The organism is Brevibacterium samyangense, from assembly GCF_039529845.1.
Lineage (GTDB): Bacteria > Actinomycetota > Actinomycetes > Actinomycetales > Brevibacteriaceae > Brevibacterium > Brevibacterium samyangense.
In genome coordinates, this window is sequence record NZ_BAAANO010000015.1 from 29,399 (window position 1) to 76,075 (window position 46,677).

Sequence of the window (46,677 nt, forward strand, 5' to 3'; positions counted from 1 at the left end):
GTCCGCAGAGCGGACGGCGCTCCTGCGACGCGCTTCCCGTCACGGGAGCGCATTCCGACACGAAGGAACCGAGGAGGACCCGGTTGGGCACGAACACCACGTCCGGCGTGCAGTCCGTGGACCGCGCCTTCCTCCTCCTCGAGAGGATCGCCGCGGAGGGCGGGGAGATGACGATCTCGCACCTCGCGGAGGAGGTGCCGCTGCCGCTGCCGACGATCCACCGACTGCTGCACACGCTCATCGCGACCGGGTACGTACGTCAGCTGTCGAACAAGCACTACAGCCTGGGGCCGGGACTCATCCGGCTCGGGGAGAGCGCCGGCCAGCAGCTCGGAGCCTGGGCGCGGCCGCACCTGGCCGGGCTCGTCGAGGAACTCGGGGAGACCGCGAACATGGCGGTCCTCGACGACGACCGGGCGACCTATGTCGCGCAGGTGCCCTCGGCGCATTCGATGCGGATGTTCACCGAGGTGGGACGGCGCGTCCACACGCACACCTCGGGAGTCGGGAAGGCGATCCTCGCGCTGTTGTCCGAGGAGCGTGTCGAGGCGATCGTCTCCTCGGCGGGAATGCCGGTCGCGACCGTGCACAGCATCGGGACGCTACCGGCACTCCGGGTGGAGCTCGCGCGGATCCGTGAACGCGGGTACGCGGTCGACGACAGCGAGCAGGAGATCGGGGTGCGGTGCCTGGCGGTGTCGGTCCCCGGGATGCCGACGCCCACGGCGATCTCCGTGTCCGGGCCCGAGAGCCGGGTCGACGACGCGTTCCGCGCGCGGGCGGTGCCGCTGCTGCAGGAGACGGCCAGGAGGATCGGGCAGGGACGGTAGCCCTCGCTGAACGATCGTTCGGTGTGCAGTTAGAGTGGGGAGACGAAGGTCGTGCCGCCGTAGCCGCGCGGCGCGCCCCACCCCCGTTCCCCCGTTCGGCGTCACCCCATGCAAAGGAGCATGATGACCACCACTGCTACTCACGGCACCGTCGTCCTCGACATCGACGACGGCCTCGCCCACGTCCGTCTCAACCGGCCCGACAGTCTCAACTCGCTCACCCGCGAGGTCTTCGAGGACCTGGTCGAGATCGGGACCTCGCTCCTCGACGCGCCGACGGTGAATGCCGTGGTGCTCAGTGGTGAGGGGCGGGCGTTCTGCGCCGGCCTCGACCTCGGCGAGTTCCAGCGGATGAAGACGGGGGAGAAGGTCGGCGGGACGAAGAACGTCGTCGCCCAGGGCGAACCCCTCGGCGCGGCGAAGGCGATCGCGCAGAAGGCCGTGCACGTGTGGTCGCTCGTCCCGGTCCCGGTCATCGCCGGGGTCACCGGCGTCGCCTTCGGCGGCGGGCTCCAGGTGGCGCTCGGCGCGGACGTCCGGATCGTCGCCCGCGACGCGAAGCTCTCGATGATGGAACTCAACTGGGGACTCGCCCCGGACATGGGCGGCACCCAGCTGCTGCCGCGCCTCGTCGGGCCGGCGCAGGCGAAACTGCTCGTCTTCACGGGCAAGGTCATCGACGGTGAACGGGCCGAACGCATCGGCCTCGCGGACGAGATCGCCGAGGATCCCGTCGCGCGGGCACTCGAGATCGGGCGCGACCTCGCGGAGAGGTCCCGCACCGCCCTTGTCCGGGCCAAGGAACTCGTCGACCTCGCCGGTTCGGGTGCCTCGCTCGCCGAGGGATTCGCCCGCGAGCAGGAGGTCATCGCCGAACTCATGGGCAGCCCCGAACAGATCGCCGCGGTGGAGAAACGTCAGGCGATCCTCGCTGCCCGGAAACAGGCGAAGTCCGACGAGAAGGGAGCGAAGGCATGAGCACGAACGGTGATGTGCGTCCGAACGATGCCGCCGCGGAGCAGACCGTGCACGATCCGATCGGGTATCTGTCTCCGAAGCTTCTCGAGGGGCACGTCGCCTTCATCACCGGCGGCGGTTCGGGTATCAACCTCGGGATCGCGAAGGCCTTCGCCCGGTGCGGTGCGGACGTCGCGATCTGCGGGCGCACCGAGTCGAAGCTCGCGGCCGCCGCCGAGGAGATCGCCGCCCTCGGGGCGAAGGTCGCCTACAGGGCCGCCGACGTGCGGGACCCCGAGGCGCTCCAGGCCTCCGTCGACCACGCCGCCTCCGAGCTCGGGGACGTGAGCATCGCCGTCGCCGGCGCCGCCGGCAACTTCTTCGCCCGCGCGGAGGAGATGAGCGCGAACGCCTTCGCCACGGTCGTGAACATCGACCTCCTCGGGGCGTACCACACGGCACGTGCGGCGTTCCCGTACCTCCAGCGGACGAAGGGCTCGATCCTCTTCATCTCCGCAGGTCAGGCGTACAAGGCGAACAAGTTCCAGGCACATGTCGGGGCGGCGAAGGCCGGAATCGAGATGCTCATGAAGGACCTCGCGCTCGAGTGGGGACCGCACGGCATCCGGTCGAACTCCCTCGTGCCGGGCCCGGTGAACGGAACCGAGGGCATGTCCCGTCTGGCTGGTCCGACCGGTAAGGACGCCTGGAACAAGGCGGTGCCGCTCGGACGCTGGGCGGACGCCGAGGAACTCGGGGCGATGGCCGCAGTGCTCTCCGGGCCGCTCGGCGCCTATGTCACCGGTTCGCAGTACCACGTGGATGGTGGGTCCGGGCTCACGAGCAATCCGGCGATCTCCGACGCGGTCGAGCAGGCGCTGTTCTCGAAGTGAGCGCACCGTCGTCGACCCGCCGCCGGATGGGGACGACATAGGGTTTCGTGGGAGTCGCCCGAGGAATCGGAAGAAATCCACGCAGCGACCTCACGAAACCGCCTCCTCGAACGTTTACAGGGTGATGGACATTCAACCTTCGGTGCGTCACCCCTTCGACCGGGTGGTCCGCGAGCACGGTCTGGCAGTACTACGGTTCTGCAGATCCATGCACGCGGATCCCCGTGACGCGGAGGACGCCTACGCGGAAACCTTCCTGCGGGCCATCCGTGCCTACGCCTCGCTGCCGGCGGATGCCAATGTGCAGGCGTGGCTCGTGCGCATCGCCCACAACGCCTCGGTGGACATCCACCGTCGTAACTCCGTTCTGCCCGTTCCCGCGGACGACGAGGATCTCGCAGCGTCCGTCGAGCACGCAAGTGTCCGGAACGGGCTGCGGGACGAAGCCCACCACGGGGACGTCGACGTCGTGGAGCTCCTCGGACTGCTCACGGAACGACAGCGCTCCGTCATTGCGCACCACTATCTCCTCGGTATGCCGTTCAGGGCGATCGCGGAGGAGCTCGGTGGGACGGAGTCCGCAGCACGGCGAGCGGCGGCGGACGGCATCGCGGCGCTGCGCAGGCACGTGGGAGAACGAGCAGGAGGAGAGACGGCATGAACGAACGAGGAGAACTGCGCGCAGTGGGGGAACTCCCGCTCACGAGCGGTGCGGCGGTGAACGACGGGCGACCGGGAGGCAGCACTCCCTGGGAACCGGAAGCGGCACTCGCCGCGCCGGCGTCCGCGGTCGAACGGGCCATGCTCGAGCGGCTCAACGCGCGGGTGTTCGACGTCGCCTCCACCGAGGGGAAGGTCGACGCGCGCTTCGCCTTCTTGCCGAGTCCCATGGGGCGCATCCTCGTCGTCGCCACCGACCGGGGGCTTCTCCGCATCGGGTTCGACACCGAGGACCCGGAAGCCGTTCTGCTCGAGGTCTCGGCCGTCGCCGGTCCCATCGTCGTCGAGGATCCCGAAGGGCTACGGCTGTATCTGCGGGAACTCGAGGAGTTCTTCGAGGGCGGACGTCGCACCTTCGACCTCCCCCTCGATTTCGCCCTCACGAAGCTCGGCGGTTTCCGGGCGACCGTGCAGCAGGCCCTCGCGAAGATCCCCTTCGGATCAACACGCAGCTACACGGAGATGGCGACGATGGTGGGCAACCCGAAGGCCGTGCGCGCTGTGGGCTCCGCGTGCGCGCAGAACCCGCTGCCGATCGTGCTCCCGTGCCACCGCGTCGTCCGCACCGACGGGTCCTTCGGCAACTACCGCGGCGGTCATGACCGGAAGAAGTGGATCCTCGAATGGGAGGCCCGCCTCGCAGGGTGAGCGGACCGGCGGACGACATCCATCAGCCCGTGGAGTTGTCCCACCAGCGGAGGACTCGGAGGGCCCGGAACGTGAGCCACGGGGACGGGTGGCCGGGCGGAACGTCCACCTCGAACCACATCTTCCCGCCGTGCCGCCAATCCTGATGCCAGGTTCCGTCCGGCTTCCGTCTGCTCCTCACGAGTTCGACGGCCTCGGTCAGGTGGTCGTCGCCGCGCAGTGAGCCGGAGGAGGCCACCTCGTCGGCGGCGCGGAAGTGGTCGAAAACGCGGAGCGCGGAATAGGCCGCGCGTGGGGGATAGGCGAACACGGTCTGCCAGGGGACGATCGGGCTGTCGTCGGTGAGTCGGTGAAGAACCCGTCGTTCGAGGAGATAGTCCTCGCCAGCCGTGCGTGCCGCTCTCGTGCTCGCTGTTCCGCCCGCGTCCGCCCGTGCCCCGTTCGTACTCGAGCAACCCTTCGAGAGCATTGATCGTCGAATCGACCGACGCCCGGGTCGATCCCTCGACCCATTCGCAGTTCCACCCTCCCTCGTCCATGGCATGATCGACGAACCACTGGGCGAGCGCGTCCATGTCGCGGCCCAACCACAGGCCGTTCGCCAGGGGGAACGCGTTGATGCATACGTCGACCTCGCCGTCCCAGTAGGGCAGGTCGCGTACTCCCATCGGGCATTCCGTTCGAGGCGGTCGGGCGTGTCGCCGAGCGCCTCGGCCGGACAGCCCCATGACCGCAGGGCGCCCAGCGACCACGTCGTCGCCGTCCACGGTTGCTCGGTGTCACCCGGGTCCGGTGCACCTGCAGAGCCGCGCGCCGGGACGTACGCTCCACCGGACCACTGTCCGTCCGGATCCTGCAGCGCAAGAAGCCGCGCCCCGAACCCTCCCTCGGTCACGCGGGCCCGGGTCGCTTCCCACACCTCGGCGGGAGCTCCCACGAGAGCGCGCTCGACCTGCCAGTGGAGCGCCGGATCCGAGTCGAGCAACCACGCGAGGACGGCCTCGTCCGAGGAATCCGCCGGAGCGGTGATCGGGCGACCGCCTGCCTGAGTGTTCATGGAGCGAAAGTACGCCCGGAACCCGTCCGTGGGAAGGGTCCGTCCCACGGGCGGAGCGAGCGAGGGCGGGGCGGGCGTGGCCCGGGGCGGAGGGCACGGCACCGCTCGCGCAAAGAGAATCACCCAGGGCAACCGAAAGAGTTGCGTTCGGCGGGAACGGAAACTCATTCGATTGCCCTGGGTGAAACCGTGGGAGGAACGCAGGGAACCGGGCTCGGGGGAGACCTGCGCGCCGAGGCCTCAGAGGATCGTCGTCGACGACTCCTTCGGTACCCGGTTGAAGCGGGTGAGCTGCGTGACGTGACGCGGTTCGAGCTCCTCGATCGAGTTGACCTGGAGCAGCTTCATCGTGCGGACGATCTCCTCCGAGAGGATTTCGATCGTGCGGTCCACACCCTCACGGCCACCGGCCATGAGGCCGTACAGGTACGCGCGGCCGATGAGCGTGAACTTCGCACCGAGTGCGATCGACGCGACGATGTCCGCGCCGTTCATGATGCCGGTGTCGACCATGACCTCGGTGTCCTTGCCGACCTCCCGGACGACCTCGGGCAGGAGGTGGAACGGCACGGGCGCACGGTCGAGCTGACGGCCACCGTGGTTCGAGAGCACGATCCCGTCGACCCCGAGGTCGGCCAGGCGCTTCGAGTCCTCGACGTTCTGCACGCCCTTGATCGCGATCTTTCCGGGCCAGATCGCACGGATCTCCTCGAGCGCCTCGTAGTCGATCGACGGGTCCATCGCGGCGTTGAGGAGCTCCCCGACGGTGCCGCCGGTCGAGGAGAACGACGCGAACTCGAGCTGCGGAGTCGTGAGGAAGTCCCACCACCACCAGGGGCGCGGCAGGGCGTCGATCACGGTGCCGAGGGAGATCTGCGGCGGGATCGAGAAGCCGTTGCGCTTGTCGCGCAGACGGGCACCGGCGACAGGGGTGTCGACGGTGAAGAAGAGGGTGTCGAACCCGGCCTTCGCTGCGCGTTCGACGAGGCCGTAGGACACCTCGCGGTCGTTCATCACGTACAGCTGGAACCAGTTACGGCCGTGCGGGTTCGCGGCCTTCACGCCCTCGATCGAGGTGGTGCCGAGCGTCGACAGCGAGAAGGGGATGCCCGCAGCACCTGCGGCGCCCGCACCGGCGACCTCACCCTCGGTCTGCATGAGGCGGGTGAACCCGGTCGGTGCGATTCCGAAGGGCATCGCCGAGGAACCACCGAGGACCTGCGTTGTCGTGTCGACGTGGGACACGTCCTTGAGGATCGACGGGTGGAACTCGACGTCCTCGAACGCCTGGCGGGCACGCGACAGCGAGATCTCGCCCTCGGCCGCACCATCGGTGTAGTCGAACGCGGCGGCCGGGGTGCGGCGCTTCGCGATGTCGCGGAGGTCGTGGATCGTGAGCGCGGACTCGAGCCTGCGCTTCTTGCCGTTGAGCTCGACCTTCTTGAACTTGAGCAGTTCGAAGATCTCGGCGGGGTTGGGTACCTGGCGTTTCACCATGAGGAGTCTCCTTCGATGACAGTGTGGTCAGACCACATGGGGAGAGCGTATCAATGCGATGCGGGAGAGGACTGCGATGCGGGAGAGGACAGGGTCGGCATGCGATCGATGACCCGGGCCTCCGGCGGACGGCGGTTCCCACGACCGTGTGGAAACCGCCGCCCGATGCGCGCACGTGAGGACATCATGCCGTGCGTGCGCGGCGGAATCACGGCTGCGGCAGCATCCACGCGAGCACATTCGACTGCAGCCCGTTGAGGAGGCAGAGCGCCACGAGCATGCCGATGCTCCACCACACAACCTTCCGCAGGATCGCGGACTCCTTGCCGAGGAGCCCGACCGCGGTCGCGGCGATCGTGAGGTTCTGCGGGCTGATGAGCTTGCCGACGACACCGCCGGAGGTGTTCGCGGCGACCATGAGCGCCGGGTCCAGTCCGGCCTTGAGCGCGGCGGTCTGCTGGAGCGTCGCGAAGAGGGCGTTGGCGCTCGTGTCCGAACCGGTGACCGCGGTGCCGAGCCAGCCGAGGATCGGTGCGAGGAACGCGAACGCGGCGCCGGTTCCGGCGATCCACGTGCCGATCGTGATCGTCTGCCCGGCCTGGTTCATCACGTACGCGAGCGAGAGCACGGAGACGACGGTGAGGATCGAGAACCGCATCTTCACGACGTTCCTCGTGAACACCTCGAGCGCGTCCTGCGGCTTCATCCGGTACACCGCCGCGACGATGATGCCGGTGATGAGCAGGAGCGTGCCCGGCGAGGACAGCCACTGGAAGCTGTAGACGGTGTTCGTCGAGACCTCGCCGGCGGCGGTGAGGATCCGTCCGTCGGAGCCCGGCCACGGGATCTTCACATCGGTGGCCGCGAGTGCCGAGGTGAGCGGGGTCCACAGCTTCGCGAGCGCGAAGATCACGATGACGAGCAGGTACGGGAAGAGGGCGAGGAACACCCGGGAACCCGTGAGGCCGACGCCTGCCGTGCCCGCAGCTCCGGCTGCGTCTGCGGCGTCCGCGGTGGTGCCGTCCGTCGCCGAGGCGCGGGTCGCCTCGGCCGTGGTCGTCGCCTTCCCTGCACGGCCGGCGGCAGCGGCCTCGACGGCGAGTTCCTCGTCCTCGCGCCGGCGCTCGCCGAGGAGGCGTGCGCGTGCGGCCTCGCCGCCCTTCGGCTTCCAGACGCGGAGCATGAGGACTGCGGCGAGGAGACCGACGAGCGAGGAGATGACGTCGGTGAGTTCGACGGAGATCCAGGTCGCGGACACCCACTGGGCTGCGGCGAAGGCGACACCGACGACGACGGCGATCGGCCAGATCTCCTTGACCCCGCGCAGGCCGTCGGCGAGGAATGCGAGGAACGTCGGGACGAAGAGTGCGATGAGCGGGGTCTGGTGGCCGACGATCGCGCCGATGTGGTGGTAGTCGATGCCGGTGAGGGTGCCGGCGGTGAGGATCGGGATCGCGATCGCGCCGAACGCGACCGGCGCGGTGTTCGCGACGAGGACGACGGTGGCCGCCCGCATCTTCGAGAAGCCGATGGCGAGCAGCATGACGCCGGTGATCGCGATGGGGGCGCCGAAGCCGGCGAGGGCCTCGAGCAGACCGCCGAAGCAGAACGCGATGATCATCGCCTGGATGCGGGGGTCGTCGGAGACCGTGTCGATGACCCGGCGGAGGTCCTCGAAGCGGCCGCTCCTCACCGTGAGTTCGTAGAGCCAGATCGCCATGAGGACGATCCACATGATGGGGAAAAGGCCGAAGGCGGCGCCCTGGGTCGCCGAGAGCGCGGCGAGGTCGAGCGGCATGCGGTACCCGAGGATCGCGACGAGGAGGGCCACACCGAGGGCGGTGAGGCCTGCCCAGTGGGCCTTCCACCGCAGGAGGCCGAGCGTGACGAAGACGGTGACGAGGGGAAGTGCCGCCACGAGGGCCGACAGGGTGAGGTTGTCGGCGATCGGGGCCACATCGGGTGTGTACATCTACTCTCCACGGGACATCGACGGTGATGTCGGTGCCGTCGTCCCTGACGACACCGGGTTGCGGCGGGGTGGTGCGGCGTGCGAGCGGTCGCGCGCCGCCTCACGCTGTGGACGGTGTGAGCGCACCTCTGTGTGGTCAGACCACGCAGGAGTACGGGGGAGAGCGTAGGGACAAAGTGTGACGGGGGTCAACCGCGTGAGGGGTGACGTGCTAGAAAAGGTCCCCATGAGCACCGACGACACCACCGCGCCCGAGGCGCCGGCCGGGCCGGGACCGCAGGACGCCTCGGCGGGGGAGCGGGCGGGAAAGCCCGCCTGGGCACCGCTGGCCCGCAGCAGTACCCATGAACTCGTCATTGCGCAGATCGAGGACAGGATCATGTCCGGTGACCTCGTCGTCGGAGATGCGCTGCCGCCCGAACGCGAGTTCGCCGCGACCCTCGGCGTGAGCCGGGCCGGCGTACGCGAGGCCATCCGCGTCCTCGAGGGGCAGGGGGTGCTGCGGTCGGGAGTGGGTTCCGGCAAGTCCGCCGGCACCTTCGTCGCGGCCCTCCCGAGCCAGGCGCTCATGCGGTTCCTGCGCCTCCACGTCGCGCTCTCGAACTTCCGGATCGACGAGGTCGTCGAGGCCCGCGTCCTCCTCGAACGCGCGAGCGCCGAACTCGCGGCCCGACGCGCCGATGCCGATGCGCTCGCCCGGATGCGGGGGGCCCTCGCGGTCATGCAGAGTCCGGGGCTCACCCGCGAGGCCTTCAACGAGGCCGATACCGAGTTCCATATCGCGATCGCCCAGGCCGGGGGCAACCGTCTGTTCGCGGACATGACGGGGGCGATCCGCGAATCCCTCCGCGCCGAGATCCTCCGTGGCTTCCGGCAGGTCGACGACTGGGACTCGCTCGCGGCGATGCTCGTGGAACAGCACGAGGCGATCTTCCGGGAGATCGAGTCCGGCGACCGGGACCACACGCTCGCGGACACGATGGAGAAACACATCCGGTCGGCCGCGGAGGCACTGCCGTATCTCAGCGCGACCGACCGGGAGTGATGCGGGCCGAGGCCCCGGCGCCGGGCCGGTGACCCGACCGGCGCTCAGGAGGTCACTCAGGAGGTCGCTCAGTAGGTGTAGAACCCCTCGCCCGTGGCGACGCCGAGCTTGCCCTTGTCGATGTACTCGGTCTTGACGAGCTCCGCGAAGGCGCGCTGCTTCGGGTCCGCGCTCACGGAGGAGATGTTGTACGCGGTGGTGAGTCCGACGACGTCGAAGATCTCGAACGGTCCCTTGGGTGACTGGGTCCCGATCCTCCAGGTCGCGTCGATGTCCTTCGGCTCCGCGATTCCGTCGACGAGGAGTTCCGCGGCCGCGTTGAGCAGCGGCACGAGGAGCGAGTTGAGGAGATAACCGGCCTTCTCCTTCTTGATCTCGATCGGCACCATGCCGATGTTCCGTGCGAAGTCGACGACGGTGCGGTACACCTCGGGGTCGGTCTTCGGAGTGCCCATGACCTCGCCGGTGTTGTGCGACCAGATCTCGTTCGCGAAGTGGAGGGCGAGGAACTTCTCCGGCCGCCCGGAGGACTCCATCATGTCGCTCGGCAGGAGCGTCGACGAGTTCGTCGCGAAGATCGTGTGTGCGGGAGCGGCGGCGCCCACCTCCGCCCAGGTGCTCTGCTTGAGTTCGAGCTTCTCCGGGATCGCCTCGATGACGAGGTCGGCCTCCGCCACGGACGCCGCGAGGTCGGTGGTGAGGGCGATGCGGTCGATCGCTGCGGCCGTGGACTCCGCGGTCGCTCCCTCGACCTCGTCGACGTACCGGGCGGCGAGCTTCGCGAACCGGTCCCGGGCCGCGGTAAGCGCGTCCTCGGAGATGTCGAAAGCGGTGACGGCGAATCCGTGGAAGGCCGACTGGAAGATGATCTGGGAGCCGAGGACTCCGGTGCCGAGGACAGTGATGTTCTTCATGCCTCTCATTCTGCTCCCGGCGCGGTCGGAAGGACCCAGGAGGTGACCGACGTCCTCTGTCTCTTGCGTCACCACCCGCTGCGGGGCCCGAGGTATCGGGGGAACGGGGAACCCCACGTGCAGTGAGGAGCATGTCCTGCCGGGAGGTGATGCGTCAGGCTGCGGGAGTGGCGCCTCAGGCCGCGTGTGGGAACGACGTGATCCGGAACACGTTCGACTTTCAATCAGAATGCCGGATATTGATACGGTTCCCAGTGATCTTTCAACCAACTCGAACATAACCGAAAGGTTCCCCGTGCGTCTGCTCGACAAGGAATCCATCGTCGCGCCCCCGGAATTCAACCGGTGGCTCATGCCCGCGGCGGCGCTCGCCATCCACCTGTGCATCGGCCAGGTGTACGCCCTCAGCGTCTTCAAGGTCCCCTTCATGGACCGCTTCGAAACCGGTGAGGTGGCGATCGGCTGGATCTTCTCCCTCGCGATCGCGATGCTCGGTATCTCCGCGGCGATCGGCGGCACCTGGGTGGAGAAGGCCGGCCCGCGCAAGTCGATGGTCGTCGCAGGCGCCTTCTGGGTCGTCGGCTTCTTCGTCGCCTCCCTCGGCATCTCCACCGGTCAGCTGTGGCTCCTCTACGTCGGGTACGGCGTCATCGGCGGCATCGGCCTCGGCATCGGGTACATCTCCCCGGTGTCCACCCTCATGAAGTGGTTCCCGGACCGCCCGGGCCTCGCCACGGGCCTGGCGATCATGGGCTTCGGTGGCGGTGCTCTCATCGCGAGCCCGCTGTCCTCGGCGCTCATGGGCGCCTTCGGTGGTGGCACCGAGCCGGAGAACCTCGTCGCCGGCCTCACCCCGACGTTCGTCACGCTCGGTGTCGTCTACGCACTCGCGATCGCCGCGGGTGCCTACGTCATCCGCCTGCCCCACCCGGACTGGAAGCCCGCCGGCTACCAGCCCCCGGTCGACGAGGACGGCGTCGAGCGCAAGTCCCTCGTGAACGTCTCCGTGAAGTCCGCGATGCGCACGCCGCAGTTCTGGTTCCTGTGGATCGTCCTCTTCACGAACGTCACCGCCGGTATCGGCATCCTCGAGAACGCCGCCCCGATGATCCAGGACTACTTCTCCGAGATCACCGCGGCGTCCGCCGCCGGCTTCGTCGGTCTGCTCTCGCTCGCGAACATGGGCGGCCGGTTCGTGTGGTCGACTGCCTCGGACTACATCGGCCGCAAGAACGTCTACGTCGTCTACCTCGGTGTCGGCCTCCTCGCGTACCTCTTCATCGCGATCTTCGGCGGCGGCAACGTCGTCCTCTTCATCCTCGCGACGCTCGTCATCCTGTCCTTCTACGGCGGTGGCTTCGCGACGATGCCCGCCTACCTGCGTGACCTCTTCGGCGTGTACCAGGTCGGCGCCATCCACGGCCGCATCCTCACGGCGTGGGCGGCGGCCGGTATCGCCGGGCCGCTCATCGTCAACGTCGTTGTCGAACACGGTTCCGCCTCGGGTGCCGAGGGCGCCGGCGTCTACGCGCTGTCGCTCTACATCATGGTGGGTGTGCTCGCGCTCGGTTTCGTCGCGAACCTCCTCATCCGCCCGGTGGCGAAGCGCCACCACGTGAGTGCCGAGGAGCTCGAGGCCGCGCAGCTCGCCACCCCGTCCGGTTCCTCCGTCGACCGCACTGCCGGGTCGAACGCCTTCCACAAGCTCGTCGCGATCGTCCTCGCGGCGGTCGTCGTGGCTGCGCTCGCCTACGGCCTCGCCCTCACCGTCGTGAAGGCCGCCGCCCTGTTCTGACCCACCGCCGAGGCGCCCTCCCGGACCCGACCCCGTGCCCGCTGAGCACGGGGTCGGACACGGCGGGGCGCCTCGGGCGTCGTCCGGCCCCTGCGGGCCTCGCGACTCCTCGATCCGAAAGTAGACTTCACCCATGGCTCTTCAGAAGATCATCGACACGGCCGTGACCAAGGCAAAGACCGCACTCGGGAGCCCCGACGTTCCCGACATCGACGAGTCCGGGCTGCGCGTCGGCAAGCCCTATGTCCATGCGGTCGGTGTCGGTGGCGTCGCCCACGCGATGGAACACTCCCTCCGGGAGATGGGCCCCGTGCGCACCGGGCAGACCCTCCTCAAGCTCAATCAGGCCCACGGCTTCGACTGCATGAGCTGCGCCTGGGCGGACCCGGACGCCTCCGAGCGCAGCCCCTTCGAGTTCTGCGAGAACGGTGCGAAGGCCGTCGCGGCGGAGGCCACCCGCAAGCGCGTGAAGCCCGAGTTCTTCGCGGAGCACTCGATCTCCGAACTCGCGATGCACGACGACTACTGGCTCAACCGCCAGGGCCGCCTCACGCAGCCGATGTTCAAGGACGAGGGCTCGGACCACTACGTGCCGGTGTCCTGGAAGGTCGCCTTCGGTCTCATCGCCGAGCAGCTGCAGTCCCTCGAGAGCCCGGATGAGGCGGCGTTCTACACCTCGGGCCGTGCCTCCAACGAGGCCGCGTTCATGTACCAGCTGCTCGTGCGCGGTTACGGCACGAACAACCTGCCGGACTGCTCGAACATGTGCCACGAGTCCTCGGGCACCGCGCTCGGCAGCACGATCGGCATCGGCAAGGGCTCGGTGTCGCTGCGTGACCTCGAGGAGTCGAAGCTCGTCTTCGTCGTCGGCCAGAACCCCGCGACGAACCATCCGCGCATGCTCTCGGCCCTCGAGAAGGTCAAGCAGAACGGCGGCATCGTCGTCGGCATCAACCCGCTGCCGGAAGCGGGTCTCATCAACTACCGCAACCCGCAGACGGTCCGCGGTGTCATCGGCAAGGGCACCGCGATCGGTGATCACCACCTGCAGGTGCGCCTCGGCGGCGACCAGGCCGTGTTCCGCGGGCTCGGCAAGTTCCTCCTCGAGGCCGAGCGCGCCGGGCGGCACACCCTCGGCATGGAGACCGTCTTCGACCACGCGTTCATCGAGCGCTACACGAACGGATTCGACTCCTGGATCTCCGCTCTCGAGTCCACCACGTGGGAGGAGATCGAGAAGGCGAGCGGCATCCCCGAGGCGCGCATTCGTGAGATGGGCGAACTCCTCCTCGAGTCCGACCGCACGGTCGTCTGCTGGGCCATGGGCCTCACGCAGCACCGCCACTCGGTCGACACGATCAAGGAGGTCGTCAACGTCATCCTCGCGCAGGGCAACATCGGTCGTCCCGGTGCCGGCCTGTGCCCCGTCCGTGGCCACTCGAACGTGCAGGGCGACCGCACGATGGGCATCTTCGAGAAGATGCCCGAGTCGTTCCACGACTCCCTCGACGGTCACTTCGAGTTCGCGAGCCCCCGGGCGCACGGCACGGACGCGGTCAACACGATCCGCGGGATGCGTGACGGGAGGATCACGTTCTTCATGGGCCTCGGCGGCAACTTCGTCAAGGCCGCGCCGGACACGATCGTCACGGAGGCCGCACTGCGCTCCTGCGAGATGACGGTGCAGATCTCGACGAAGCTCAACCACTCGCACTTCGCCGCCGGCAAGCGCGCGCTCATCCTCCCGACGCTCGGCCGCACCGACCTCGACGTGCAGCGCAGCGGACCGCAGAAGGTCACCGTCGAGGACTCGATGAGCATGGTGCACTCCTCGCAGGGCAGCCTCACCCCGCCGTCGGGCGACCTCCACTCCGAGGTCGCGATCATCTGCCACCTCGCGATCGCGCTCCTGTGCGACGAGAACGGCAACCCGAAGCCGGGCACCCCGCAGGTCGACTGGAACGCCGCGATGAACGACTACTCGGTCATCCGCCGTCACATCGCCGAGGTCATCCCCGGATTCCGCGACTTCGAGAAGCGCATCGAGGAACCGGGTGGCTTCAAGCTGCCGCACGGCCCGCAGGACTCCCGGACGTTCACCACCGAGTCGGGGAAGGCCGAGTTCTCGGGGGCCGACCTCGACTGGCTCGAGGTCCCCGCCGGCCGCGTCATGCTCCAGACACTGCGTTCGCACGACCAGTTCAACACGACGATCTACGGCCAGGACGACCGTTACCGCGGCATCCACAACGGTCGTCGCGTGGTGTTCCTCAACCCGCTCGACTGCCAGGAGCTCGGAGTCGCCGACGGTGACTACGTCGACCTCGTGTCCGAGTGGGAGGACGGTCGGAACCGCGTCGCCCCGCGCTTCCGCGTCGTCGAGTACGACACGACGAAGTCCGCGGCCGCTGCGTACTACCCGGAGACGAACGTCCTCGTGCCGCTCGACTCCACCGCTCGCGAGTCCGGCACCCCGACCTCGAAGTCGGTGCTCGTGCGCGTCGAGAAGTCCGAGATCCAGGAACCGCTCACCGATGTGGAGGCAGCACTCGCCGCGGTGAACTGACACCCGTTGAAGTGAGGCGCGAAACGAGCTGAGGCGCGCTTTCCAACGGATTCGCCCAGGACGACCGATTCGCTTTCCGTTTCACGGAATGCCAATGGAATCGATCGTCCTGAGCAGATCCCTTGCCGAGGCGCCTCGCGCGCCCGTACAGACACCCCACCGGTCACGACCCGGTGGGGTGTCGTCGTTCCCGGTCCCGGAGGCTCCTCCCTCCCCTCCCGCCCCCACGGTTTCCACGGATGCAACACAATGGGCCGCGGACACGCGGGAATGCGACACATGGTGTTGCGCCGGGTGATCCGCTTGCACCGGCGCCCGGTGTAGCGTGACTCCCGAGGTCCCGGCCCGAAATAACTTCGACATCGCTGTCGATCCCGCGGTATCCCGCTCGTCATCGTGGTGTCGGGCATCCCGCCCGTCGACGTACCGACAGCACACACCGACAGGAGACCTGCCATGAAATACGCACTGCTGCTCATCGGCGACCCGAACGATCCCGCGTGCGGCGAGGACGGTGGGGCGAACCCCGAGGAGTTCTTCGCCTTCGACCAGGAGATCACGGCGGCCGGGGTCGTCGTCGACTCCTTCGCCCTTGAGGACCCCGACATGGGCGTGAGCGTCCGGAGCGAGGCCTCGGGTGAACGGGTGGTGACGAAGGCACCCTTCACCGAGACCTCGGAGTTCGTGGGCGGCGCCTATGTCATCGACGTCCCCGACCTCGACGCCGCGATCGCCTGGGCGAAGAAGAGCCCCGGTTCGGCACCGGGCGGGCGGGTGGAGATCCGTCCACTGGCCCCGTACTGATCCGGGCCCGGCCACCACTACCCGGGTCGGCTTCCGTGGACACGGCGCCCGAGGATTCGGCCGAGGCCCTTGCGGGGATCTCTCGTGAGGACCGCGGCCGGGTCCTCGCCGCGCTCGCGCGCCGATTCGGCGATCTCGACCTCGCCGAGGACGTCACTCAGGACGCGATGGAACGTGCCCTGGCGACGTGGCCGCGCACGGGGATCCCGGATTCCCCGGTCGCCTGGCTCATGACGACGGCCCGACGCCGCGCGCTCGATCTGCTGCGCCGGGAGTCGACGCTCGCGCAGAAGCTCGCCCGGTTGCACGTGGAGCAGGAACCGGAGCACATCGCGCGAGCCCGGGCCGCCGACCCCGCCGACGGACCGGCGACTCCGGACGCCATCGGCAGCGGGCTCGTCGATCGGATCCCCGACGACCGTCTCTCCCTCTTCTACACCTGTGCGCACCCGGCACTGCGCCCCGAGGAACGCCTGGCCCTCACCCTCCGGTTCCTCGCCGATCTCACGACCGAGCAGATCGCCCACGCGTTCTTCATCCCCGTCCCGACCATGCAACAGCGGATCGTCCGGGCCAAGAAACGCATCACGACGATGGGCATCTCCTTCGAACCCCCGCTGCCGGCCGACCTGCCGGCGCGCACGCCTCTCGTCCTCCGGGTCATCGCCGTCCTCTTCACCGAGGGGTACACCGCGAGCACCGGCGACGACCACCTGCGGGTCGACCTGTCGACCGAAGCGATCCGGCTGGCGCGTCTGCTCGCCCGCATGCTCCCGCACGACACCGAGGTCCGTGGGCTCCTGGCCCTGCTCCTTCTCACCGAAGCCCGCCGAGGCGCCCGCACCACCACGGACGGCACCCCCGTCCCCCTCGACCACCAGGACCGCACCCGGTGGGACGCGGGACTCGTGCACGAGGGACTCGTCCTCGCCGAACGTGCCGCAGGCTCCACGGGCGCAGGGTCCTGGACGATCCAGGCCGCGATCGCCGCCGTGCACGCCGAGGCGCCCCGCACCTCGGAGACCGACTGGCGGCAGATCGTCGTCCTCTACGACCTCCTCGCGCGGGTCGACCCGGGCCCGCTCGTGTCCCTGGGACGAGCGGTTGCGCTGGGGCGGGCGACGTCACGCGAGCGGGGGCTGGCGGCACTCGATGCGCTCGACGGGATTCCGTCTCTCGACCGACTCCGGGCGTTCCACGCAGCACGGGCGATCACCCTGCGGGACCTGGGGCGCCACGCCGAGGCGCGGAATGCCTTCGCCCGCGCCCGTGAGCTGCCCGGGAACGCCGCCGAGAGCCGGTTCCTCGACGGCGAGATCGCAGATCTCCCCTGAACCGCCGGCCGGCCACCCCGCCACCGGAGTCGTTGCCCCGAGCCCGCTTCGACCGGCCGAGCCCGCTTCGACCGGCCGAGCCCGCTTCGACCGGCCGAGCTCGCTCCGGTCGACCGAGCCCTACCCGATCCGCTCGGGGTGCGAGTACGCGTTGAAGGTCTTCCCGCGGTTGAAGCCGATGACGGTGACGTTCGTGTCCCGGCCGAGTTCGACCGCGAGGGACGAGGGTGCGCTCACCGCCGACAGCACCGGGATGCCTGCCATCCCGGCCTTCTGCACGAGTTCGAAGGACGCGCGCCCGGACACCTGGATGACCGTGCCGGACAGCGGGAGCAGTCCCTGCTGGAGCGCCCAGCCGAGGACCTTGTCGACCGCATTGTGCCGGCCCACGTCCTCGCGGACGACGAGGAGCTCGGGCTCCGCGACCGCATCCGAAGGGACTCGGAACAGTCCCGCGGCGTGCGATCCGCCGGTCGAGTCGAAGAGCGACTGGGCGTCCCGCAGCCGGTCCGGGAGCGAGAGCACAGTCGCAGGGGAGACGAAGGGCATGCCGGTGAGCGGCGCGAAGAGCGGGAACGCCGAGGTCTTCCGCACCTCCTCGATCGAAGCGGTCCCGCAGATCCCGCATGCGCTCGAGGTGTACACCTTGCGTTCGCCGTACGCGGCGGGGTCGAAGGTGCCCGGACGCAGCGACACCTTCGCCACGTTGTAGTTGCGGCGTCCGTCCGGGTCGAGGCCGGAGGAGAAGTCGATCTCCCGCACCTGGTCCGCCGAGGTGAGAACGCCCTCCGCGAGGAGGAAACCGAGCACCATCTCGACGTCGTGGCCGGGCGTGCGCATCGTGACGGTGAACTGTTCACCGTCGAGCTGTACTTCGAGCGGCTCCTCGCCGGCGAGCTTGTCCGCACGTGCGCGGATCTCGCCCTCGGGGCCGAACGTGTGGACGCGCGTGCGCGCCGTGAGCCTCACCATCTCGGTTCCTCTGCTCAGTTCGTGTTCGTCGTGCTGTCAGGACCGCTGCCACTGCCGATGGCGTCGCCGGCGATGCGTCGCTCCCAGGCTCCGTAACCACCCGCGACGTCGCGGACGACCGCGCCGGAGGCCGGGAAGGTCGGTGCGGTGCGGAGTGCCTCGGCGGCGCGGGCGGAACGGATCCCCGACTGGCAGTACACCCAGATCTCGGTTCCTGCCGAGCCGGAGCCTCCGGCGGCCGAGGCGCCCCGCACCTCGGTGACCGACGCCGCTTCCGCGTCTCCCAGTACCTCCGCGAGGATGCGGTCCGGGTCCGCCTCGACGGTACCGACGGGAATGTTGCGGGCGCCGGGCACGGCGCCGCGGGCGAATTCCTCGGGTTCGCGGACGTCGAGGACGACGGCGCGGCGGGATCCCGGAGCGTCCCCGTCATGTCCCGTTCCGCGCTCCACGACGGCCGCGAGGTCCTCCGCGGTCGTCGGTTCCTCGACGTCGGCGCCGATCTCCGCGGCACTCGCGGGCCGGCGGACGCCGGGATTCGCCGCGAGCGGGATCCGGTCCCAGGCGGCGGTGAGCATGTCGTAGATCGCGACGGTGCCGATGAGCGGCGTCCCGATCCCGAGGATCAGTTTGAGCGCCTCGGCGGCCATCGCGGTGCCGAGGATCCCGGGAACGGTGCCGAGCACTCCGGCCTGCGCGCACGAGGGCACGGAGCCGGCCGGGGGAGCGGCGGGGAAGAGGTCACGGTAGACGGGGCCGGTGGGTGCGTGGAAGACGCTCATCTGCCCGCCGGTGCCGAGCACGGACGCCCACACGTGCGGGATCCCGAGCACGGTCGTCGCGTCGGAGACGATGTAGCGGGTCGCGAAGTCGTCGGAACCGTCGAGGACGAGGTCGTACCCCTCCAGGAGCTCGAGGGCGTTCTTCGAGGTGAGACGTGTGCGGTACGTGCGGACCTCGACGTCGGGGTTGAGGTCCTCGAGCGCGGTGTGTGCGGAGTCGACCTTGTACTCGCCGATCCGACCGGTCGTGTGGGCGATCTGTCGGTGGAGGTTCGAGACCTCGACCCGGTCGTCGTCGACGAGCCCGAGCATGCCGACCCCGGCGCCGGCGAGGAACACGGCGGCGGGGGATCCGAGCCCACCGGCGCCGATGCACAGCACCTTCGCCCGGCGGAGTTTCTCCTGCCCGTCCGGTCCGACCCCGGGCGTGGAGACCTGCCGTGCATAGCGCGCGCTCAGCGGCGTCGTCACGAGAGCCCCACCCACGAGTGGTCGCCCTCGGCGTAGAACTGCTGCTTCCAGATCGGGACCTCGGCCTTGATCGCGTCGACGAGGTCGCTGCAGCACGCGAATGCCGCCTGCCGGTGCGCCGAGGCACAGACGACGACGAGCGCGTCCTCACCGACCTGCAGGGAGCCGATCCGGTGTTCGGCCCAGATCCGCACGCTCGGGTGCGCAGCGGCGACCTTCGCGACGGTGTTCGCGAGGATCGTGCCGGCGTCCGGGTGCGCGGAGTAGTCGAGCCCCTGCACCCCGGACCGGCCCTCGTCGTGGTTGCGGATGATCCCGCGGAACACGACCGAGGCGCCCATGTCGTCCGTGCACACCGCGGCGTCGGCGGCCTGCGCGTCGAGCGGTGACGTCGTCACTGCGGTGTGGACGACACCGCCGAGGCGGGCCTCCTCCGGATCACGTGTCGGGTCCGCCGACCCCTGGTTGGGGGCGCCGGTGGAGGTGCCGGTCGGCGCTGCGCCGCGGGGTGCCTCGGTGGTGGAGAGGAGTTCGGGGGAACGGAGCTCTCCCGTGCGGTTGTCCCGGTGGTCGCGGAGGTCCTCGATCTGTGCCTGGATGTGGTGGAGGACGGTGTCGAGGACCGCGAGGCCGTCCTTGACGCCGCCGCGGGACCCGGGGAGGTTGACGATGAACGTGCGGTCGCGGACCCCGGCGACGCCGCGGCTCATGACGGCGAACTCGACTTTCTCGAGGCCCTTGCGCCAGATCGCGTGCATGATGCCGGGCACCTCGTAGTCGAGGCGGGCCTGGGTGATCTGCGGGGTGCGGTCGTCGGGGTTGAGGCCGGTGCCTCCGGAGGTGACGATGACGCGGGGGCGGTCGTCCCAGGCCAGTTCCGTGAGGGCGTGATCGAGGGCGACGGCGACCGGGTCACCGTCGGGCACGATGAGGGCGTCGGGGGTCTCGTAGCCACGTGCGCGCAGCCACTCGACGGCGATGGGGCCGCTCGTGTCCGGGGTCTGTCCGGCGGCGGCGCTCGTCGAGGCGACGAGGACGAGGGCGCGACGGCCAGCGCCGAACTGCGGATCCCGCGGGCTCATGCCTCACGCTCCCAGTCGCCCGAGGTGCCGCCGGCCTTGGCGAGGACCTGCGTGGAGGTGATGACGGCCGTCTTGTCGAGGGCCTTGATCATGTCGAAGAGGGTGAGGGCGGTGACGGAGGCGGCGGTGAGGGCCTCCATCTCCACGCCGGTGACGCCCTTCGTGCGGACCTCGGTGACGATGCTGATCTCCCCGGGCGCGGTGCCCGGTTCGATGTCGACGGTGATCTTCGACAGCGGCAGCGGGTGGCACAGGGGGACGAGTTCGGGGGTCTTCTTCGCGGCCATGATCCCGGCGACGCGGGCCACGGCGACGGCATCGCCCTTCGGGGTGTCCCCGGCGAAGACCTGGTCGACGACCTCCGGGCGGGTGAGGAGGGTCGAGGAGGCGCGGGCGGTGCGGGTGCTCACGGGTTTCGCGCTCACGTCGACCATGTGGGCGGAGCCGTCCGCGCGCACGTGGGTGAGGCGACCCTCGGTGCGGGCGTCCGTGTGGCCGTCCGTGACGGGTTCGTTCGTGGTCATCGGGTCCTTCGCATGAGCCGTGCGTCCTTCGCCTGAGCCCGGTCGCGGCGGGAGACCGGGGACTCCGGATGGTGAGGAGTGCCGGGAATGCGCGGGAAGGTCCGGCCGCAACGAGCACATTCCACTGTAGTGGGAGGGGCGGACACGAACCCCTCCTCGCAGGTGTGAGACCGGTCCCCGTTGAATTTCTCACAGCCGGCAGCACGCGGGGCAGCGGCGGTCGTGTCCGTGCCCGGAACTAGCATGTCCGGGTGATGTCGTCCCTGAGCCCGCACCCGCACCCCCGTCGTTCGCCCACAGCCCCGTTCGACCGAACCGGCCGCCCGTCCCGGGTGCAGCGGCGTGCACTCGGCGCAGCGACTGCGGCACTCGGCCTCGCGGCGCTCGCCGGGTGTTCCGGCACAACCGCCGGCGACGGAACGACCGACGACGACACCCTCACCGTGTTCGCGGCGGCGTCCCTGAGCGGTGCCTTCGAGGAGATCGGCACCGCCTTCGAGGCCGCGCACGCTCCGGCCCGGGTCGAGTTCTCCTACGCCGGCTCCTCCGACCTCGTCTCCCAGATCGAGGCCGGCGCCCCGGCCGACGTCCTCGCGACCGCGGACGAACGGACCATGGCCACCCTCGCCGAGGCGTCCCTCACCGCGGCCGAACCCGTCGCCTTCGCGACGAACACCCTCCGCATCGTCACCGCTCCCGGCAATCCGCTCGGCATCACGGGGCTGCCCGACCTCACCGGCGAGGACGTGAACGCGGTCGTGTGTGCGCCGCAGGTGCCGTGCGGAGCGGCGACGGAGATCGTGCTGTCGGAGGCGGGGGTCGACCTGCGACCGGTGAGCGAGGAACACAGCGTCACCGACGTGCTCGGCAAGGTGACCTCGGGGGAGGCGGATGCCGGACTCGTGTACGTCACGGATGCGCTGTCCGCGGGGGAGAAGGTGGCGGTCGTCGAGTTCCCGGAGAGCGCCTCGGCGGTGAACGTGTACCCGATCGCGCCGGTGGCCGGTCCGGGCGCCGGCGACAGTGGTGCGGACTCCGGCGGAGGTTCCGGCGGCACGGCCGCGCTCGCGGACGCGTTCATCGAGTTCGTCACCGGCCCCGAGGGGCAGGAGGTGCTGGCCGACCACGGGTTCGAACAGCCCTGAGCGGTCCACAGCAACAGCCCTGAGCGGTCCACAGCAACAGCCCACCCACCACCGAGGTTCTTCCCCTTCATGCGTCTTCCCCACATCGGCGTGCTCGCCGTCGCGGCTCTCGTCCCGTTCACCCTCGCCGGGTGCACCCCGGCCGACCGCGAGGACCTCGCGGACGCCTTCTTCGAGGCCGCTGCGGACGAGCTCTTCGCGGGTGATCCACTGCCGTCGCCGGTCTCGGACGAACCCGTCGACGCCTCGGCAGCCCTCACCACCCTCGAAGACATTCCGGTGAAGGGTCGTGCTCCGCGCACCGGTTACGAACGCGAGGAGAAGTTCGGGCGGGCGTGGCTCGACGTCGACGGGAACGGGTGCCGCACCCGTGACGACGTGCTCGCCCGCGACCTCCTCGACCCGGTCCTCGACGACGACGGGTGCAAGGTCCTGAGCGGAACCCTCGAGGACCCCTATACGGGGGAGGTGATCGCGTTCGAGCGGGGCGAGGACACCTCGGCGCTCGTCCAGATCGACCATGTCGTCGCCCTGTCGAACGCATGGCAGACGGGTGCGCAGCAGTTGAGCCAGGGCGAACGGGAAGCACTCGCGAACGATCCGATGAACCTCATCGCCACGGACGGTCCGACGAACGGGGCGAAGGGCGACGGCGATGCCGCTACCTGGTTGCCTCCCCACACGCCGTTCCGCTGCGCGTACGTCTCCGCGCAGATCGACGTGAAGGCCGCGTACGACCTGTGGGTGACGCAGGCGGAGAAGGACGCGATGGAGCGGGTCCTCTCGCGGTGTTGAGCGGGTGTGGCCCGTCCCACGGCCGGGAGCGCGCACCGGCCGGGAGGCCGTTGGATATGTCACTCCAGGGGCGTTCGACACGGCCCGGGAATGCACGGATGCCCTAGACTTCCGGGCATGTCCGTACCCTTGGGAATCCCGACGGTGAACGCTCCCGGAGACCCCGGAGCGGTGTCCGCCCGTGTGCGTACGGACCTTCACGACAGGGCTCCCGAGGCGCCCCTCGCCGGGCCTCTCCTCGACCGGTTCGGCCGGGTCGGGCAGGACCTCCGGATCTCCCTCATCGACAAGTGCAACCTCAGGTGCACGTACTGCATGCCGGCCGACGGCATGGCGTGGCTGCCGAAGCACATGCTCCTCACGATCGACGAGGTCGCGCGGCTCGTGCGCATCGGCGTCGACGACCTCGGGGTGCGCGAACTGCGACTCACCGGCGGGGAACCGCTCGTGCGCCGGGACCTCGAGGACATCATCGCCCGCGTCCACGCCGAGCACCCCGACCTCCCGATCTCCATCACGACGAATGCGATCGGGCTCGACAAGCGGGCCGCCGCGCTCGCCGCCGCCGGGCTCACCCGCATCAACGTCTCCCTCGATTCGATCGACGCGGACACCTTCGCGGAGATGACCCGCCGCAACCGCCTCCAGGACGTCCTCGACGGGATCGATGCCGCCCACCGGGCCGGGCTCGCCCCCGTGAAGATCAACGCGGTCCTCATGAAGGGGCTCAATGACGACCAGGCGCCGGACCTCCTCGAGTTCTGCCTCGAACGGGACCTCGAACTGCGGTTCATCGAGCAGATGCCGCTCGACGGCGACCACGGCTGGACCCGCGACAACATGGTGACCGCCGCGGAGATGCGCACCGCCCTCGAGACCCGCTTCGTTCTCGTCCCCGACGAGGAACCCCGTGGTGGTGCTCCCGCAGAACGTTGGGCGGTGTACGCGAAGCCGGGGAACGGTGCGGCTGTGGCCGGCGCACCGGACGCATCCGGCGGGACAGGTGCGGCGCCTGCCGATCTCGGCCCGCGCCTCGGGACCGTCGGGATCATCGCGAGCGTCACGGAGCCGTTCTGCGGCGCCTGCACTCGCACCCGCATCACCGCCGAGGGCAGGGTGCGGTCCTGCCTGTTCTCCCATGAGGAGTTCGACCTCGCGGCCGTCATGCGCGCCGGCGAGGACGACGCCGCGGTATCCGAGGTGTGGCGCCGCGCCATGTGGCTCAAACCGCGCGCCCACGGCATGGACCACACCGGCCTCGACAGCGCCGACTACGTCCAACCCGAACGATCCATGAGCGCCATCGGAGGCTGACCATCGTGAGTTCCACCCTCACCGTCCGCTACTTCGCCGCGGCTCGCGCCGCCGCCGGTGTCGAGACGGAGACTCTGCCGCTCGCATCCGCATGCACGCTCGAGGAGTTCCGTGCCCTCCTCGTCGCCGCGCATCCGGAGCCGCCGGCCGGTGAACCACCGCTGTCCACGGTCGTCCCGCAGTGCAGCTTCCTCGTCGGCGGAATGACCCTCCTCGACGGCGCCGTCATCGAACCCGGCGCCACCGTCGACGTCCTCCCGCCGTTCTCCGGCGGGTGAACCGGCCGGTGAGTGCTGAAAGTGAGTCGGCCGGTGAGTGCTGAGATTTCCGGGGCTTCCGTGCGCTCCACCGCCGAGGCGCCGCGCACCGCCGCCGTCGTCCTCGCCGGGGGCCGGTCGTCGCGCCTCGGGGGCGTCGACAAGGCGACGCTCGAGTTCGGCGCCGGCGCTGCCCCGGCTGCAGCCGATGCCGCCGCAGCGGATGCGGTCGGGGGAACCCGGGGATCCGCGCCGACGACGCTCCTCGCCCACGTCCTCGCACAGCTCGCCGAGCGCGGTATCGCTGCCGAAGACACCGTCGTCGTCGGGCCGGAGTCGCTCGCGGCGCACGTGCCTGCCGGAGTAGGCGTCGTCCGGGAGGATCCGCCGTTCGCGGGCCCGGCTGCGGGCATCGCCACCGGCATCCGCACCCTCGCCGCGGCGCCCCGCCCGTCCGACATCACCGCTCCGGCGACGGCCGGGGCGGCTTCCGAATCCGGTACGCACACGGGCGCCCCCGCCCTCGTTCTCCTCCTCGCGTGCGACATGCCGCAGCTGGGAGTCGCGGTCGACGTGCTCGTGGAGGCAGCGACAGCTGCCGACCCGACGTCCGCGGAGGATCCCGACGCGGCCCCGAACCCCGTCGCCTGGACCGCCTGCACCCCGGACGCCGAACGGGGCGGCACCCAGATCCAGCATCTGCTGTCGCTCGCGCGCTTCCCGGTGCTCGCGGAGAGGTGCCGCGCCGACGACTTCGTGAATGCGCCCGCGAAGGCTCTCCTCAAGGGTCTGCCGGTCGCGTACGTCGACGTGCCGGAGGAATCCGGTGCGGATGTCGACACCTGGCAGGCCGCCGAGTCCTTCGGCCTCCACGCCTCCCACCCCCGCTGGCACGAGGCGATGCACCTCGCACACGCGGCGGCCCGGCCGCTCGCACCGCAGTCGGTCGCCCTCGCGGAGGCCGTCGGTCTCCTGTGTGCTGAGGACGTCGTCGCGGTCCGCCCCGTCCCGCACTACGACTCCTCGGCGATGGACGGTTTCGCGGTGTCCGGCCCGCCCCCGTGGGTGCTCGACGCACGACCGGGCGACACGGTCGAGGCCGCGGGAGCCGAGGCGAAGCCCGTCGCGACGGCTGACGGATCCACCCCCTCACCTACGACGACACCCCTCCCTGCGCATGCCGCCGGTGCCCCGCTGCTGCCCGGCCGGGCACGGCCGGTGCTCACGGGCGGTGCCATCCCGGAGGGCGCCTCGGGCGTGGTGCGGAGCGAGTACGCGGAGGTGAGGGAGACCGAGGCGAGCGGCGCCGAGGTCCGCCCGAACGCCGCCTGCCCCGACAGTGAATTCGAACCGGGCCGTCACGTCCGGAAGGCGGGCCGGGAGACGCAGCCGGGTGACGTCGTCGTCCCCCGCGGGGTGGTCATCACGCCCGCCCACGTCGCGTACGCGGCCGTGAACGGTTTCGACGAGCTCCCCGTGATCCCGCGCCCGCGCGTGGGTCTGCTCTTCACCGGCGACGAGGTCATCACGGAAGGTGTCCCCGCGGCAGGGCAGGTGCGCGATGCCTTCGGCCCGGTGCTGCCGAGCATCGTGGAGCACCTCGGCGGGGAGGTCGTGCTCACGCTGCGGATCCCGGATTCGCGTGAGCTCACGGAGGACGCCTTCGACCGGTTCGCCGAGGCCGGCGTCGACGTGCTGTTCACGACGGGCGGCACCGGCCACTCCGCTGCCGACCACGTGCGCCGCGTCGCCGAGTCCCGCGCCACCGCCACCGTGTTCCCCGAGATCGACGTGCGCCCCGGCCATCCGACGACGCTCGGCCGGATGCCCGGCGGACCGACCGACGCGTCGTCCACGGAATCGGGAGCCGGGCCCCGCAGCATGCTCCACGTGGGGTTGCCGGGGAATCCGCTCGCGGCGATGGTCGCGGTGCGGCTCGTCGGCGTTCCCGTGCTCCGTGCGCTGCGCGGCCTCCCCGCCGAGGCGCCGCGCACCGTCCGACTCGCCGCAGACCTGGCACCGTGGAAGGTGGACAAGGTCGTTCCCGCGCGGCGGGTGCGGGAAGCCTCGGGCCGGGTGGACGGACACTCGCCGAATGCCCAGCACGCCGAGGGCGCCCGGAGCACCGCCCGGGACGGAGGAACGAGTGCTGCCGGGGAGGCGTGGGAACCCTGCGGCGCTACCGGATCGAACATGCTGCGCGGGCTCTCGGAGGCCGAGGGCTACCTCGTGTTCCCGAAGGTCGGTGCGCGCGCCGACGATCCGGTGCCGTTCCTCGAGCTGCCGTGGTGAGGTGAACGTTCCGGCGCGAGGACGGCCTCGACCTCCCGACTCCCGCCATCCGCTCGGGGAGGCAACAGGCCTGTGGAACACCGGTTCGCACCCAGGTCCTGCCTGTACGCTCGAATGACCCGAAAGGAGTGGTCATGGCCAAGCCGATGACACAGGACGTCCGTCCGTCCGCCGAAGACGCCGACAAGCACCTGGCCTTCGCCGAAGCGGCGCTCGCGCCCGCCGGGCACGAGGTCACGGATCCCGTGCTGCGGGATCTGCTCGAGCGGAAAGCCCGGGGTGAGATCTCAGCGGAAGAAGCCCTTGCAGCCGCGCGAGCCCACATACAGAACTGATGAACCGGCAGCACGAGTTCCGTACCCGGGACGACTACTACATCCCCGGCTCGTTCGTGTTGCGCAACCGGTTCAGCACCTCCGCGAAGCCGTTCGGCGAGACCGATCCGGACGTGCTCCGAACGCTCGAGGAATTCGCGACATCCCAGCGACTCGTCGAGCTCTCGGAGAACCCCATACCCGGCGCCTTCGACTACGCCCATATGAGAGCGATCCATCGCTACATCTTCCAGGACGTGTACGAGTGGGCGGGCGAGCCCCGCGTCGGGCCGGACACGTGGATGACGAAGGACGGTCCCAACGTCCTCGATGCGACCGATCCGACCCCTGTGGCCTACGCGTACTATCCGGGCGGAGACGTGATGAACGAGGCGGCCGAGGCCGAGTACGCGAAGCTCGCTGGGAAAGGATTCCTGCGAGGATTGCCGCTCGACGAGTTCGTCGGAGAATGTGCGGAGACGTGGGGCGAACTCAATACCGGTGGAAGTGCATTACTCGGAGAGGAACTAATCGGCGCTCACGACGAGTAGTGCGGACGCCAGCCACGCGTTACTGATCCAACATTGTGTAGTAAAAGTAAGAATCGTGCTACTCCCAATCCATGGGGGCAGACGCGCGACCGGAAGGCAAGTGGATCAGCACCGTGCGGCTCGGCCCGAAGTCGCAGATCGTGATTCCGAAGGAAGTGCGGGACATGTTTGGCCTCGGGCCCGGAGATTCTCTGCTGCTGATGGCCGACGTGGAGCGAGGCATCGCGCTGGTCGATCCCGCGGAGTACGCCGATGTGATGAGCAAGGTGCTGGGCTCGCCGTCTGGCGAGGAGGGCCACTCGTGAGCGCGCCACCAAGAAAGTCCCGCCCATGGCACCTGTGGCTGATCGTCGTCGTCGCCACATTTGTCATGTCGGTGGGCCTGTACGACTTCGTCATGGTCGCCACCCGGAATCAGGCGTATCTCACAGACAGATACACCTCGGCGGGCGTGGAGTACTTCGCGGACTACCCGTGGTATCTCCTCGTCTTGTTCGGGATCAACGTCATCGGCGTGATGCTGGCGCTGATCGTCTCCCTGTGGAATCGGCGCGCCGCGATGTGGCTCGCACTCGTCTCGGGCGCTGCCGATGTCGTGCTCCTTCTGGTCACGATCTTCTTTCGCGATCGGTTCGCAGCCATCGGTATCGGGCTCACTTTGCAGGACATCGCGATCTGTGTCGGCATCTTCGTGCTCGCCGAGTACTTCCGGAGGCTCGCGAAACGAGACAGGTGAGCCGCCTTCTGAGCTACCGAGTACGCAGTGCGGGGTAGTCGCCGCGGGTGCCGTCTGCGAGGCGCGCGTAGTTCTCGAAGGTGGCGACGCTGAAATCGAGTATGTCTGCGAGGACTTTGGCGGGGACGGCTCCGGCGAGCCGGAACCGTGCGGTGTTCTGTAGCGCGGAGATGCTGGTGCCGAGAGGGCGCAGACGAAGTGCGAGGTATTGCGGGTCGAGAGGCTGCCCAGGGAGACGGCCAGGGAACAGCCATGCGTCGTCGTCCGGCCGGAGGTCGAGCTGCTCACGGGCGAGCGTTGCGACCGGTGCGGGCAACGCGAGCGGACGGTCTCCGATGTGGAGGTCGAGGCCGTCGTTCTCGTCACGGAGCTGGCGGCGACGCAGCGGTGACACGATCCGGTTGGAGCGTCATATATGCAGCCACCTCAACCGGGCGGTACCAGTAGTCACCGGGCGGCAGGGAGAACCGGGCTTCCGAAACGGCCGCAGACAGATCCGACCCCTGCCGATCGGTGAGGACGAGATCACCGACGAACGACGGCAGGTCCTCGGGTGCAGAGAACTCGACGGCGCGTTCGTGTTCCGGTTCGGGGTGTGGCCTTTCGAAAGCGATCTCCGCGGTGACGACGTGCGGGTCTCCTGCATCGAACACACCGGAGCCGGGTGCGGGGCGGACCGAGGTGATCGTGAAGTCCGCGATGGTCGAGGACCCGACGTCGCCGGTTTTGGGAAGGGAAGAACCCGCACCTTCGGGGAACGAAGTGCCTGCGGTCGTGAGTTCCAGCGCCGCAGTGTTCTCGCCGCCGCGCAGGTGGGTGAGGTACTACCTTAGGCCCCACCGCCGAGGCGCCCCGGCCGGGAGCCGTCGCCGTTCCGTCACATGTGTGGCGGGTGGGGTGAGGCGCTCGTGCGCCCGGGGGCGGGTTCACCACGCCGTGCGCTGTTCCGAGCAGCACGCGAGTCACTCGCAGGCGTCCTCGATCTGTGTCTGGATGTTGGGCAGCAGCGGCTCGAGGACCGCGATCCCGTCCATCGCGCCGCCCTTCGATCCCGGCAGGTTCACGACGAACGTGCTGCCGCGTACCCCGGCGACACCCCGGCTGAGGACCGCGTGCTCCGTGTTCTCGAGCCCGCGCCGCCACAGTGCGTGCATGATCCCGGGTGCCTGCACATCGAGGAGCGGTGCGGTGTATTCGGGGACCCGGTGGAGGGGACCCAGCCCCGTGCCCCCGCACGTGACGAGGACGCGGAGAGGCGCCTCGGGAACGGTGGAGAGCGGGACTCCGGAGGAGTCCACGCCGAGGGCCAGCTCGATCGCGGTGCGCATGGGTGGACCGTCGTCGAGAACGCGCGGTCCCGCGCACGCGTACCCGAGTGCACGTAGCCATTCCGCGAGGACGGGACCGGCGAGGTCGGGCTTCTGCCCCGTGAGCGCGTGGGTCGAGGAGACGAGGACGGCGGCGCTCCGCCCCCGGCCGAAGGGCGAGCGTGCGGGATCGGTGACGGTGGGCCCGGCTGCATCCCGGGGTGCCTCGACGGTGCGCACGGTGACTCCTTCGGCCGGTGGGCGGGTTCCGCCCGAGGCGTCCACGCGTCGTGGCACCGTGCCGGGCGGTGGTTCCACGCTAGGTGATGCGCGTCACCTCGCCAACGGTATGGGTGAGAGGATCGAAACCCGCAGCGCGAGAAGGCACTCGACCGAGGCGGAGCTCCCTCAATCGAGGAAGCGTCCGGGGCTTGCGGACCTCGTCCTCACCGACGGTCGGGGGTGGATGCAACCGGGGCCCACGAACGACGCCCCACCGGGGGGAGGGTCGGTCGACGTCGCCGCTCTCGCTCTCGCGCTGCGGGACCGGACGCGTCTGCGCGTGCACTACCGGGCGAGCGGCACCCCGGAAGCGCGGCCCCTGTGCGTCGACCCGTACGGTCTCGCGTCCCGTGCCGGCCGGTGGTATCTCGTCTGCGATGTGGAGGCACGACCGCGGCTCCTGCGCGTCGACCGCATCATCCGCGTCGAACCCCTGCCGGACCCGGCCCGCCTCCGCACCGGTGAGAGCCTCCGGACCGTCTGGGCGGAACTGTCCGCAGCTGTCGAGGCACCGGGTGCCGTGCGCATCGAGGCCCGCCTGCGCGCGGACCGCCTCGACCTCGCGCAGCGTATCCTCGGGACCCGACTGCGGGCCGAGGGCAGGGGTGAGGGCGGGCCGACCGCGGGTGCCGTTGCTCCGGGGGACGCCGGCACTCCGGGGGACGCCACCACTCCGGGGGACGCCGCCTGGATCCCGATCACGGTCCACTACCGGGAGCTCGAGGGTGTTCGTCAGCTCCTCCAGTTCGGCGACCACATCGAGGTCCTCGGACCGCCCGAGGCGAGGGCCCTCATCGCCCGGCTCGCCGCCGATCTCACACGGCGGCACGCGGAGCCCCTCGACTAGCATCGACCGCATGGTGAGTGTGGCGGAGTACCGGCGGATCGTGGCTGAGCACATGGCGAATCTGCGCAGGGTCGAAACCGTTCCGCTGCTCGATTGCCTCACCTGCACCCGCCTCGCCGCCGCCACGGTCCGCAGTGAGGTGCCGGTCCCCGGATTCGCGAACTCGCAGATGGACGGGTTCGCGGTGCGTGCCGCGGATCTTGCTCCCGCCCTCCCGCTCGCGCCCATGATCGCCGCCGGAGCCGAGGCGCCCGCCCTCCCGGCCGGCCACGCGGCCCCCATCATGACCGGGGCCCGGCTGCCCGAGGGCGCCGACGCCGTCGTCCCAGTCGAGGAGACCCTCACCGGCTTCACCGACGCCACCTCCGTCACCCTCGCCGAGGCGGCCCTCGCCTCCACGACGCCCGGCCGGTTCGTGCGGGGAATCGGCACGGACATCGCCCCCGGCGACGTCCTCGTGCGGGAGGGCGATGTGCTCACCCCGGCGCGCCTCGGCGTGCTCGCGTCCTGTGGGGTCACGGAACTCGAGGTGTACGCGCCCGTCCGCGTTCTCGTCGTCACGACCGGCGACGAGGTCGTGCCGGTGGGGACACCGGTGACCGGGCACCACTCCGCGCTCGTCCACGACGCGAACGGGCCCGCCATGAGTGCGACGCTCGCGGCCGCCGGCGCCCACGTCGTCGACCTCGTCCACGTCCGCGACGAACCCGCCGCACTCCACGAGGCGCTCGCCCTTCGCGCGGGGGCCATCGACCTCGTCGTCTCGATGGGCGGCATCTCCATGGGACAGCGCGAGGTCGTGAAACTCGCCGCCGAGGCCGACCCCGACTCCCGCATGGAGTTCACGAAGGTCGCGATGCAGCCGGGCGGACCCCAGGGCATCGGTACCCTCGCGGGAGTGCCGTGGATCGGGCTGCCGGGCAACCCGGTGAGTGGCCTCGTGAGCGCGGAGATGTTCCTCCGCCCCGCCCTCCTCGGTCTCGACCCCGAGGCGCCCGCGCGTCCGCAGTCCCGTGCGGTCCTCCGGACCTCGACTCCCGAGGGATCTCCGGCCGGGAAACTCCAGGTGCGCCGGGCACGTGTGGCACAGGCCGTGCAGGCGGTCGGTGCACAGGCGGACGGCGCCTCGACAGCCGATGGGTCGGCGGGGACGGCGGTGCCCGAGGTGTCGCTCGTGTCCGGCCCGAGCTCGCACCTCCTGCGTGCTTACGCGGAGTCGAACGCCTTCGTCCTCGTGCCGGAGGACGTCACCGAACTGCGGGACGGTGACGAGGTCACCGTGTGGCACCTCGGGTGAGCGGGAACGAAGTCCCCGGGACGGGAAAGGGTGTGAAGCGATCGTCGTCGCTCGGCCTGCCGTGGTGGGTCCTCGTGTTCGGCGGTCTCGGCGTGATCGTTCTTCTGTTGCCGATCGCCGGGCTCGTGTCGCGTCTGGAACCCGGGCGGGTCCCCGAACTCCTGTTCTCGGAGTCCGCACTCGTGGCGCTCCGGCTCTCGCTGCTCACCGCGCTCGTGACGACGGTGCTGTGCGTGCTCCTCGGGGTGCCGCTCGCGCTCGTCCTCGCGCGGGCGCGGTTCCCGGGCCGGCGCCTCGTGCGCACGCTCGTGCTGTTGCCGCTCGTCCTGCCGCCGGTCGTCGGCGGTATCGCGTTGCTCCACACGTTCGGGCGGACGGGCCTCGTGGGGGAGGGGCTCGAGGTCCTCGGGATCCGCATCGCGTTCTCGACCGTCGCGGTCGTCCTCGCACAGACCTTCGTCGCGTTGCCGTTCATGGTGCTCACCGTCGAGGGGGCGCTGCGGGCCGAGGACGCGAAGTACGAACGTGCCGCGACGGGACTGGGCGCGGGGCCGAGCACGGTGTTCCTCACGGTGACGCTGCCGGTCATCAGGCCCGCGCTCGTGTCCGGGACTGTGTTGTGCTTCGCCCGGGCCCTCGGTGAGTTCGGGGCGACGATCGCGTTCGCGGGTTCACTGCAGGGCGTCACTCGGACGCTGCCCCTCGAGATCTACCTCCAGCGCGAGACCGACCCCGCCGGCGCCGTCGCGCTCTCGCTCCTCCTCGTCGTCATCGCGGTCGTCATCGTCGCCGTCGCCTACCGCCCGAAGAGGGATCGGACGCGCTGATTCCGGAGGTGGGAGCCGTCGGGAGCGCATGGTGAGTGCGCGGTTCCATTCGGTCGCGCCCGTTGAGATCGCGATAGGCGGTGCAGTTCTCGCGAAATCCAGCATTCAATCGCGATCTCAACGGGACTCATCGCAGGGAATCGCGGCCTCGACAACGCTCCTATCACGCGAACAGCCCCCACGGAGTCGGAACCCGTGGGGGCTGTGGCGGTGAGAGCGGTGCCGGGGCGAGGGGCGCCTCGGCGGTGGTGAGTGTCCGATTCCCTTCGGTCACGCCCGTTGAGATCGCCATTGATTGCTGGTTTTCCGCGAAATCCAGCAATCAATCGCGATCTCGACGGGGTCGGCCCAGGGAATCGCGACCTCGGCGACGACTGTCAACGGTGCGCCCCGTCGTCAGTCCGTACCGGCCCGAGTCAGTCCGTGCCGGCGTCGAAGGCGGCGTACTCGGAGGCGAGGTCCGTCTTCCGGCCGAGAGCGGCGTGCTCCGCGTCGGTGTCGTCTCCGCCACGGATCTTCGCGGCCTCCCCGGCCTGCAGCTGACCGACGAGTTCGCCGGTCGCGCCACCGATGAGACCGGAGGTCGCGTACTGCTCGAGGCGTTCGCGGGAGTCCGCGATGTCGAGGTTGCGCATGGTGAGCTGACCGATGCGGTCGTCGGGACCGAATGCGGCGTTCTCGACGCGCTCCATCGACAGCTTCTCCGCGGCGTAACTGAGGTTCGGGCCGGTCGTGTCGAGGATCGTGTAGTCGTCACCGCGGCGCAGGCGGAGGGTGACCTCACCGGTGACGGCGGAGGCGACCCAGCGCACGAGCGACTCGCGGAGCATGAGCGACTGCGGGTCCAACCAGCGGCCCTCGTACATGAGGCGGCCGAGGCGCCGGCCCTCGTTGTGGTAGTTCGCGACGGTGTCCTCGTTGTGGATCGCGTTGAGCAGGCGCTCGTACGCGATGTGGAGGAGTGCCATGCCCGGGGCCTCGTAGATGCCGCGGGACTTCGCCTCGATGATGCGGTTCTCGATCTGGTCGGACACGCCGAGGCCGTGGCGGCCACCGATCGCGTTCGCCTCGTAGACGAGCTTCACCGGGTCGGCGTATTCGACGCCGTTGATCGCGACGGGACGGCCGGCCTCGAACCGGACCGATACCTCCTCGGTGGCGACCTCGACGTCGTCGCGCCAGGCGGCGACACCCATGATCGGCTCGACGATGTCGAGGCCGACGTTGAGGTCCTCGAGGGTCTTCGCCTCGTGGGTCGCGCCCCAGATGTTCGCGTCGGTCGAGTACGCCTTCTCTGCGGAATCGCGGTACGGGAACCCGCGGGCGACGAGCCACTCGCTCATCTCCTGGCGGCCACCGAGCTCGGACACGAAGGTCGCGTCGAGCCAGGGCTTGTAGACCCGCAGGTTCGGGTTGGCCATGAGGCCGTAGCGGTAGAACCGCTCGATGTCGTTGCCCTTGTAGGTGGAACCGTCGCCCCAGATGTCGACGCCGTCCTCCTTCATGGCGCGCACGAGCATCGTGCCGGTCACCGCACGCCCGATGGGGGTCGTGTTGAAGTACGTCTTGCCACCGGAGCGGATGTGGAAGGCGCCGCACTGGAGGGCGACGAGGCCCTCCTCGACGAGGGCGGCCTTCGCATCGACGAGGCGGGAGAGCTCGGCACCGTACTGGGTCGCACGGCCGGGCACGGAATCGATGTCCGGCTCGTCGTACTGACCGATGTCGGCCGTGTAGGTGCAGGGAATGGCGCCGTTCTCGCGCATCCAGGCCACTGCACAGGAGGTGTCGAGACCTCCGGAGAAGGCAATGCCGACGCGCTCACCGACGGGAAGGGAATTCAATACTTTGGACACGCCCCGAAGTCTACGCGGTCGGACCGGCGCTCACCAAATTTTATTCCGTCTCTGTGCATATTTATGCGAATCGGGGGCCGCGGTGGTGCGTCGGCCCACCGTCGAGCGGATTGTCCCCAGTTGCAAGCATCGCCCCGCATTGCAGGCGGAGTCATCGGGATTCCGCTGGTGAACCGAGCCGCTGCTTGTGCGCCGACGGACCTTCGTGCACCGCTGTCCGCGCTCACCCCACCTTGCCGGGGACCTTGGGGCGGACGGGGTCGATCGCGCGTTCGGTGCTCATGATCGCCTCGACGCTGCCCAGGCGGTGGACCTCCTGGAGGAGCACCAGTGTGGGGCGCATGAGCTTGAGGCGTTCGTTCGCCTCCTCCTCGAGGATGTACTCGGTCGAGAGCCACTCCGAGGTGTAGGCCTCCGTCGTGCGGTGCTCGGGCGTGCCGATGTCGGATCCGCGCGCCACGTAGAAGAAGGTGTCGAACCGCTTCGTGCGGCCGGGCGGGGTGATCCAGTTGGCCCACGGTTTGAGCGCCGTCACCGGTAGGAGCGCCCCGGTCTCCTCCTCGACCTCACGGCGTGCGGTCGCGATGAGGACGGACGGGAACGTCGGGTCCTCCGCCGCGCTCGTCGCCGCCCAGGCACGGGCATGCGCCTCGAGAAGTGCCGGGTCCGCGCCGAGCGTGGCCGCCGCTTCGTGGTCCTGCGGGTCCACGCGGCCGCCGGGGTACACGACGACACCGGCGGCGAAGTCCATCGTCGTGACCCGGTGCTGGACGAACACCTCGAGCGAGGGGGATCCGTCAGCGGCCGGTGCTCCGTCGCGCACCATGATGACGCTCACGGCCGGCTTCACCGGAACGACGACGCCCTCCGGCGCGATGTTCGTCGCCACCGAGGTGCCGAGGCGATCCGACCTGTCCGTGCAGTCTTCCTTCACTTCACGCATGCGTGCTCCTGCCTCCCGCTGTCCGCTCGAGGAGGACCTCGTCGTCCCCACTCGTCTTTTCACTCTAGACCGATCGATCGTTCACCGGGAGATGAAGACCGCCGAGGCGCCCCGCCCTCCCTGCACCCACGCGCCTCCCATCGCGGTGCCTCGGGGCCCGACAACGGTTTCACCCAGGGCAATCGAAAGAGTTGCAGTTCTGGCGGATCGACAACACATTCGGTTGCCGTGGTCGAAACCGTTGACGTCTGGCCCTGGTGCCGGTGCCCGAACGCTTTTCGGTGCCGTCTCAGGAGAACGCGTCTCAGCGCGGATTGCGCTCCACGATCCGCTGCGCCCGCTTGAGGACCGGCGCGTCGACCATCTTCCCGTCGACGTTGACCGCGGCACCGTCGGCGGCCGCGGCGGCCTCGACGACGCGGTACGCCCAATCGACGTCCGCCGCGGAATCCGCGAACTCGGACTCGATCATCGGCAACTGCTTCGGGTGGATCGCGAGCTTGCCCGCGAAGCCGAGGTCCCGGCCCCGCTTCGCCGACGCCTCGGTCGCGCCGGGGGTCGAGAAGTCGGCGCACGGGCCGTCGATCGCGCCCGGCATCCCGAAGGCGCGGGCGGTGAGGGCGACGCGCGAGCGCGCGTACAGGAGTTCCCGTTCGTCCTCGGACACCCGGGCGTCGAGCTCGAGGGCGAGGTCGTAGTTGCCGAACGCGAAACGGTCGACGGTGCCGTCCTCCGCGAGGGTCTCGCAGCGGAGGACTCCGGCGGGTGTCTCGAGCAGGCCGATGAGATACGGGGCCGCGACACCGTGCTCGGCGAACACCCGCTCGATCGCATGGAGCGTCTCCGGGGCCTCGCATTTCGGTTGCATGAGCGCGAACGGGCAACCGCCCGGCGTGCCGCTGCCGGCCAGCGCGGAGGCTGCGGCCGCGAGGGTCGCGACGTCCTCGGCCCACCACGGCGAGTCCGCCTGGTTCACGCGCACGACGACAGCGGCCCCGGAACCGCCTGAACCCGACGCGGCTGCCGCATCCTCCCCACCCGCCGATGCCGCCGCCGGCCCGGTGGTCGTGGCCCCCGCACCCGCCGAATCCGCCCCGATCCCGGTGCCACCACCGAAGTGCTCACCCAGCCACGCCGCCACGGCGTCCCGGGCGGTCTCCTTGTCCCCGGGGGCCACGGCGTCCTCGAGGTCGATGATGATCGCGTGCGCACCGGAGCCGAAGGCCTTGTCGAAGCGGTCCGGGCGGGCGGCGGGCACGAAGAGGAAGGTCTGTGCGGCGTCGAGGGCAGCGGTGGGATTCGTCATCGAACTCCAGTCGTCGAAGGGGTGAGCGGCGCCGGCGCGGGCACCTGTGCAGGCGCGTGAGGGCCTGTGATGTGTACTACCGCGAATTACTCTAGTCCGGTTAGACTGATGCAGAAAAGACAAATAGTCCGCCTTTATTACCGCCAAATGTGGTAAAAATGCGATCGGGCCGCATCCCGGCCGGACCGCACGGCGCACCCCGACAACCAGGGGGAACCCGGGGCGGGCGACCTCATGAACACGAACAGAAGGAGTTGAACGCAATGGCGCGGGTCATCAACGGAATCGCCGAACTCGAAGCACTCGTCGGTCAGCCGCTCGGAGAGAGCGAGTGGACCGAGATCAGCCAGGACATGATCGACAAGTTCGCCGATGCCACCGGCGACCACCAGTGGATCCACGTCGACGCGGAGAAGGCCGCTGCCGGTCCCTTCGGCACGACCATCGCCCACGGCTTCCTCACGCTCTCCCTCCTGCCGCTCCTCGGTGCCCAGGTCACCGACATCACCGGCATGAAGATGAAGATCAACTACGGCCTCAACAAGGTGCGCTTCCCCAACCCGGTCCCGTCCGGCTCCAAGGTGCGCGACGTCGTCTCCCTCAAGGAGGTCGTCCGCAAGGACTCCGGCGTCCAGGTCGTCATGAACCACGTCATCGAGATCGAGGGCAAGGACCGCCCGGCCTGCATCGCCGAGGCCGTCACCCTCATGGTCGAGGCCTGACCACTCCCGGCGGGACGCACCCGCGTCTCACCCCCGGTGGGCCGTGAGGCCCACCCTCCGAACCCCTCGCCGAGGCGCCGCGCGGCACCGCTACCGTGGCGCCTCGGCGGTCCGGAACCCTCCGGACCACGCCCGGCGACGGGCGAACCCACCTGGTGACAGGCACCCCGCCCGGTGACGGGCACCCGCTCGGACCCGAGCGACGGCCCAGCCGGGCCGGAACAGTGAATGCCGGCGCCGGACCCCCGGTCCGCGCAGCGAAGAGGAAGAGAAACATGGACGACTCCGATCTCAAGGAAATCCTGTCCGCCGTTCGTGAATTCGTCGCGGAGCAGGTCGTTCCGCGCGAGCTCGAGATCGAGGACAACGACGCGTTCCCCGAGCACATCATCGAGGCCTCCAAGGAGATGGGCCTGTACGGCTGGGCCATCCCGGAGGAGTTCGGCGGCCTCGGTATGAACGCGTACCAGGACGCGCTCCTGGCGATGGAACTCGGGTACACGACCCCGTCCTTCCGTTCGCTGTTCGGCACCAACAACGGCATCGCCGGTCAGGTGCTCGTCAACTACGGCACCGACGAGCAGAAGGCCGAGTGGCTGCCGAAGATCGCCTCCGGTGACGTCGTCGCCTCCTTCGCGCTCACCGAGCCCGACGCCGGTTCCGACCCCTCGGGCCTCACGACGAAGGCCGTCAAGGAGGGCGACGAGTACGTCATCAACGGCGCCAAGCGCTTCATCACGAACGCCGCGATGTCCGACGTCCTCATGGTCTTCGCCCGCACCGACCTCACCGCGACCGGTTCGAAGGGCATCTCCGTGTTCCTCGTGCCGACGAAGGCCGAGGGCGTCACGGTGGGCCCGCACGACAAGAAGATGGGTCAGGCCGGCGCCTGGACCTCGGAGATCTTCTTCGACGACGTCCGCATTCCTGCCGTCAACCTCATCGGTGGCGAGGAGGAGAAGGGCTTCTACGCCGCGATGGCCTCCCTCAACAAGGGCCGCCTCCACATCGCCTCGATCTGCGTCGGCCAGGCCACCCGCATCCTCGACGAGATGGTCGAGTACGCGCAGGTCGCGAAGCAGGGCGGCAAGCCGATCGGTGACTTCCAGCTCGTCCAGGCGCACATCGCCGAGTCCTACACCGAGCTCCGTGCCGCCCGCGCCATGGTCCTCGAGGCCGCGCAGCGCTGGGACGACGGTTCCGACAAGAAGATCGGCCCGTCCTCCTGCAAACTCTTCGCCTCGGAGATGCTCGGCCGCGTCGCCGACCGCGGTGTCCAGGTGTTCGGTGGCATGGGCTACATGCGCGAGACCTCGATCGAGCGCTTCTACCGTCACGCCCGCCTCTTCCGCATCTACGAGGGCACCTCGGAGATCCAGAAGCTCGTCGTCGCCCGTCAGCTGTACAAGGGTGCGGGTGCCGCACTCAAGGAGATGCGCTGAGCGCAGCTCCGTGCTGAGCCGGCGCTCGCTCCGGGCGGGTGCCGGCTCGCCCCCAGCACCACCAACCAGATTTCTCTCTCATTCCTTAGGAGTACTCATGGGTCCGCTTCTCGAAGGCCGCACGGCCGTCATCACCGGTGCCGCTCAGGGCCTCGGCTACGCGATCGCCGAGGCGTTCGTCGCCGAGGGTGCCAACGTCGTCCTCGGTGACCTCAACGAGGAGGCCGTCAAGGCCGCTGCCGACAAGCTCGGCGTCGGTGACCGTGCCGTCGGCCAGGCCTGCAACGTCGTCTCCCTCGAGGACGTCGAGGCTCTCTGCGCCACCGCGAAGGAGACCTACGGCTCCCTCGACGTCATGGTGAACAACGCGGGCATCACCCGTGACGCCACCATGCGCAAGATGACCGAGGAGCAGTTCGACCAGGTCATCGCCGTCCACCTCAAGGGCACCTGGAACGGTCTGCGCACCGCCGCCGGCATCATGCGCGACCAGGAGAAGGGCGGCTCGATCATCAACGTGTCGTCGATCTCCGGCAAGGTCGGCATGCTCGGCCAGACGAACTACTCGGCAGCGAAGGCCGGCATCGTCGGCATGACGAAGGCCGCCACGAAGGAGGTCGGCTTCGCCAACGTCCGCGTCAACGCGATCCAGCCGGGCTTCATCAACACCGCGATGACCGCCGCCATGCGCGACGACGTCATCGAGGGCAAGCTCAAGGAGATCCCGATGGGCCGCGCCGGCGAGCCCTCCGAGGTCGCCTCGGTCGTCCTGTTCCTCGCCTCCGACATGTCCTCGTACATGTCCGGCACCGTCCTCGAGATCGCCGGCGGCCGCCACATCTGATCGGTCCTCGGAACTCGACATCACCGCTGCCCCGGTGCGTTCGACGGAACGCACCGGGGCAGCGGTGTTTCGTGGCGCCTCGGCGGGGGCCGAGCCACGGGTTTTTCGTCGAGCGGAGGGCCACGTAGCTCTCCATACGAGGAGTTTCCCGTGACTCGACCACGGGCGTCCCGGACCGGCGGCGGGGACGCGTCGGGAGCCGGATAGGATCGGCGAGGACCCGTACGTTGACCGGAAGCAGCTGCGCCCCATGGACTCGCCGTTCCTCTTCTTGTTCCCCGTGCCGGCCGGCTGGCCGCAGGGGGTCATCTGGGCGCTCATCTCGATCGATTTCCTCATCCGCGTCCTCGCGCTCGGGTTCGTGCCGCGGAACCGGAAGCCCTCGGTGGCGCTCGGCTGGTTGCTCGCGATCTTCCTCATCCCGTATGTCGGCATCCTCGCGTTCTGGATGTTCGGGTCGTCGAAGCTGCCGCTCAAACGCCGCGAGAAACAGCGCGTCCTCAACGAGTTCATCAAACGGCGGACCGGGGCACGGGCGGTGATCGGGGACTCGAGTGCGCTCTCGGAGCCGCTGCTCACCTCGGCGCAGCTCAACTACGAACTCGGTGCCCTGCCGATGACGCACGGCAACCACCTCGAACTCCTCACCGACAATCACGAGGCGATGCTCCGGATGGCGGAGGACGTCGACGCGGCGAAGGACTACGTCCACTTCGAGTTCTACATCGTCGCGATCGACAGTGCGACGAAACCGCTCCTCGACGCGCTGCTGCGCGCGCACGAACGCGGCGTGACGGTGCGTGTGCTCGTCGACCACATCGGGTCCCTCGGCGTGCCCGGGTACTCCGAACTCGTGCGGATGCTCGACGGCTCGGGGATCCCGTGGCAACGCGCCCTCCCGATCCGTCCGTGGCGTGGGGAGTACCAGCGCCCCGACCTGCGCAATCACCGGAAGATCCTCGTCATCGACGGTGACGTCGGGTACACGGGGTCGCAGAACATCGTCCACCGTTCGTACAACAAGCGGCGGAACCTGCGGAAGGGTTTCGAGTGGAAGGACCTCACGGCGCGGTGCACCGGCCCGGTCGTCGCCGAGCTCAACGGTGTGTTCGCGTCCGACTGGTACTCGGAGACCGACGTCATCATCCGTGACGAGTTCGAGGAACAACTCAAGGCGCCGGTCAAGGGCGGCGTCCTCGCCCAGGTGGTGCCGAGTGGTCCCGGGTTCGACCTCGAGAACAACCTGCGGCTGTTCAACCACCTCATCTACAACGCCAACCACACGGTCGTCATCTGCTCGCCGTACTTCGTGCCGGACGAGTCGCTCATGCACGCCCTCGTGACCGAGGCCCTGTCCGGGGTCGACATCCGGTTGTACGTCGGCGCGACGAGCGACTCGCGGATCACGCAGAAGGCGCAGGAGAGCTACTACGACGAGCTCGTCGCGGCCGGCGTGCGGATTTTCCAGTACCACGCACCGACCGTGCTCCACTCGAAGTTCCTCATCATCGACGACGAGGTCGCGATCATCGGGTCCTCGAACATGGACGAACGCTCCTTCGCGATGAACATGGAGGTGACGCTCTACGTCGTTTCCGAGGAGTTCGTGCAGAGCATGTACACCCTCGAGGCGAGCGACTACCGGAAGAACTCCGTCGAACTCGACGTCGAGGCGTGGAACAACCGCAAGTGGTACCGCCGGTACGTCGAGAGCGTCGCCCGACTCACGAGTTCCTTGTTGTAGCGGTGGGCCCACGGCCGAGGCGCGCCGAGTTGGCACGGTTGTCCCGAATTGGCACCGTGGACTCGAGACTGCGGTGCCAACTCGGGACGGTGGTGCCAACTCGAGGGTGGGAAGTGCTGGCCCGTGGGGAGCACATCAGCGCTCGCCCAGTGCTCGGTCGAGGCGGGTGCGGAGGTGCTCGAGCACCTCGGTGAAGGACTCCGGTTCGAGGACCGTGAAGTCGCGGGGGAGCGTGAGGAGACGGACCGCGATCCACTGCGGATCCTCGGCCGACAGCGAGACCTCACACGCGTCGGCGGTGAGCGGCCGCACGGTGCCCGCGCGCGCCGGGATCCTCGCGGAGACCTCGTTCGCGGGTGCCTCGACCCGCACGCGCACCTCGTGCTCGTACACCTCGGTCGTCACCCCGCGGCGTACCTGCTCGACCGGATCGGGGTGCTCACGGGGCGCGAAACCGAGTGTCGTCGTCCGGATCCCACCCATCCGGTCGAGGCGGAACGTCCGCCAGTCCTCGCGCTCCCGATCCCACGCGAACAAGTACCAGTGCCCGCCGAACAGCACCGTCCGGTACGGCTCCACCCGCCGCTGCGTCTCCCGTTCCCGTGTCCGGTAACCGAAGTCGACGAGAACCCTGTCCTGCGCCGCCGAGGCGAGGGCGAGCAGGGTGCCGAGCGGCACCTCGGGCTCGTTCCCGGGAACCGCGAGGACCGCGCCCTCCGCGCGGTCGATCGCCGACCGTAGCGCGGCGGGCAGCACGGAACGGAGCTTCGTGAGCGCAGAGTCTGCAGGGGAGCCCGCGGGGGAGCCCGGGTGGTCTCCGAACCGGTCCCCGTCGTCACCGTCCGACTCCGCCCCGCCCTGAACGCCTGCCTCGCCCCGCAATCCGGCCGTGTCGAGATTCCGCAGCGCGAGAGTGACGAGGAACGCCTCGTCGGCTGAGAACTGCAGGGGAGGGAGCACGGAACCGCCGCGCATGAGGTAGCCGCCGCCGGCGCCTCGGGCGGAGTCGATCCGGTACCCCTCGTCGCGGAGCGCGGCGATCCGGCGGCGCACCGAGCGGGGCGTCGAGCCCGTACGGGCGGCGATCTGTCCGGCGGTGAGCATGCGGCCGGGAGCGAGGAGCGCGAGGACGTCCGCGCCGGTGAGAGACATGACCCCAGTGTGCCGGGCAACGGGTCGAACGAATAGGACAGGAAGTGGCCGGTATGCGGCGGATGCTGGAAGCACGAAGCACCGGGGGAACCGTGTTCCGCCATCCGGCCGGAGTCCGGGGCCCTCGGTGCACCCGCCCTCTCCGAAAGGAACCGCCATGCCGTTCTTCGCCCCCAACGCACCGTCCACCGAAGCCGCTGCGCTCGCCGCGTACCTCGAACACCAGTGCCGGCAGCTGCGCAGCACCGTCCACGGGCTCACCACCGCACAGTCCCGGCTCACCCCGCTGCCGAGCGCGCTCTCCCTCGCCGGGCTCCTCGCGCACTCCGCGCAGGTCGTCCACGGCTGGCTGTTCGGCGTGATGAAGGCTCCCGAACCCGTCGAGCTCTCCGACTACGAGGCGATCAACGCGAAGATCGGGCTGGAGGGCATGTTCTCCGGGGCCGAGGTGCCGGACATGTCCCTCGAGGACCTCCTCGCCGTGTTCGACCGGTCCGTCGCGTACATCCGTGAGGCCGAGGGCGTTGCCGCGCTCGGTGCACCCGTGCCCGTCCCGGATGCACCCTGGTTCCCGGACGACATGGTGATCGACGCGCGTTGGGTGTGGTCCCACCTCACGACGGAGGTCGCCCGCCACGTCGGCCACGCCGACCTCATCCGCGAGGCCATCGACGGGCAGACCGCGTACGCGCTCAACGACGCGGTCGATGCGGAGTCGGCAAGCACGTGAGCGCGTTCAGCGGGAAGTGATGCTGATCTGAGAACATGCTGGGGATCGGGCTCACGTGCCGCGGCAGAGGAACACCCGGAGTGTGCCGGCCGTTGTGCGCTACGGACCTAGGAGGCTCCTCGATGAACATCAGCATGAACTCCCTCGCCCAGCAGTTCGCCAAGCGGCTGTGGTGGCTCACCCTGCTCCGCGGCACGGCGCTCGCCCTCGTCGGCGTCCTCGCTCTCGTCTGGCCGGGTGCTGCGACGAGTGTGCTCGTCACCCTCATCGGCGCGTACCTCGTGCTCGAGGCCGTCTTCTCGTTCGGCCGGGCCGTGGCCGCCCGCCGGAAGGGCGCCGAGCTCGCGGTTCCCGACGGTGTCGTCGGCGGTCCGGGTGCCGAGGGGGACCCGCGGCCCGGGTTCGGCGGCAGTGCGTTCGGTGGCAGTGGCTTCGGCGCCGGTGCGACCGGTGGCGCTGCGTTCGGTGCCGGTGGGTTCGGGCCGGCAGGATTCGCCTCGCCGTGGTCCCGCCCGGCGCCCTCGTCCCGCTCGCACGTGATGCGCGGGGTGTTCCTCACGATCCTCGGCGTCGTGTTCCTCCTGCTACCGGGTCTCGTCGGGACGGTCGCGGTGCTCGCGTTCCTCTACATGCTCGCCTTCGGCCTCGTCCTCGCCGGTGCCGTCACCCTCGCGATGAGCCGTGCCGCCGCGCGGGCCGGTGCTCCGGCGACGGGCGGGACCGTCCTCGGCGTCGTCATGCTCGTCGCGTCCGGCGCACTGCTCCTGTCGATCCTGCTCGCACCCGTCGCCACCGCGATGGTCGTCGTGCAGATGGTGAGCATCCTCCTCGTCATCGCGGGTGTCGCACTCGTGGTACTCGCGTTCTCGGTGCGGAAGGCGGCGAACGCCCCCGCGTCGATCACGACGATCTGATTCCTGCGGGACCGGGAAAGGACCGAGGCTCCGTCATTGGGCATGCCCAGTGACGGAGCCTCGGTCCTTTCCCGGTCTCTGCGGTCGGTAGCGGTGCCTCAAGACCCGCCGGGAGAAAAGAACAATCCCCCCTCTCCTCACGCCACGAGCAGCGCCCCGAGCCCCATCGATCCCGCCCGGCGTGCCGCCCGGTCCACGAGGTAGCGCTCGTACGCGAGCGTGGTGAGGAAGTCGGGCAGGTCGTCCTCGAGGGTCGACTGCCGGAACACCTCGACCGCATCGCAGTAGTGGTCGGCCGGGTGGCGTTCGATGAGCGCGAGCTCCTCCGCCATGAAGCGTTCGACGAGGGTCCGCGTGACCGTCCGCCCGTTGTCGAGGGTGACGCCGTTGCGGATCCACTGCCACACCTGCGACCGGCTGATCTCCGCGGTCGAGGCGTCCTCCATGCGGTCGTCGACCACGAGCGCGCCGGTGCCGTCGAGCCATGCGTTGAGGTACGTGAGGCAGACCCGGATGTTCGTCCGCAGGCCCGCCTCGGTGACGACTGCCTCGGCTCCGCCGATGCCCGCGAGGTCGAGGAGGTCCTGGGCCCGGACCGCATCGTCGACGTCCTCCCGGAGCACATCGAGCTGGTGCGGTTTCTCGCCGAGCACCGCGTCGAACGCCGCCCGGGCGAACGGGATGAGGTCCGGGTGCGCGACCCAGGACCCGTCGAAGCCGGCCCGCGCCTCGCGCTCCTTGTCCGCCGCGACCTCGGCGAACGCCTGCTCGGCGAGGGCCGCGACGGTGCGGTCCGGCACGAGGGAACTCATCCCGCCGATCGCGTGCGCACCGCGCTTGTGGCACGTGCGCAGGAGGAGCTCGGTGTACGCGTGCATGAAGGGCACCGTCATCGTCACGGCCGAGCGGTCCGGGGTGACGAAGTCGGGATGGTTGCGGAAGTTCTTGATGATCGAGAAGAGGTAGTCCCACCGGCCGACGCCCAGGCCCGCACAGTGCTCGCGCAGCTCCCAGAGGATCTCCTCCATCTGGAACGCCGCGGTGATCGTCTCCACGAGGACCGTCGCACGGATCGTGCCCAGCGGCATCCCGAGGAACTCCTGGGCGAAGACGAACACCTCGTTCCACAGCCGCGCCTCCCGTGCCGCCTCGAGCTTGTTCAGGGAGAAGTACGGGCCGCGGCCCCGGTCCACGAGCTCGCGGGCATTGTGGAAGAAGTGCAGCCCGAAGTCGACGAGCGCGCCCGAGGCGGTGTGCTCGGCCCCGTTGTCCTCGACCCACACGAGGTGTCGCTCGGGCAGGTGCAGTCCGCGTGGGCGGACCACGATCGTCGGCGGGGTCGGGTTCGTCACCGCGAAGTGCCGACCGGTGCCGTCCGGGTTCACTGCGAAGTGCTCGAGCTCGCCGCGCACGGCCGCCCGCAGGTTCGCGATCCCGGTGACGACGTTGTCCCACGTGGGGCTCAGCGCGTCCTCGAGGTCCGCGATCCACACGTTCGCCTCCGAGTTGAGTGCGTGGATGGCGGTGCGTGCAGCCACCGGCCCCGTGATCTCGACGCGGCGGTTCTCGAGCCCGGGAGCCCCGGCGGCGCCGGCGACCTTCCACGCGGTGTCCTCACGGATCGCGCGGGTGTCGACCTTGAACGCGGGGAACCGACCGTGATCGATCGCGGCGCGCCGGGCCTCGCGGGCGGCGAGGACCTCCTTGCGCTTCAGGTGGAACCGCTCGTGCAGGGCGGCGACGAAATTCAGGGCGTCCACGGTCAGAACGCTCTCGTACCCCGGTTGCACGGGCCCGGTGATCTTCATGTGCGACATGGGAAAACTCCTGATGCGAGGACTGTGCCCTCCGCCGGTGGTGTCCGCGGCGGTGACGGTGCCCGCGGCGACAGTGCCGTGCGGGACCGGGGCCGTGCGGGAACGGCGGGAAGGGGCGTGAAGGGGCGGGAAGAGGAAAGCCGGTGGGGCGCCTCGGGCACGGAACGAAACCCCCGAAACGTCCGTGCGCGAGGTGCCCCACCGGGCGAGGACCCGAGGTCCTCCGTGACTGCCCTCCCGGTCCGAGGACCGCGAGGGAGGTCCGGCGCCGGCGGCGTCCGGGCGTCGGGCCGGGGAACGACGGTGTTCCCTGCTCCTTCGCCGAGGCGCCTGCCGGGCGCGGGCTGTGGGGTGCGGTGGCCACGTGGGGCCACCGCACG

At 69.6% G+C, this 46,677-nt stretch carries 43 protein-coding genes; 28 read left to right on the forward strand and 15 right to left on the reverse strand.

Annotated features, from left to right (window positions below):
- The first annotated feature begins 83 nt into the window (after positions 1-83).
- From ABD172_RS08420 to ABD172_RS08440, 5 genes are all read left to right on the forward strand, one after another.
- On the forward strand, positions 84-830 hold the full coding sequence (locus tag ABD172_RS08420; RefSeq protein ID WP_344308708.1) for an IclR family transcriptional regulator: 747 nt from the start codon (positions 84-86) through the stop codon (positions 828-830).
- A gap of 123 nt (positions 831-953) precedes the next feature.
- A complete protein-coding gene (locus ABD172_RS08425; RefSeq protein ID WP_344308709.1) occupies positions 954-1,808 on the forward strand; it encodes an enoyl-CoA hydratase-related protein in 855 nt (284 codons plus the stop codon).
- Positions 1,805-2,680 (forward strand): SDR family oxidoreductase, encoded by an 876-nt coding sequence (locus ABD172_RS08430; RefSeq protein ID WP_344308710.1) that lies wholly within the window; start codon positions 1,805-1,807, stop codon positions 2,678-2,680. The genes ABD172_RS08425 and ABD172_RS08430 overlap by 4 nt, the downstream gene beginning before the upstream one ends.
- Before the next feature lie 124 nt (positions 2,681-2,804).
- On the forward strand, positions 2,805-3,341 hold the full coding sequence (locus tag ABD172_RS08435) for an RNA polymerase sigma factor (RefSeq protein ID WP_344308711.1): 537 nt from the start codon (positions 2,805-2,807) through the stop codon (positions 3,339-3,341).
- Positions 3,338-4,048 carry a methylated-DNA--[protein]-cysteine S-methyltransferase gene (locus tag ABD172_RS08440; RefSeq protein WP_344308713.1) on the forward strand — a complete coding sequence of 237 codons (711 nt, stop codon included), beginning with the start codon at positions 3,338-3,340 and terminating at the stop codon, positions 4,046-4,048. Before ABD172_RS08435 ends, ABD172_RS08440 begins: the two co-directional genes overlap by 4 nt.
- Before the next feature lie 22 nt (positions 4,049-4,070).
- Here the strand turns inward: ABD172_RS08440 and ABD172_RS08445 are convergent, their stop codons facing one another.
- The 3 genes from ABD172_RS08445 to ABD172_RS08455 all read right to left on the reverse strand — a co-directional run bounded on the left by ABD172_RS08445 (position 4,071) and on the right by ABD172_RS08455 (position 8,574).
- A complete protein-coding gene (locus tag ABD172_RS08445; RefSeq protein ID WP_344308715.1) occupies positions 4,071-4,517 on the reverse strand; it encodes a hypothetical protein in 447 nt (148 codons plus the stop codon).
- 828 nt (positions 4,518-5,345) lie between these two features.
- Entirely contained in the window at positions 5,346-6,602 is a 1,257-nt protein-coding gene (locus tag ABD172_RS08450) for an alpha-hydroxy acid oxidase (RefSeq protein ID WP_344308716.1), read from the reverse strand.
- 208 nt (positions 6,603-6,810) lie between these two features.
- Positions 6,811-8,574 carry an L-lactate permease gene (locus ABD172_RS08455; protein WP_344308718.1) on the reverse strand — a complete coding sequence of 588 codons (1,764 nt, stop codon included), beginning with the start codon at positions 8,572-8,574 and terminating at the stop codon, positions 6,811-6,813.
- A 226-nt stretch (positions 8,575-8,800) separates the two neighbouring features.
- Between ABD172_RS08455 and ABD172_RS08460 the strand changes: the two genes are divergently transcribed.
- On the forward strand, positions 8,801-9,619 hold the full coding sequence (locus ABD172_RS08460; protein ID WP_344308719.1) for a FadR/GntR family transcriptional regulator: 819 nt from the start codon (positions 8,801-8,803) through the stop codon (positions 9,617-9,619).
- Positions 9,620-9,687: 68 nt separating this feature from the next.
- Here ABD172_RS08460 and ABD172_RS08465 read toward each other — a convergent pair whose 3' ends face one another.
- A complete protein-coding gene (locus tag ABD172_RS08465; protein ID WP_425546672.1) occupies positions 9,688-10,533 on the reverse strand; it encodes a 3-hydroxyacyl-CoA dehydrogenase in 846 nt (281 codons plus the stop codon).
- Positions 10,534-10,828: 295 nt separating this feature from the next.
- On the opposite strand from ABD172_RS08465, the gene ABD172_RS08470 reads away from it, so the two are divergent.
- The 4 genes from ABD172_RS08470 (at position 10,829) to ABD172_RS08485 (ending at position 17,032) form a co-directional block, all read left to right on the forward strand.
- Positions 10,829-12,328, forward strand: a complete 1,500-nt coding sequence (locus ABD172_RS08470; protein ID WP_425546673.1) for an L-lactate MFS transporter — start codon at positions 10,829-10,831, stop codon at positions 12,326-12,328.
- Between the two features lie 133 nt (positions 12,329-12,461).
- Positions 12,462-14,894 (forward strand): FdhF/YdeP family oxidoreductase, encoded by a 2,433-nt coding sequence (locus ABD172_RS08475; protein WP_344308723.1) that lies wholly within the window; start codon positions 12,462-12,464, stop codon positions 14,892-14,894.
- Positions 14,895-15,350: 456 nt separating this feature from the next.
- A complete protein-coding gene (locus tag ABD172_RS08480; RefSeq protein ID WP_344308724.1) occupies positions 15,351-15,698 on the forward strand; it encodes a YciI family protein in 348 nt (115 codons plus the stop codon).
- Between the two features lie 35 nt (positions 15,699-15,733).
- Positions 15,734-17,032, forward strand: a complete 1,299-nt coding sequence (locus ABD172_RS08485) for an RNA polymerase sigma factor (protein ID WP_344308726.1) — start codon at positions 15,734-15,736, stop codon at positions 17,030-17,032.
- Between the two features lie 120 nt (positions 17,033-17,152).
- Here the strand turns inward: ABD172_RS08485 and fdhD are convergent, their stop codons facing one another.
- From fdhD to moaC, 4 genes are read right to left on the reverse strand one after another with little or no spacing between them, the layout of a single operon-like run.
- The gene (fdhD, locus tag ABD172_RS08490) at positions 17,153-18,004 is read right to left on the reverse strand and encodes a formate dehydrogenase accessory sulfurtransferase FdhD (protein WP_344308727.1); all 852 of its coding nucleotides are present in this window, start codon (positions 18,002-18,004) and stop codon (positions 17,153-17,155) included.
- A gap of 14 nt (positions 18,005-18,018) precedes the next feature.
- Entirely contained in the window at positions 18,019-19,272 is a 1,254-nt protein-coding gene (locus tag ABD172_RS08495; RefSeq protein WP_344308729.1) for a ThiF family adenylyltransferase, read from the reverse strand.
- Positions 19,254-20,339, reverse strand: a complete 1,086-nt coding sequence (locus ABD172_RS08500; RefSeq protein ID WP_344308730.1) for a molybdenum cofactor biosynthesis protein MoaE — start codon at positions 20,337-20,339, stop codon at positions 19,254-19,256. The genes ABD172_RS08495 and ABD172_RS08500 overlap by 19 nt, the downstream gene beginning before the upstream one ends.
- Positions 20,336-20,863: a cyclic pyranopterin monophosphate synthase MoaC gene (gene moaC, locus ABD172_RS08505; RefSeq protein ID WP_344308732.1), complete on the reverse strand. Its 528-nt coding sequence runs from the start codon at positions 20,861-20,863 to the stop codon at positions 20,336-20,338. Before moaC ends, ABD172_RS08500 begins: the two co-directional genes overlap by 4 nt.
- 254 nt (positions 20,864-21,117) lie before the next feature.
- Here moaC and modA point away from each other — a divergent pair, with 254 nt between their 5' ends.
- From modA to ABD172_RS08550, 9 genes are all read left to right on the forward strand, one after another.
- Positions 21,118-22,008, forward strand: coding sequence for a molybdate ABC transporter substrate-binding protein (gene modA, locus ABD172_RS08510; RefSeq protein WP_344308733.1), 891 nt, complete (start codon positions 21,118-21,120; stop codon positions 22,006-22,008).
- Positions 22,009-22,077: 69 nt separating this feature from the next.
- Positions 22,078-22,803 carry an HNH endonuclease family protein gene (locus ABD172_RS08515; protein WP_344308735.1) on the forward strand — a complete coding sequence of 242 codons (726 nt, stop codon included), beginning with the start codon at positions 22,078-22,080 and terminating at the stop codon, positions 22,801-22,803.
- A 117-nt stretch (positions 22,804-22,920) separates the two neighbouring features.
- The gene (locus tag ABD172_RS08520; protein WP_344308737.1) at positions 22,921-24,117 is read left to right on the forward strand and encodes a GTP 3',8-cyclase MoaA; all 1,197 of its coding nucleotides are present in this window, start codon (positions 22,921-22,923) and stop codon (positions 24,115-24,117) included.
- 5 nt (positions 24,118-24,122) lie between these two features.
- Complete coding sequence (locus ABD172_RS08525; protein ID WP_344308739.1) at positions 24,123-24,395, forward strand: MoaD/ThiS family protein; 273 nt, start codon at positions 24,123-24,125, stop codon at positions 24,393-24,395.
- 33 nt (positions 24,396-24,428) lie between these two features.
- Entirely contained in the window at positions 24,429-26,666 is a 2,238-nt protein-coding gene (locus ABD172_RS08530) for a molybdopterin-binding protein (RefSeq protein WP_344308740.1), read from the forward strand.
- Positions 26,667-26,800: 134 nt separating this feature from the next.
- Positions 26,801-27,001 (forward strand): hypothetical protein, encoded by a 201-nt coding sequence (locus ABD172_RS08535; RefSeq protein WP_344308742.1) that lies wholly within the window; start codon positions 26,801-26,803, stop codon positions 26,999-27,001.
- Positions 27,001-27,531, forward strand: coding sequence for a Fic/DOC family protein (locus ABD172_RS08540; RefSeq protein ID WP_344308743.1), 531 nt, complete (start codon positions 27,001-27,003; stop codon positions 27,529-27,531). Before ABD172_RS08535 ends, ABD172_RS08540 begins: the two co-directional genes overlap by 1 nt.
- Positions 27,532-27,602: 71 nt before the next feature.
- Positions 27,603-27,836 carry an AbrB/MazE/SpoVT family DNA-binding domain-containing protein gene (locus ABD172_RS08545; protein WP_077687064.1) on the forward strand — a complete coding sequence of 78 codons (234 nt, stop codon included), beginning with the start codon at positions 27,603-27,605 and terminating at the stop codon, positions 27,834-27,836.
- Positions 27,833-28,267, forward strand: coding sequence for a hypothetical protein (locus ABD172_RS08550; RefSeq protein WP_344308747.1), 435 nt, complete (start codon positions 27,833-27,835; stop codon positions 28,265-28,267). Before ABD172_RS08545 ends, ABD172_RS08550 begins: the two co-directional genes overlap by 4 nt.
- A gap of 13 nt (positions 28,268-28,280) precedes the next feature.
- Here ABD172_RS08550 and ABD172_RS08555 read toward each other — a convergent pair whose 3' ends face one another.
- Together ABD172_RS08555 and ABD172_RS08560 are read right to left on the reverse strand one after the other, a co-directional pair.
- Positions 28,281-28,661: a hypothetical protein gene (locus tag ABD172_RS08555; RefSeq protein ID WP_344308749.1), complete on the reverse strand. Its 381-nt coding sequence runs from the start codon at positions 28,659-28,661 to the stop codon at positions 28,281-28,283.
- A 568-nt stretch (positions 28,662-29,229) separates the two neighbouring features.
- Positions 29,230-29,814, reverse strand: coding sequence for a MogA/MoaB family molybdenum cofactor biosynthesis protein (locus ABD172_RS08560; RefSeq protein WP_344308751.1), 585 nt, complete (start codon positions 29,812-29,814; stop codon positions 29,230-29,232).
- A gap of 226 nt (positions 29,815-30,040) precedes the next feature.
- Between ABD172_RS08560 and ABD172_RS08565 the strand changes: the two genes are divergently transcribed.
- Genes ABD172_RS08565 through ABD172_RS08575 form a run of 3 tightly spaced genes read left to right on the forward strand, consistent with a single transcriptional unit; the run spans position 30,041 to position 32,827 of the window.
- Complete coding sequence (locus ABD172_RS08565; RefSeq protein WP_344308753.1) at positions 30,041-30,703, forward strand: WYL domain-containing protein; 663 nt, start codon at positions 30,041-30,043, stop codon at positions 30,701-30,703.
- 10 nt (positions 30,704-30,713) lie between these two features.
- On the forward strand, positions 30,714-32,000 hold the full coding sequence (locus ABD172_RS08570) for a molybdopterin molybdotransferase MoeA (protein ID WP_344308754.1): 1,287 nt from the start codon (positions 30,714-30,716) through the stop codon (positions 31,998-32,000).
- A 32-nt stretch (positions 32,001-32,032) separates the two neighbouring features.
- The gene (locus ABD172_RS08575; RefSeq protein ID WP_344308756.1) at positions 32,033-32,827 is read left to right on the forward strand and encodes an ABC transporter permease; all 795 of its coding nucleotides are present in this window, start codon (positions 32,033-32,035) and stop codon (positions 32,825-32,827) included.
- 416 nt (positions 32,828-33,243) lie between these two features.
- On the opposite strand, the gene argG is transcribed toward ABD172_RS08575, so the two are convergent.
- From argG to ABD172_RS08590, 3 genes are all read right to left on the reverse strand, one after another.
- Complete coding sequence (gene argG, locus ABD172_RS08580; RefSeq protein ID WP_344308758.1) at positions 33,244-34,683, reverse strand: argininosuccinate synthase; 1,440 nt, start codon at positions 34,681-34,683, stop codon at positions 33,244-33,246.
- A gap of 223 nt (positions 34,684-34,906) precedes the next feature.
- On the reverse strand, positions 34,907-35,626 hold the full coding sequence (locus tag ABD172_RS08585; RefSeq protein WP_344308760.1) for an NUDIX hydrolase: 720 nt from the start codon (positions 35,624-35,626) through the stop codon (positions 34,907-34,909).
- Positions 35,627-35,930: 304 nt separating this feature from the next.
- Positions 35,931-36,932, reverse strand: coding sequence for an HpcH/HpaI aldolase/citrate lyase family protein (locus ABD172_RS08590; RefSeq protein ID WP_344308761.1), 1,002 nt, complete (start codon positions 36,930-36,932; stop codon positions 35,931-35,933).
- 263 nt (positions 36,933-37,195) lie between these two features.
- Here ABD172_RS08590 and ABD172_RS08595 point away from each other — a divergent pair, with 263 nt between their 5' ends.
- The 4 genes from ABD172_RS08595 (at position 37,196) to cls (ending at position 41,684) form a co-directional block, all read left to right on the forward strand.
- Positions 37,196-37,654, forward strand: coding sequence for a MaoC family dehydratase (locus ABD172_RS08595; protein WP_344308763.1), 459 nt, complete (start codon positions 37,196-37,198; stop codon positions 37,652-37,654).
- A 275-nt stretch (positions 37,655-37,929) separates the two neighbouring features.
- The gene (locus ABD172_RS08600; RefSeq protein ID WP_344308765.1) at positions 37,930-39,096 is read left to right on the forward strand and encodes an acyl-CoA dehydrogenase family protein; all 1,167 of its coding nucleotides are present in this window, start codon (positions 37,930-37,932) and stop codon (positions 39,094-39,096) included.
- A 97-nt stretch (positions 39,097-39,193) separates the two neighbouring features.
- Positions 39,194-39,940 (forward strand): 3-oxoacyl-ACP reductase FabG, encoded by a 747-nt coding sequence (fabG, locus tag ABD172_RS08605; RefSeq protein WP_344308766.1) that lies wholly within the window; start codon positions 39,194-39,196, stop codon positions 39,938-39,940.
- Between the two features lie 250 nt (positions 39,941-40,190).
- Positions 40,191-41,684, forward strand: a complete 1,494-nt coding sequence (gene cls / locus ABD172_RS08610) for a cardiolipin synthase (protein ID WP_344308767.1) — start codon at positions 40,191-40,193, stop codon at positions 41,682-41,684.
- 135 nt (positions 41,685-41,819) lie between these two features.
- Here the strand turns inward: cls and ABD172_RS08615 are convergent, their stop codons facing one another.
- Positions 41,820-42,836 (reverse strand): helix-turn-helix transcriptional regulator, encoded by a 1,017-nt coding sequence (locus ABD172_RS08615; protein ID WP_344308768.1) that lies wholly within the window; start codon positions 42,834-42,836, stop codon positions 41,820-41,822.
- 157 nt (positions 42,837-42,993) lie between these two features.
- Between ABD172_RS08615 and ABD172_RS08620 the strand changes: the two genes are divergently transcribed.
- The gene (locus tag ABD172_RS08620) at positions 42,994-43,566 is read left to right on the forward strand and encodes a mycothiol transferase (protein ID WP_344308770.1); all 573 of its coding nucleotides are present in this window, start codon (positions 42,994-42,996) and stop codon (positions 43,564-43,566) included.
- 122 nt (positions 43,567-43,688) lie between these two features.
- Positions 43,689-44,480: a DUF308 domain-containing protein gene (locus ABD172_RS08625; protein ID WP_344308772.1), complete on the forward strand. Its 792-nt coding sequence runs from the start codon at positions 43,689-43,691 to the stop codon at positions 44,478-44,480.
- 137 nt (positions 44,481-44,617) lie between these two features.
- Here ABD172_RS08625 and aceB read toward each other — a convergent pair whose 3' ends face one another.
- A complete protein-coding gene (aceB, locus tag ABD172_RS08630; RefSeq protein WP_344308773.1) occupies positions 44,618-46,297 on the reverse strand; it encodes a malate synthase A in 1,680 nt (559 codons plus the stop codon).
- Positions 46,298-46,677: the final 380 nt, after the last annotated feature.

Coding starts and splice junctions, on each gene's coding strand:
- ABD172_RS08545 (WP_077687064.1), top strand. CDS start 27,603: ATGGGGGCAGACGCGCGACCGGAAGGCAAGTGGATCAGCACCGTGCGG.
- ABD172_RS08465 (WP_425546672.1), bottom strand. CDS start 10,533: ATGAAGAACATCACTGTCCTCGGCACCGGAGTCCTCGGCTCCCAGATC.
- ABD172_RS08620 (WP_344308770.1), top strand. CDS start 42,994: ATGCCGTTCTTCGCCCCCAACGCACCGTCCACCGAAGCCGCTGCGCTC.
- ABD172_RS08460 (WP_344308719.1), top strand. CDS start 8,801: ATGAGCACCGACGACACCACCGCGCCCGAGGCGCCGGCCGGGCCGGGA.
- ABD172_RS08600 (WP_344308765.1), top strand. CDS start 37,930: ATGGACGACTCCGATCTCAAGGAAATCCTGTCCGCCGTTCGTGAATTC.
- ABD172_RS08450 (WP_344308716.1), bottom strand. CDS start 6,602: ATGGTGAAACGCCAGGTACCCAACCCCGCCGAGATCTTCGAACTGCTC.
- ABD172_RS08480 (WP_344308724.1), top strand. CDS start 15,351: ATGAAATACGCACTGCTGCTCATCGGCGACCCGAACGATCCCGCGTGC.
- ABD172_RS08500 (WP_344308730.1), bottom strand. CDS start 20,339: ATGAGCCCGCGGGATCCGCAGTTCGGCGCTGGCCGTCGCGCCCTCGTC.
- ABD172_RS08625 (WP_344308772.1), top strand. CDS start 43,689: ATGAACATCAGCATGAACTCCCTCGCCCAGCAGTTCGCCAAGCGGCTG.
- modA (WP_344308733.1), top strand. CDS start 21,118: ATGTCGTCCCTGAGCCCGCACCCGCACCCCCGTCGTTCGCCCACAGCC.
- ABD172_RS08615 (WP_344308768.1), bottom strand. CDS start 42,836: ATGTCTCTCACCGGCGCGGACGTCCTCGCGCTCCTCGCTCCCGGCCGC.
- ABD172_RS08595 (WP_344308763.1), top strand. CDS start 37,196: ATGGCGCGGGTCATCAACGGAATCGCCGAACTCGAAGCACTCGTCGGT.
- ABD172_RS08475 (WP_344308723.1), top strand. CDS start 12,462: ATGGCTCTTCAGAAGATCATCGACACGGCCGTGACCAAGGCAAAGACC.
- fdhD (WP_344308727.1), bottom strand. CDS start 18,004: ATGGTGAGGCTCACGGCGCGCACGCGCGTCCACACGTTCGGCCCCGAG.
- ABD172_RS08585 (WP_344308760.1), bottom strand. CDS start 35,626: ATGCGTGAAGTGAAGGAAGACTGCACGGACAGGTCGGATCGCCTCGGC.
- ABD172_RS08435 (WP_344308711.1), top strand. CDS start 2,805: ATGGACATTCAACCTTCGGTGCGTCACCCCTTCGACCGGGTGGTCCGC.
- ABD172_RS08455 (WP_344308718.1), bottom strand. CDS start 8,574: ATGTACACACCCGATGTGGCCCCGATCGCCGACAACCTCACCCTGTCG.
- ABD172_RS08570 (WP_344308754.1), top strand. CDS start 30,714: ATGGTGAGTGTGGCGGAGTACCGGCGGATCGTGGCTGAGCACATGGCG.
- ABD172_RS08445 (WP_344308715.1), bottom strand. CDS start 4,517: ATGCTCTCGAAGGGTTGCTCGAGTACGAACGGGGCACGGGCGGACGCG.
- ABD172_RS08540 (WP_344308743.1), top strand. CDS start 27,001: ATGAACCGGCAGCACGAGTTCCGTACCCGGGACGACTACTACATCCCC.
- ABD172_RS08515 (WP_344308735.1), top strand. CDS start 22,078: ATGCGTCTTCCCCACATCGGCGTGCTCGCCGTCGCGGCTCTCGTCCCG.
- ABD172_RS08430 (WP_344308710.1), top strand. CDS start 1,805: ATGAGCACGAACGGTGATGTGCGTCCGAACGATGCCGCCGCGGAGCAG.
- ABD172_RS08565 (WP_344308753.1), top strand. CDS start 30,041: ATGCAACCGGGGCCCACGAACGACGCCCCACCGGGGGGAGGGTCGGTC.
- fabG (WP_344308766.1), top strand. CDS start 39,194: ATGGGTCCGCTTCTCGAAGGCCGCACGGCCGTCATCACCGGTGCCGCT.
- ABD172_RS08535 (WP_344308742.1), top strand. CDS start 26,801: ATGGCCAAGCCGATGACACAGGACGTCCGTCCGTCCGCCGAAGACGCC.
- ABD172_RS08425 (WP_344308709.1), top strand. CDS start 954: ATGACCACCACTGCTACTCACGGCACCGTCGTCCTCGACATCGACGAC.
- cls (WP_344308767.1), top strand. CDS start 40,191: ATGGACTCGCCGTTCCTCTTCTTGTTCCCCGTGCCGGCCGGCTGGCCG.
- ABD172_RS08590 (WP_344308761.1), bottom strand. CDS start 36,932: ATGACGAATCCCACCGCTGCCCTCGACGCCGCACAGACCTTCCTCTTC.
- aceB (WP_344308773.1), bottom strand. CDS start 46,297: ATGTCGCACATGAAGATCACCGGGCCCGTGCAACCGGGGTACGAGAGC.
- ABD172_RS08440 (WP_344308713.1), top strand. CDS start 3,338: ATGAACGAACGAGGAGAACTGCGCGCAGTGGGGGAACTCCCGCTCACG.
- moaC (WP_344308732.1), bottom strand. CDS start 20,863: ATGACCACGAACGAACCCGTCACGGACGGCCACACGGACGCCCGCACC.
- ABD172_RS08520 (WP_344308737.1), top strand. CDS start 22,921: ATGTCCGTACCCTTGGGAATCCCGACGGTGAACGCTCCCGGAGACCCC.